The 53,144-nt window shown below is 68.6% G+C and carries 60 protein-coding genes; 37 read left to right on the top strand and 23 right to left on the bottom strand.

The annotated features are described in order from the left end of the window. The 3 genes from ACPYOG_RS04960 to ACPYOG_RS04950 form a co-directional block, all read left to right on the top strand. Nucleotides 1–368 (top strand): carbohydrate ABC transporter permease (locus ACPYOG_RS04960; protein WP_481293142.1); only part of this gene is annotated, 368 nt, incomplete at its 5' end. After that, on the top strand, nt 365–1,273 hold the full coding sequence (locus ACPYOG_RS04955) for a carbohydrate ABC transporter permease (RefSeq protein WP_481293141.1): 909 nt from the start codon (nt 365–367) through the stop codon (nt 1,271–1,273). The genes ACPYOG_RS04960 and ACPYOG_RS04955, both read left to right, overlap by 4 nt. A gap of 80 nt (nt 1,274–1,353) precedes the next feature. Further along, entirely contained in the window at nt 1,354–3,354 is a 2,001-nt protein-coding gene (locus ACPYOG_RS04950) for a glycogen debranching N-terminal domain-containing protein (RefSeq protein WP_481293140.1), read from the top strand. Between the two features lie 69 nt (nt 3,355–3,423). Here ACPYOG_RS04950 and ACPYOG_RS04945 read toward each other — a convergent pair whose 3' ends face one another. Then, entirely contained in the window at nt 3,424–4,497 is a 1,074-nt protein-coding gene (locus ACPYOG_RS04945) for an NAD(P)-binding domain-containing protein (protein WP_481293139.1), read from the bottom strand. 141 nt (nt 4,498–4,638) lie between these two features. Between ACPYOG_RS04945 and ACPYOG_RS04940 the strand changes: the two genes are divergently transcribed. Then, the gene (locus ACPYOG_RS04940) at nt 4,639–4,857 is read left to right on the top strand and encodes a DUF3073 domain-containing protein (protein ID WP_090040720.1); all 219 of its coding nucleotides are present in this window, start codon (nt 4,639–4,641) and stop codon (nt 4,855–4,857) included. Nucleotides 4,858–4,867: 10 nt separating this feature from the next. Here the strand turns inward: ACPYOG_RS04940 and ACPYOG_RS04935 are convergent, their stop codons facing one another. From ACPYOG_RS04935 to ACPYOG_RS04905, 7 genes are all read right to left on the bottom strand, one after another. Then, the gene (locus ACPYOG_RS04935; protein WP_481293138.1) at nt 4,868–5,482 is read right to left on the bottom strand and encodes a response regulator transcription factor; all 615 of its coding nucleotides are present in this window, start codon (nt 5,480–5,482) and stop codon (nt 4,868–4,870) included. Next, nucleotides 5,479–6,654, bottom strand: a complete 1,176-nt coding sequence (locus tag ACPYOG_RS04930) for a sensor histidine kinase (RefSeq protein WP_481293137.1) — start codon at nt 6,652–6,654, stop codon at nt 5,479–5,481. Before ACPYOG_RS04930 ends, ACPYOG_RS04935 begins: the two co-directional genes overlap by 4 nt. Before the next feature lie 42 nt (nt 6,655–6,696). After that, complete coding sequence (locus ACPYOG_RS04925) at nt 6,697–7,440, bottom strand: ABC transporter permease (protein ID WP_481293136.1); 744 nt, start codon at nt 7,438–7,440, stop codon at nt 6,697–6,699. Then, nucleotides 7,437–8,372: an ABC transporter ATP-binding protein gene (locus ACPYOG_RS04920; RefSeq protein WP_481293135.1), complete on the bottom strand. Its 936-nt coding sequence runs from the start codon at nt 8,370–8,372 to the stop codon at nt 7,437–7,439. The genes ACPYOG_RS04925 and ACPYOG_RS04920 overlap by 4 nt, the downstream gene beginning before the upstream one ends. A 178-nt stretch (nt 8,373–8,550) precedes the next feature. Beyond that, on the bottom strand, nt 8,551–9,669 hold the full coding sequence (purM, locus tag ACPYOG_RS04915; RefSeq protein WP_481293134.1) for a phosphoribosylformylglycinamidine cyclo-ligase: 1,119 nt from the start codon (nt 9,667–9,669) through the stop codon (nt 8,551–8,553). 22 nt (nt 9,670–9,691) lie between these two features. Then, complete coding sequence (purF, locus tag ACPYOG_RS04910) at nt 9,692–11,263, bottom strand: amidophosphoribosyltransferase (protein ID WP_192629693.1); 1,572 nt, start codon at nt 11,261–11,263, stop codon at nt 9,692–9,694. 29 nt (nt 11,264–11,292) lie between these two features. Continuing rightward, nucleotides 11,293–11,754: a hypothetical protein gene (locus ACPYOG_RS04905; protein WP_481293133.1), complete on the bottom strand. Its 462-nt coding sequence runs from the start codon at nt 11,752–11,754 to the stop codon at nt 11,293–11,295. Between the two features lie 75 nt (nt 11,755–11,829). Here ACPYOG_RS04905 and ACPYOG_RS04900 point away from each other — a divergent pair, with 75 nt between their 5' ends. Next, nucleotides 11,830–11,961, top strand: coding sequence for a hypothetical protein (locus ACPYOG_RS04900; RefSeq protein ID WP_481293132.1), 132 nt, complete (start codon nt 11,830–11,832; stop codon nt 11,959–11,961). Between the two features lie 38 nt (nt 11,962–11,999). Here ACPYOG_RS04900 and ACPYOG_RS04895 read toward each other — a convergent pair whose 3' ends face one another. Beyond that, the gene (locus ACPYOG_RS04895) at nt 12,000–12,356 is read right to left on the bottom strand and encodes a sterol carrier family protein (protein ID WP_481293131.1); all 357 of its coding nucleotides are present in this window, start codon (nt 12,354–12,356) and stop codon (nt 12,000–12,002) included. Nucleotides 12,357–12,434: 78 nt separating this feature from the next. Here ACPYOG_RS04895 and purD point away from each other — a divergent pair, with 78 nt between their 5' ends. Next, nucleotides 12,435–13,691: a phosphoribosylamine--glycine ligase gene (gene purD / locus ACPYOG_RS04890; RefSeq protein WP_481293130.1), complete on the top strand. Its 1,257-nt coding sequence runs from the start codon at nt 12,435–12,437 to the stop codon at nt 13,689–13,691. Between the two features lie 52 nt (nt 13,692–13,743). On the opposite strand, the gene ACPYOG_RS04885 is transcribed toward purD, so the two are convergent. Beyond that, complete coding sequence (locus ACPYOG_RS04885; RefSeq protein ID WP_481293129.1) at nt 13,744–14,988, bottom strand: FAD-binding protein; 1,245 nt, start codon at nt 14,986–14,988, stop codon at nt 13,744–13,746. A gap of 182 nt (nt 14,989–15,170) precedes the next feature. On the opposite strand from ACPYOG_RS04885, the gene ACPYOG_RS04880 reads away from it, so the two are divergent. From ACPYOG_RS04880 to ACPYOG_RS04860, 5 genes are all read left to right on the top strand, one after another. Beyond that, the gene (locus tag ACPYOG_RS04880; protein ID WP_481293128.1) at nt 15,171–15,617 is read left to right on the top strand and encodes a DUF6325 family protein; all 447 of its coding nucleotides are present in this window, start codon (nt 15,171–15,173) and stop codon (nt 15,615–15,617) included. A gap of 11 nt (nt 15,618–15,628) precedes the next feature. Then, complete coding sequence (locus ACPYOG_RS04875; RefSeq protein ID WP_481293127.1) at nt 15,629–15,994, top strand: SHOCT domain-containing protein; 366 nt, start codon at nt 15,629–15,631, stop codon at nt 15,992–15,994. A gap of 31 nt (nt 15,995–16,025) precedes the next feature. Next, nucleotides 16,026–16,928: a phosphoribosylaminoimidazolesuccinocarboxamide synthase gene (locus ACPYOG_RS04870; RefSeq protein ID WP_481293126.1), complete on the top strand. Its 903-nt coding sequence runs from the start codon at nt 16,026–16,028 to the stop codon at nt 16,926–16,928. A gap of 82 nt (nt 16,929–17,010) precedes the next feature. Further along, nucleotides 17,011–17,889, top strand: coding sequence for a VOC family protein (locus tag ACPYOG_RS04865; RefSeq protein ID WP_481293125.1), 879 nt, complete (start codon nt 17,011–17,013; stop codon nt 17,887–17,889). A gap of 83 nt (nt 17,890–17,972) precedes the next feature. Then, nucleotides 17,973–18,341 carry a VOC family protein gene (locus tag ACPYOG_RS04860; protein ID WP_481293124.1) on the top strand — a complete coding sequence of 123 codons (369 nt, stop codon included), beginning with the start codon at nt 17,973–17,975 and terminating at the stop codon, nt 18,339–18,341. Nucleotides 18,342–18,443: 102 nt separating this feature from the next. Here ACPYOG_RS04860 and ACPYOG_RS04855 read toward each other — a convergent pair whose 3' ends face one another. Both ACPYOG_RS04855 and ACPYOG_RS04850 read right to left on the bottom strand, forming a co-directional pair. Continuing rightward, complete coding sequence (locus ACPYOG_RS04855) at nt 18,444–20,183, bottom strand: DHA2 family efflux MFS transporter permease subunit (RefSeq protein WP_481293123.1); 1,740 nt, start codon at nt 20,181–20,183, stop codon at nt 18,444–18,446. After that, nucleotides 20,168–20,773 (bottom strand): PadR family transcriptional regulator, encoded by a 606-nt coding sequence (locus ACPYOG_RS04850; RefSeq protein WP_481293122.1) that lies wholly within the window; start codon nt 20,771–20,773, stop codon nt 20,168–20,170. Before ACPYOG_RS04850 ends, ACPYOG_RS04855 begins: the two co-directional genes overlap by 16 nt. 118 nt (nt 20,774–20,891) lie before the next feature. Between ACPYOG_RS04850 and ACPYOG_RS04845 the strand changes: the two genes are divergently transcribed. Next, nucleotides 20,892–21,413: a gamma carbonic anhydrase family protein gene (locus ACPYOG_RS04845; protein WP_481293121.1), complete on the top strand. Its 522-nt coding sequence runs from the start codon at nt 20,892–20,894 to the stop codon at nt 21,411–21,413. Between the two features lie 59 nt (nt 21,414–21,472). Here ACPYOG_RS04845 and ACPYOG_RS04840 read toward each other — a convergent pair whose 3' ends face one another. Then, nucleotides 21,473–22,078: a uracil-DNA glycosylase gene (locus ACPYOG_RS04840; protein ID WP_481293120.1), complete on the bottom strand. Its 606-nt coding sequence runs from the start codon at nt 22,076–22,078 to the stop codon at nt 21,473–21,475. Nucleotides 22,079–22,087: 9 nt separating this feature from the next. After that, complete coding sequence (locus tag ACPYOG_RS04835; protein WP_481293119.1) at nt 22,088–23,236, bottom strand: alcohol dehydrogenase catalytic domain-containing protein; 1,149 nt, start codon at nt 23,234–23,236, stop codon at nt 22,088–22,090. Nucleotides 23,237–23,462: 226 nt separating this feature from the next. Here ACPYOG_RS04835 and kynA point away from each other — a divergent pair, with 226 nt between their 5' ends. From kynA to purQ, 6 genes are read left to right on the top strand one after another with little or no spacing between them, the layout of a single operon-like run. Then, entirely contained in the window at nt 23,463–24,323 is an 861-nt protein-coding gene (gene kynA, locus ACPYOG_RS04830) for a tryptophan 2,3-dioxygenase (protein ID WP_481293118.1), read from the top strand. Next, entirely contained in the window at nt 24,320–25,513 is a 1,194-nt protein-coding gene (locus ACPYOG_RS04825) for an amidohydrolase family protein (RefSeq protein WP_481293117.1), read from the top strand. Before kynA ends, ACPYOG_RS04825 begins: the two co-directional genes overlap by 4 nt. Further along, nucleotides 25,510–26,784 (top strand): kynureninase, encoded by a 1,275-nt coding sequence (locus tag ACPYOG_RS04820; RefSeq protein WP_481293116.1) that lies wholly within the window; start codon nt 25,510–25,512, stop codon nt 26,782–26,784. The genes ACPYOG_RS04825 and ACPYOG_RS04820 overlap by 4 nt, the downstream gene beginning before the upstream one ends. After that, a complete protein-coding gene (locus tag ACPYOG_RS04815) occupies nt 26,777–27,739 on the top strand; it encodes a PaaX family transcriptional regulator (protein ID WP_481293115.1) in 963 nt (320 codons plus the stop codon). The genes ACPYOG_RS04820 and ACPYOG_RS04815 overlap by 8 nt, the downstream gene beginning before the upstream one ends. Before the next feature lie 49 nt (nt 27,740–27,788). Continuing rightward, nucleotides 27,789–28,049: a phosphoribosylformylglycinamidine synthase subunit PurS gene (purS, locus tag ACPYOG_RS04810; RefSeq protein ID WP_481293114.1), complete on the top strand. Its 261-nt coding sequence runs from the start codon at nt 27,789–27,791 to the stop codon at nt 28,047–28,049. Then, nucleotides 28,049–28,747, top strand: a complete 699-nt coding sequence (gene purQ, locus ACPYOG_RS04805; protein WP_481293113.1) for a phosphoribosylformylglycinamidine synthase subunit PurQ — start codon at nt 28,049–28,051, stop codon at nt 28,745–28,747. The genes purS and purQ overlap by 1 nt, the downstream gene beginning before the upstream one ends. On the opposite strand, the gene ACPYOG_RS04800 is transcribed toward purQ, so the two are convergent. Next, nucleotides 28,748–29,119, bottom strand: coding sequence for a TfoX/Sxy family protein (locus tag ACPYOG_RS04800; protein ID WP_481293112.1), 372 nt, complete (start codon nt 29,117–29,119; stop codon nt 28,748–28,750). It lies immediately after the preceding gene. A gap of 148 nt (nt 29,120–29,267) precedes the next feature. Here ACPYOG_RS04800 and purL point away from each other — a divergent pair, with 148 nt between their 5' ends. The 5 genes from purL to ACPYOG_RS04775 all read left to right on the top strand — a co-directional run bounded on the left by purL (nt 29,268) and on the right by ACPYOG_RS04775 (nt 34,149). Beyond that, a complete protein-coding gene (gene purL / locus ACPYOG_RS04795) occupies nt 29,268–31,586 on the top strand; it encodes a phosphoribosylformylglycinamidine synthase subunit PurL (RefSeq protein WP_481293111.1) in 2,319 nt (772 codons plus the stop codon). Nucleotides 31,587–31,635: 49 nt separating this feature from the next. After that, complete coding sequence (locus ACPYOG_RS04790; RefSeq protein WP_481293110.1) at nt 31,636–32,688, top strand: alpha/beta hydrolase; 1,053 nt, start codon at nt 31,636–31,638, stop codon at nt 32,686–32,688. A gap of 133 nt (nt 32,689–32,821) precedes the next feature. Continuing rightward, on the top strand, nt 32,822–33,085 hold the full coding sequence (locus ACPYOG_RS04785; protein ID WP_481293109.1) for a type II toxin-antitoxin system Phd/YefM family antitoxin: 264 nt from the start codon (nt 32,822–32,824) through the stop codon (nt 33,083–33,085). Then, entirely contained in the window at nt 33,082–33,339 is a 258-nt protein-coding gene (locus ACPYOG_RS04780; RefSeq protein ID WP_481293108.1) for a type II toxin-antitoxin system RelE family toxin, read from the top strand. The genes ACPYOG_RS04785 and ACPYOG_RS04780 overlap by 4 nt, the downstream gene beginning before the upstream one ends. Before the next feature lie 594 nt (nt 33,340–33,933). Continuing rightward, a complete protein-coding gene (locus ACPYOG_RS04775) occupies nt 33,934–34,149 on the top strand; it encodes a hypothetical protein (RefSeq protein ID WP_481293107.1) in 216 nt (71 codons plus the stop codon). 615 nt (nt 34,150–34,764) lie between these two features. Here the strand turns inward: ACPYOG_RS04775 and ACPYOG_RS04770 are convergent. From ACPYOG_RS04770 to ACPYOG_RS04760, 3 genes are all read right to left on the bottom strand, one after another. Beyond that, nucleotides 34,765–35,460 carry an alpha/beta fold hydrolase gene (locus ACPYOG_RS04770; protein WP_481293106.1) on the bottom strand — a complete coding sequence of 232 codons (696 nt, stop codon included), beginning with the start codon at nt 35,458–35,460 and terminating at the stop codon, nt 34,765–34,767. A 103-nt stretch (nt 35,461–35,563) separates the two neighbouring features. Continuing rightward, on the bottom strand, nt 35,564–35,941 hold the full coding sequence (locus ACPYOG_RS04765; protein WP_481293105.1) for a hypothetical protein: 378 nt from the start codon (nt 35,939–35,941) through the stop codon (nt 35,564–35,566). Nucleotides 35,942–36,017: 76 nt separating this feature from the next. Beyond that, complete coding sequence (locus ACPYOG_RS04760; RefSeq protein ID WP_481293104.1) at nt 36,018–36,227, bottom strand: hypothetical protein; 210 nt, start codon at nt 36,225–36,227, stop codon at nt 36,018–36,020. 633 nt (nt 36,228–36,860) lie between these two features. Here ACPYOG_RS04760 and ACPYOG_RS04755 point away from each other — a divergent pair. Together ACPYOG_RS04755 and ACPYOG_RS04750 are read left to right on the top strand one after the other, a co-directional pair. Continuing rightward, nucleotides 36,861–37,454, top strand: coding sequence for an RNA polymerase sigma factor (locus ACPYOG_RS04755; RefSeq protein ID WP_481293103.1), 594 nt, complete (start codon nt 36,861–36,863; stop codon nt 37,452–37,454). A gap of 577 nt (nt 37,455–38,031) precedes the next feature. Then, on the top strand, nt 38,032–38,370 hold the full coding sequence (locus ACPYOG_RS04750; RefSeq protein WP_481293102.1) for a hypothetical protein: 339 nt from the start codon (nt 38,032–38,034) through the stop codon (nt 38,368–38,370). A 175-nt stretch (nt 38,371–38,545) separates the two neighbouring features. On the opposite strand, the gene ACPYOG_RS04745 is transcribed toward ACPYOG_RS04750, so the two are convergent. Next, entirely contained in the window at nt 38,546–39,199 is a 654-nt protein-coding gene (locus tag ACPYOG_RS04745; RefSeq protein WP_481293101.1) for an MAE_28990/MAE_18760 family HEPN-like nuclease, read from the bottom strand. Next, entirely contained in the window at nt 39,196–40,233 is a 1,038-nt protein-coding gene (locus tag ACPYOG_RS04740) for a DUF262 domain-containing protein (protein WP_481293100.1), read from the bottom strand. The genes ACPYOG_RS04745 and ACPYOG_RS04740 overlap by 4 nt, the downstream gene beginning before the upstream one ends. 310 nt (nt 40,234–40,543) lie before the next feature. On the opposite strand from ACPYOG_RS04740, the gene ACPYOG_RS04735 reads away from it, so the two are divergent. Next, complete coding sequence (locus tag ACPYOG_RS04735; RefSeq protein WP_481293099.1) at nt 40,544–41,086, top strand: DUF805 domain-containing protein; 543 nt, start codon at nt 40,544–40,546, stop codon at nt 41,084–41,086. Nucleotides 41,087–41,336: 250 nt separating this feature from the next. After that, nucleotides 41,337–41,822, top strand: coding sequence for a recombinase family protein (locus ACPYOG_RS04730; protein ID WP_481293098.1), 486 nt, complete (start codon nt 41,337–41,339; stop codon nt 41,820–41,822). A gap of 181 nt (nt 41,823–42,003) precedes the next feature. Here the strand turns inward: ACPYOG_RS04730 and ACPYOG_RS04725 are convergent, their stop codons facing one another. Continuing rightward, complete coding sequence (locus ACPYOG_RS04725; protein ID WP_481293097.1) at nt 42,004–42,240, bottom strand: PLDc N-terminal domain-containing protein; 237 nt, start codon at nt 42,238–42,240, stop codon at nt 42,004–42,006. Between the two features lie 533 nt (nt 42,241–42,773). On the opposite strand from ACPYOG_RS04725, the gene ACPYOG_RS04720 reads away from it, so the two are divergent. Next, the gene (locus tag ACPYOG_RS04720) at nt 42,774–43,067 is read left to right on the top strand and encodes a hypothetical protein (RefSeq protein ID WP_481293096.1); all 294 of its coding nucleotides are present in this window, start codon (nt 42,774–42,776) and stop codon (nt 43,065–43,067) included. Next, nucleotides 43,067–43,429 (top strand): hypothetical protein, encoded by a 363-nt coding sequence (locus tag ACPYOG_RS04715; RefSeq protein WP_481293095.1) that lies wholly within the window; start codon nt 43,067–43,069, stop codon nt 43,427–43,429. The genes ACPYOG_RS04720 and ACPYOG_RS04715 overlap by 1 nt, the downstream gene beginning before the upstream one ends. Nucleotides 43,430–43,755: 326 nt before the next feature. On the opposite strand, the gene ACPYOG_RS04710 is transcribed toward ACPYOG_RS04715, so the two are convergent. Then, nucleotides 43,756–43,893, bottom strand: coding sequence for a hypothetical protein (locus ACPYOG_RS04710; protein WP_481293094.1), 138 nt, complete (start codon nt 43,891–43,893; stop codon nt 43,756–43,758). 88 nt (nt 43,894–43,981) lie between these two features. Beyond that, complete coding sequence (locus tag ACPYOG_RS04705) at nt 43,982–44,902, bottom strand: DMT family transporter (RefSeq protein ID WP_481293093.1); 921 nt, start codon at nt 44,900–44,902, stop codon at nt 43,982–43,984. A 123-nt stretch (nt 44,903–45,025) separates the two neighbouring features. Here ACPYOG_RS04705 and ACPYOG_RS04700 point away from each other — a divergent pair, with 123 nt between their 5' ends. From ACPYOG_RS04700 to ACPYOG_RS04665, 8 genes are all read left to right on the top strand, one after another. Continuing rightward, entirely contained in the window at nt 45,026–45,928 is a 903-nt protein-coding gene (locus ACPYOG_RS04700; RefSeq protein WP_481293092.1) for a LysM peptidoglycan-binding domain-containing protein, read from the top strand. Between the two features lie 125 nt (nt 45,929–46,053). After that, on the top strand, nt 46,054–47,259 hold the full coding sequence (locus ACPYOG_RS04695) for an LLM class flavin-dependent oxidoreductase (RefSeq protein ID WP_481293091.1): 1,206 nt from the start codon (nt 46,054–46,056) through the stop codon (nt 47,257–47,259). 29 nt (nt 47,260–47,288) lie between these two features. After that, nucleotides 47,289–47,981, top strand: coding sequence for a CE1759 family FMN reductase (locus ACPYOG_RS04690; RefSeq protein WP_192629094.1), 693 nt, complete (start codon nt 47,289–47,291; stop codon nt 47,979–47,981). Nucleotides 47,982–48,106: 125 nt separating this feature from the next. Continuing rightward, nucleotides 48,107–49,603 carry a glycosyltransferase gene (locus ACPYOG_RS04685; RefSeq protein ID WP_481293090.1) on the top strand — a complete coding sequence of 499 codons (1,497 nt, stop codon included), beginning with the start codon at nt 48,107–48,109 and terminating at the stop codon, nt 49,601–49,603. A gap of 104 nt (nt 49,604–49,707) precedes the next feature. Further along, on the top strand, nt 49,708–50,454 hold the full coding sequence (locus ACPYOG_RS04680) for an ABC transporter ATP-binding protein (RefSeq protein WP_481293089.1): 747 nt from the start codon (nt 49,708–49,710) through the stop codon (nt 50,452–50,454). Continuing rightward, nucleotides 50,454–51,785: an FtsX-like permease family protein gene (locus ACPYOG_RS04675; RefSeq protein ID WP_481293088.1), complete on the top strand. Its 1,332-nt coding sequence runs from the start codon at nt 50,454–50,456 to the stop codon at nt 51,783–51,785. The genes ACPYOG_RS04680 and ACPYOG_RS04675 overlap by 1 nt, the downstream gene beginning before the upstream one ends. Before the next feature lie 44 nt (nt 51,786–51,829). Next, nucleotides 51,830–52,144 (top strand): chorismate mutase, encoded by a 315-nt coding sequence (locus ACPYOG_RS04670; RefSeq protein ID WP_090042141.1) that lies wholly within the window; start codon nt 51,830–51,832, stop codon nt 52,142–52,144. A gap of 4 nt (nt 52,145–52,148) precedes the next feature. Further along, nucleotides 52,149–53,063, top strand: a complete 915-nt coding sequence (locus ACPYOG_RS04665) for an SDR family NAD(P)-dependent oxidoreductase (protein ID WP_481293087.1) — start codon at nt 52,149–52,151, stop codon at nt 53,061–53,063. Nucleotides 53,064–53,144 lie beyond the last annotated feature (81 nt).

Genomic DNA, 53,144 nt, shown 5'->3' with positions numbered 1-53,144 from the left:
AGCTCCGGCCCACCCTGTTCACCGTGCTCACTCTGGGACTGATCGGCTGCTGGCAGGTCTTCGACCAGATCTACACCGGCACGCGTGGCGCGCCGGGCAAGACGACACTGACGCCCGCCTACCTCTCTTATCAGACCTCCTTCGTCAACCAGCAGTGGGGTCAGGGGGCGGCGATCGCGTTCATCCTGTTCGTCATCATCGTCGTCTTCACCATCTTCCAGCGCTGGGTGCTGCGCGAGAGGAAGGTCTCCAAGCGCAGGATGCGGCTCTACCAGCCGGCGCTCACGGCCGCCACCGCGGCTGCCGGCGCGCCGGGCAGCGTCCCGGCCGCGTCCGGCGACTCCGATCGCGAAGGAACGCTCCGATGACATCCACCACCGTGACTCCCGACCGGGTCGACGCTTCCGCCGGCGGGCCCGTCGCGGCCCGGAACCGGCCCCGCGGGAAGCCGTTCAGCGTCGCGACCCTCATCACCTACGTCATCCTCGTGGTGCTGGCCGTCGTGTACATCCTGCCGTTCCTCATCCAGGTCTCCACCTCGTTCAAGACGGATGCCGAGGCGACGGCGAACCCGGTCGCGCTCATCCCGCAGACCTTCACCACCGCCGCCTACACCAAGCTGTTCCTCTCCTCCGACTTCCCGGTCTGGTTCGCGAACTCGGCCGTCGTCACGGTCGTCGTCACCCTCGGAAGGGTCTTCTTCGACTCGCTCGCCGGCTACGCCTTGGCCCGGCTGCACTTCCGAGGCAGAAGCGTCGTGTTCGCCGCACTCGTCGCAGTGATGTCGGTGCCGATGGTCGTGCTGCTGATCCCGAAGTTCCTCGTCATCAACCAGCTGGGCATGTACGACTCGTACACCGGCATGATCCTGCCCCTGCTGACGGACGCGGCAGGCGTCTTCATCATGAAGAACTTCTTCGAGTCGATACCGGCGAGCGTGGAGGAACAGGCGCGGATCGACGGAGCCGGGACCTTCCGCGTGTTCTGGTCGATCGTGCTGCCCATGGCACGACCTGCGCTCATCACGATCGTCATCCTGTCGTTCCAGGGATCGTGGAACGAGCTCGCCCACTTCATCGTCTCGACGCAGAGCCCGTCCCTGACCACGCTCACGAAGGGGGTGGCGGGCCTCGCCAGCGGCCAGCTCAGCCAGGGCAGCCAGTATCCGATCAAGCTCGCAGCGGCCGCGATCATGACGATCCCCGTCGCTGTGCTGTTCTTCGTGTTCCAGCGACGGATCATGAACTCCAGCGAAGGGGCGGTGAAGGAGTGACTCCCTCCGGCACCGCCGACGATCAGCACCCGGGGACTTCCTCTCCGGGACCAGACGAACACGAAGGCACGACCCTGACGATGACCCAGCTCCACCAGCCGCTCCTCCACGACAGCACTGTGGTGCTGACGGCTCCGTCACAGGCGTGGTCCGCCCCGGACGGACGCATCGACGGGCACGGGATCCACGGCTTCTACCATTCGGATCTCCGCGTGCTGGATCGGGTGCTGCTGACGGTCGGCGGGTCCGAACCGGAGCACATCGGCACCGCCGGTCCCGATGCTGCGACGGCCGTGTTCACGGCCGTCGTGCGCGGGCTCGACGACGAGACGGCCGATCCCCGCGTTCGCCTCGATCGCTCGCGCACCGTTCGAGCGGGTTCGCTCGGCGAGCGGATCGTGCTCAGGAATGCGCTCGGCCACCGGCTCCGCACCACCGTTCAGCTGGAGGTGGGAGCCGACTTCTCGCCGATGCAGCAGATCAAGGCGGGACAGAGCGGGAGCGAGCATCCCGTCACGGTGGCCCTCGGAGCGGACCCGGGATCGGCGGACCTGCGCAGCGGACCGGTCTCCGCCCGCATCGTCGCCGAAGGCAGCGACATCACCGTATGCGGCGACCGCGTCACCCTGCGCTGGGAGGCCGACCTCGCGGCCCGGAGCGAGGTCGTGCTGGAGTGGCGCATCGACGTCGAGGATCCGACCGCGGTCGTGGCGGGCGCAGCGCCGTCGGACTGCTGGGCGGCCTTCCGCGCCACGACCGGCGACTCCCGTCTCGCCGCCTGGCTCGGCCGCGCGATCGCCGACCTGCAGGCGCTGCGCATGACGACCGTCGAGCATCCCGACGATGTCTTCCTCGCCGCAGGCGCCCCGTGGTTCTTCACCCTCTTCGGCCGCGACTCGCTGTGGGCCGCGCGGATGCTGCTGCCGCTCGGTCACGAGCTCGCCGCATCCACTCTCCGGGTGCTCGCCGGCTACCAGGGCGTGCGCGAGGTGCCGGAGACGGCCGAGCAGCCGGGCAAGATCATGCACGAGCTGCGGCCGGGCACGCTGAGCATCCCCGGCGAGGACGTGATCCTTCCTCCCCTCTATTACGGCACCGTGGACGCGACCGCTCTCTGGGTGTGCCTGCTCCACGACGCCTGGCGCTGGGGCATGCCCGCCGAGGAGGTCGAGGTGCTGCTCCCCCACCTGGAGGCGGCCCTCGCGTGGATGCGCGACTACGGCGACAGCGATGGCGACGGCTTCCTCGAGTACATCGACACGACGGGTCACGGCCTGGCGAACCAGGGCTGGAAGGATTCCGGCGACTCGATCCAGTGGCGCGACGGCACTCTCGCCGTCGGCCCGATCGCGCTCTGCGAGGTCCAGGGATACGCCTACGAGGCGGCCGTCGGCGGAGCCGCGCTGCTCGAGGCGTTCGGCCGCCCGGGCGCGGAGGACTGGCGCGCCTGGGCCGCCGACCTCAAGGAGCGCTTCGCCGCATCATTCTGGATGGACGACCCCGACGGCGCGTACCCGGCTGTCGCGCTCGACGCCGCGAAGCGGAAGGTGGACACGGTGACGAGCAATATCGGGCATCTGCTCGGGACGGGCATCCTCGACCCCGAGCAGTCCGCCCTCGTCGCCCGGCGGCTGGTCTCACCGGAGCTGGCTTCCGGCTACGGGCTGCGGACCATGTCCCAGGACTCCGCCGGCTACTGGCCGCTCAGCTACCACGGCGGAAGTGTCTGGGCGCACGACACCGCGATCGTGATCGGTGGGCTGGCGCGGGAGGGGTTCCGGGACGAAGCCGAGCGACTGACGGAGGGATTGCTCGCCGCCGCAGAGTGCTTCGGCTACCGGATGCCGGAACTGCACGCCGGCGACAGCGCCGACGAGACCAGCACGCCCGTTCCGTACCCGGCGGCCTGCCGACCGCAGGCGTGGTCTGCAGCCGCCGCCGTGGCCGTGCTCAGCGCCCGGCTCGGACTGCAGGCCGACGCGCCCGCCGGCCGCTTCGTCGTCGACCCGGAGCCGTCGGCCGGCACGATGCGCATCCGGGGACTCCGCTTCGCGGGCGAGGCGCGCGACGTGACCGCCTGATCCGACGGTGGGACTGACCCGACGGTCCCCGCGGCCCACCGAAGCGCGAATGCGCTCCGTGCCCGCTCGCTAGAGCTGCGCCATGATCTGGCGGGCGATGATGCGCCCGGCCCGGTTGGCTCCGATGGTCGACGCCTGCGGCCCATACCCGGCGAGGAATATGCGCGAGTCCTGCCAGGATGCGCCGGACGCCACGGTGAGGCCGCCGGTCTTCTCGCGCAGCCGGAGGGGCGACAAGTGCCGCAGCTCCGGGCGGAAGCCGGTCGCCCAGACGATCGCGTCGGCACGGCTGAACGAGCCGTCCGGCCAGCGGACGCCGTGCTCCTCGATCTGCGTGAACATCGGCCGCTCCGTCAGCACACCGCGCTCGATGCCGGCAGCGATACGGCGAGTGCGCGGGACGCCCGTTCCGCTGACGATGGACGGGAGCGCCTCGCCCGCACGGGCTGCGGCATCCTGCATCGTCACGGCCGCCACGCCGCCTTCGATGGTCAGCTCCGATTCGTCGCGGAAGTCGACCGGGCGCCGGGTCGCCCAGGTGAGCGACTCCGCGACGCCCTCCAGCTCGAGCAGGAAGCCGATCGCGCTGGTGCCCCCGCCCACGACGACGACCGACTGCCCCGCGAAGTCCTGCGCGGCGACGTATCCGGAGGTGTGGACGTGACGGCCGGCGAAGTCGTTCATGCCGGGGTAATACGGAATGAACGGGGCGCCCCACGTGCCCGAGGCGTTCACGACGAGGCGGGTGGCCGTCTCGCCGGCGCTGTGCTCCACGATGAGGTCGGCGCCGCGGTCGTAGACGCTCCGCACGGCGACCGGACGCTGCACCTCGAGACCGAAGTGCTCCTCGTACCGGCGGTAGTAGCCCGCGACGATATCACGCGCCGGAAGCGACCGATCGGCGGTCTCGAAGCTCAGCCCGAGCTCGCCCATACCGGGCAGGTCATTCACGTGATGGGCACTGCCGAGCTTCAGCGCATCCCAGCGGTGCTGCCAGGCGCCACCGGTGCGCGGACCGCGGTCGTACACGACGAAATCGACGCCGGGCGTGAGCTGGAAACGACGCAGATAGTAGGCCACCGCGAGACCTGCCTGACCCGCGCCGATGACCACCACCTGGGTCTCGGTCCTGGTCGTGCTCACGCGCTCATCCCATCACTTCTCGCTGTGCGCGAACTCGGGGTCCCACGAGGCTCGCATGCTAAACTCCATCGTAGTTTTCACTGTTTCTATTCGATCCCCGGGGAGCCTCTCGCCCGGGCTGGGACCAAAAGGGGGTCACGCATGGGGCGCGGCCGTCAAAAGGCGAAGCACACCAAGATCGCTCGCGAGTTGAAGTCGTTCAGCCCAGAGGTGAACTACGACGCGCTGGAGCGGGAGCTGACCGGACATTCCCACAGCGACGACGAGTACGCCAAGTGGGCCGACTACGAGCCCAAGGGTGCCAGCACGTACGAATACGAGGACGAGGACGAGGAGACCGGGACGCCGAAGCGCGCCTGATTTCGCACCGTCACAGCCAGCCCTGCTTCGTCGCGATGGACACGGCCTCCGACCGGTTGCGTGCGCCGGTCTTCCCGATCGCGCTAGAGAGGTGATTGCGGACGGTCCCCTCGCTGAGGTGCAGCCGACGCGCGATGTCCGCAATCGTCCCACCGTCGCCCGCGACCTCGAGCACCTCCGCTTCGCGCACCGTGAGCGGTGACGCTCCGGAGGCGAGCGACTCCGCGGCCAGAGCCGGGTCCACCACCCGCAGGCCGGACGCGACCCGGCGCACCGCATCGGCCAGCTGGCCCGACGGGGTGTCCTTGACGACGAAGCCGGACGCACCCGCCTCCATCGCCCGCCGTAGGTAACCGGGCCGTCCGAAGGTGGTCACGATCAGCGACCGGCACGACGGCAGCGCCAGACGCAGGGCCGCCGCCGCCTGGATGCCGTCGAGACCCGGCATCTCCACATCCAGCAGCGCCACATCCACCGCCTCGGCCCGCGCAGCCGCGACCACCTCGTCGCCGCGCCCCACCTGGGCCACGACCTCGAGGTCCGGCTCGAGGTCGAGCAGAGCGGCCACGGCACCGCGGACCAGCGCCTGATCGTCGGCGAGCAGCAGCCGGATCGCCGCGCTCACGCCATCCTCCGCACGCTGAGCAGCGTCCCACCACGCGGGCCAGGGACGACGGCGAGCTGTGCGCCCGCCTGCGCCGCCCGGGCCGTGAGGCCGGCCAGCCCCGAGCCGGCGGTCCGCATCGCGCGCGACGACGCCGTGGCACCCACGGGAGCCGGCACCGCCTCGGTACCCGCGAGCGGTCCGCGGCCGTCGTCCTCGATCTCGAGGCGGTCCGGCCCGACCGTCACCCAGCAGTTGCGGGAGCGGGAGTGCCGGATCACATTCGTGACGCCCTCGCGCAGCACCCAGCCGAACAGCTCCCGCAGGTCCGGCTCCACGTCCTCCCCGTTGCGGGGCAGATGCGCCTGGATGTCCGCCGCCGCCAGGCTCGCCTGTGCAGCCGCGAGCTCGGTCGAGAGACTCATCTCGCGGTATCCGGCCACCGCCGCACGCAGGTCGGCGAGGGCGGACCGGCTCAGTCGCTCGATGTCCGCGATCTCGTCCGCTGCTCGGGTGGGATCCGTGGGGACCAGTCGCTGCGCGAGCTCGGACTTCACGGTGACCACGGTGAGCGAGTGCCCCAGCACGTCGTGCATGTCCCGCGAGAAGCGGGCGCGCTCCTCCACGACAGCCAGCCGCGCGATCTCGCCCTGCGCGTTCCTCAGCCGCCTCAGGGCGTCGATCTGCCGGGCGAAGGCGGCCATCATGACGCCCATGGAGAGGGTCACGAGGGCGATGTACCAGTTGTCCGCGAGGGTGCCGGCCGCCGCGAAGACGACGAGCTGGATCAGGGCGAGGAGCCCGATGATCGCGAACGTCAGCGACGTGCGCGACACCACCATCCCGGCGACGCAGGCGACATACACCCAGGTCCAGGAGGCGACCGGCCCGAGGAGGGGGAAGAGCGGCAGTGTCAGGAGGAAGTAGCCCCCCAGCCCGAGCAGGCGGGTCCGCTCCTCCGCCCACCAGAGCACCGGCGCCAGAACGAGGAAGCCGACATAGATCACGGCGAGCAGCGCGGTGGCCAGCAGCCGGTGGAGGAGCGACCAGGGCGACGACCACACCGCCACCAGCACAGAGATCTGATAGAGCAGTCCGACGGTCGCACCCGGGTACCAGCGGAAGGCCGACGGGTGCGTGAGCCGTTCGCGCCATCCGATCGGGCGGACGCCCGCCAGCTCGTTCGAGAACACGTTGCTACCTTAGGTCAGCGCGTCCCAGTGCGGCGCCGAGCATCAGCCCCGGGCCGCGTCGCGACGGTAGCGCCAGACGACGAGCGCAGCCAGCGCGACCGTCCACAGGGCGAGCACGATCGCCGGCGTGAGCGCGTCACCGCTCTGCAGGGCGCCGAGCTGGCCCACCCGGTTGAGCCAGTAGGACGGCACGGCCTTGGCGACGTCGGCGACCCAGGCGGGGAAGATCTGCAGCGGGATCCACAGACCGCCGAGGATGGCCATCCCCATGAACACGACCATGAACAGCGGCTGTGCGAACTCCGGCTTCGCGAACTGGCCGATCACGATGCCGAGCAGCGCGAACGGGATGACGCCGCACCAGACGGCGAGACCCGCGAGCACCCAGCTGCCCGCCGCGAGATCGGGATGGAACAGCACGAGCGAGACGACGATGATGATGAGGATGCTGAACAGGGCCAGGGCGAGGGCGGCCACGACCTTCGAGACGAGGTAGCCCGTGCCGCTGAGCGGCGTGATGCGCAGCTGACGATTCCAGCCGATCGAGCGCTCGGTCACGATCTGGAACGCCTGCGACAGCGCGGCCATCATCCCGCCGTATGCGGCCACCTGGATGGTGGTGACCACGACCCACGGAAGGTGTGTGGACGCATCCACTTGTCCGGAGCCTCCGTAACTGCCGCCGAAGGCGATCAGCATGATCAGGGGCACCGCGACGGTGAACACGATGGCGCGGGCGTTCTTCAGCTGACGGAGCGAGTCCCGTCCCAGGTACGCGATGGTCATGAGAGGGCTCCTTCGGTGGCGCGTGTCTCGGTGAGGGCGAGGAACGCCTCATCCATGGTGTGCGCTGTCACTTCGATGTCGTGGATGTCGTGGATGTCGTGGATGTCGTGCTCGGCGAGGAGGGCGCGCAGCGTGGCGTCGGAGTCGTCGCTCACGAGCGTCACCCGGTCTCCGCGCCGGTCGGCCGCACGGACGCCCGGGAGGGCGGCGAGAGCGGCCTGGCTCTCGGGTGTCGCCGCGAACCGGGCGGTGGCGCGGATGCGGCGGCCAGAGACGACGGCCTTCACCTCGGCGGGCGTCCCGTCGGCGACGATTCGTCCCCGCGCCATCATGACGATGCGGTCCGCGTGCTCGTCCGCCTCGTCCAGGTAGTGGGTGGCGAAGACGACGGTGCGGCCCGCCTCCGTGAACTCGCGCATGGAGCGCCAGAAGGTGCGCCGCGCCTCCACATCCATCGCGGCAGTGGGCTCGTCGAGGAAGAGGAGGTCGGGGTCGGAGACGACGGCGACCGCGAACCGGGCGCGCTGCAGCTGGCCGCCGGAGAGCTTGGAGACCCGCTGACGTGCGATCTCCGTGCAGCGGGCGCGCTCGAGCGCCTCCGTCACGGTCAGCGGGTTCCGGTGGGCCGCGGCGACGAGGGCGACGGACTCCGCGACGGTGAGCGTCGGGAGCAGCGCGCCGCCCTGCAGCATCGCCCCCACCCGGCCCTCACGGATAGCGACACGTGGCGTTGCGCCGAAAAGCTCTGCGCTTCCTGCCGACGGCCGGGCCAGGCCCAGCGCGAGGTCGATGGTGGTCGATTTGCCGGCTCCGTTCGGACCGAGAAGGGCGACGACTTCGCCCGGGCTGATGCTGAGGTCGACGCCGTCGACGGCCGTGAGCGCGCCGAAGCTCTTGCGCAGGCCGGTGAGGCGGATGGCGGGTTCATTCACGCCTCTCAGCGTGCCCGACACCCGCACCGAACCCCCAGTGCGCCTGTCAGCATCCGCCCATGACATTTGTCACGCCCCACCGCCGAGTCCGCACAGATTGCACGTCGCAGCGGCGCGGCGCGTGCAGTCTTCGCGGACTCGACGGTGGGGCGCGAGCGGAGAGGAGGGGAGGTGCGGGTCAGGCGTAGGCGCCGGTGAGGCGGACGGCGCCGCCCTCGACGCCCTTGGCGCCCTGCTCGAAGCCGGTCAGGTCGCGGGGCGCTGTGGAGACGGTCCCGGCGCGCCACGTGGGGATGCCGTCGGCCGTGATCGCGGCGGCCACCGCATCCGCCGCCTCGGGCGACACGACAGCGAACATCCCGATGCCGAGGTTCCAGGTGCCCTCTGTGGACTCCAGCGAGCTTCCCGCGAGGTCGCTCAGGATGCGGAACACCGGCGTCGGCGACCAGGTCGAGCGCTCGACCTCGACCCAGGAGCCGACGGGGAGGACGCGGGCCAGGTTCGCGGCGATCCCGCCACCCGTGACATGGCTGAGCGAGTGGATGGCGCCGCCGAGCGACGCATCCTGGAGCACACGCAGCAGCGGGGCCGTGTAGAGCCGGGTCGGCTCGAGCAGGGCCTCCCCGACCACGCCGCCGAACTCGGCCGAGTGGTCGGTGAAGCCGACCCCGCGCGCCGCGAGGATGTGGCGCACCAGCGAGAAGCCGTTGGAGTGCAGGCCCGACGACGCGAGGGCGAGCACCACATCCCCGTCTCGGACGCGGTCCGCACCGAGCACGGCATCCGCTTCGACCACTCCGACCGCAGCGCCGGCGACGTCGTAGTCGTCGGGTCCGAGGAGGCCGGGGTGCTCTGCCGTCTCGCCACCGACGAGCGCCGTGCCGGTCTGGGCGCAGGCGCGGGCGATTCCCTCGACGATCGCGGCGATGCGCTCGGGGACGACCCGGCCGCACGCGATGTAGTCGGTCATGAACAGCGGCCGGGCGCCCACCACGACGATGTCGTCGACGACCATCCCGACCAGGTCCTGACCGATCGTGTCGTGCTTGTCGAGCGCCTGGGCGATCGCGACCTTGGTGCCGACTCCGTCGGTGGAGGTCGCGAGCAGCGGATGCCGGAAGTCTTTCAGGACCGACACGTCGAAGAGGCCGGCGAAGCCGCCGACGCCGCCCAGCACCTCGGGACCGTGGGTGCGTCCGACGGCCGCCTTCATGAGTTCGACGGCCCGGTCGCCGGCCGCGGTGTCGACGCCGGCTGCGGCGTAGGAGGCGGACGAGGAGGCGCTGAAGTCGGTCACCGGTCCATCGTATCGGGGCCGGTCACTCCTGTCGGGCGGGGTCCCCGTAGGAGAGGAGCGGCTCGAACTCGGAGTCCGGGCCGGGCTCGCACCCGTCGGAGGTGGGGCCGGAGCCGTCATCCGTGGCGGCGAGATCGGGCCGCTCCAGCAGGTTCTTGCCCAGGTGGTGCGCGTCCGGCAGCTCGATCGGGTAGACGCCCGTGAAGCACGCCGTGCACAGGCGCTCGCGTGGCTGCTCCGTGGCGGCGATCATGCCGTCCTCGGAGAGGTAGCCGAGGCTGTCGGCACCGATGGACTGACGTACCTCTTCGACCCCCAGCCCGGTCGCGATGAGCTCGGCGCGGGAGGCGAAGTCGATGCCGTAGAAGCACGGCCAGGTGATCGGCGGGCTGGAGATGCGCACGTGCACCTCGGCGGCACCGGCCTCGCGCAGCATGGACACCAGGGCGCGCTGCGTGTTCCCGCGGACGATCGAGTCGTCCACGACGATCAGGCGCTTGCCCTTGATGACCTCCTTCAGCGGGTTGAGCTTCAGCTTGATGCCCCGCTGGCGGATGGTCTGCGACGGCTGGATGAACGTCCGGCCCACGTAGGAGTTCTTCACCAGGCCCTGCCCGAACGGGATGCCGGACGCCTGGGCGTAGCCGATGGCCGCCGGTGTGCCGGACTCCGGCGTCGGGATGACGAGGTCGGCATCGACCTCGTGCTCGCGTGCCAGCCGGCGTCCCATCTCGACCCGTGCCTCGTAGACGCCGCGACCCGCGATCGTCGTGTCCGGACGGGCCAGGTACACGTACTCAAAGACGCAACCGGCGCGCTTCTCCTCCGCGAAGCGCTGGCTGCGCAGGCCGTTCTCGTCGATGGCGATGAGCTCGCCCGGCTCGACCTCGCGCACGAAGCTCGCGCCCACGATGTCGAGGGCCGCCGTCTCGGAGGCGACCACCCAGCCGCGCTCCAGGCGGCCGAGCACGAGCGGACGGACGCCCTGCGGGTCGCGCGCGGCGTACAGGGTGTGCTCGTCCATGAAGACCAGGCAGTAGGCTCCACGCAGTCGCGGGAGCACCTCCAGAGCCGTGGCCTCGAGGGTGTGATCGAGATCGCCGCGGAGCAGCGCGGTCACGACCGCGGTGTCGGTCGTGTTCCCCCGCGAGAGCTCGCCGTCGTGCTCGGGGTACCGCTCGTGGACGAGCTGCATCAGCTCGGCCGTGTTCGTCAGGTTGCCGTTGTGGCCGAGGGCGACGGTGCCGCTCGCCGTGGAGCCGAGGGTGGGCTGCGCGTTCTGCCAGCTGGATGCGCCGGTCGTCGAGTAGCGCGTGTGCCCGACCGCGATGTGGCCGGGCAGCGAGTTCAGGGCGTTCTCGTTGAAGACCTGGGAGACGAGCCCCATGTCTTTGTAGATGAGGATCTTGTCGCCGTCGCTGGTCGCGATGCCGGCCGACTCCTGCCCGCGGTGCTGCAGCGCGTACAGACCGAAGTAGCTGAGCTTGGCGACCTCCTCGCCGGGGGCCCAGACGCCGAAGACTCCGCAGGCGTCCTGCGGCCCCTTCTCTCCGGGAAGCAGATCGTGACTGAGAAGACCGTCGCCTGCGGCCACAGCGGACCCCTTTCAGGATGTCGGGATGTTCAGCTCTCGGTGCTGCCCGGGTTGTTCGAAGTGCTCTGACTGCTCTGGTCGCCGGGCTCCGGCTGCGAACCCTCTCGCCGCGCAGGCGGCGAACCGGGCTCGGGGACGCGCACGTCGATTCTATCCGCCTGAACGGTGCGCGCTCGACGGGCGGTCGCGCGGTCGAGCACCAGGGCCACCACGGCGCCGAGGGCGACGCCGATGGTCGCGCAGATGGCGAGCAGGAAGCCGAAGACGCTTCCCCGGTCGTAGGTCGGGTTCTCCGGGAAGGAGTACGTGAGGATGAGCGCGACGATGGCGAACAGCACGGCGCCGGCGATCATGAACCGGAAGTACCGCGGCGAGCGCCGCACCCGCACCTGCGCGGAGGTGACGGTCTCCTCGGGTGCCTGTTCCGCGGCGGCCGGCTCCTCGGCTGCCGGTTCCTCGTCGGAGGGCGGCTGCTCGGGGGTGTCGGTCATGCGTCCCATTCTCCCAGATCGAAACTGAGCGGGCGTCGGGCGTCATGCAGCCCGATCGACGTCGTCTGAAGAGGTATGAGCCCTCCTCTCGGCGCGAGCCGCGCATCCCGAACATCCGTCGTCCTCGTCCCGGTCGGGGCGGCAGCGTTCGGGTTGCTGATGGTGACGGCCGCTGTGGTGGCCGTGCTCTTCGGCGTGCAGCCGTGAGCGCCGCGACCCGGTAGCGCAAACCCCATAGCGCAGGCTCAGTAGCGCAGCGGGACGAGTCCCTCCAGAGAGGCCCGCTGGCCGGAGGCGTGGATGCTGCCCGAGGCGACGCCCTCCTCCCAGGTCATCCCGCCGGAGGCCAGCGACAGCCAGGTGGCGGCGTCGGTCTCGATGACGTTCGGCGGCGTCCCCCGGGTGTGCCGCGGTCCGGGGATGCACTGCACGGCGCCGAACGGCGGCACGCGCACCTCGACGGTGTTGCCGGGCGCCCGCTCCGCGAGCAGTTGCAGCAGGTACCGAACGGCCGTCGCGGTCGTCTCCCGGTCGGCTTCCCCTGCCACCGCCGCGCGCGTCGCCGGACCGCCGACCTCGTCCGGGATCTTCGCTCTCGCCATGCGTCCCATCCTGCCACCGGGTCATCCAGAGGCGCCCTGCGGCCGAAGCCGCGCATCCCCTCCCTCTAGCATGGTGGCGTGAAGATTCTCGTCCTCGGTTCCGGTGCCCGTGAGCACGCCATCATCACCGCGCTGCTCGCCGAGGGGGCCGGCCACGACATCGTCGTGGCGCCCGGCAACGCCGGCATCGCTCAGGAAGTGCGGGTGGATGCGACCCTCGATCCGCTCGACGGCGTCGCCGTGACCGAGTACGCGATCGAGAACGGCATCGAGCTGGTCGTCATCGGGCCGGAAGCGCCGCTCGTCGCCGGTGTCGCCGATCCCCTGCGCACGCGCGGCATCCCCGTGTTCGGGCCGGGCAAGGCCGCCGCCCAGCTGGAGGGATCGAAAGCCTTCGCGAAGCGCATCATGGATGCGGCCGGTGTCCCGACCGGGCGGGCCGTTCGCGCCGAGACGCTCTCCGAGGCGGAGGAGGCGCTGGACGACTTCGGAGCGCCGTACGTCGTGAAGGCGGATGGTCTCGCCGCAGGCAAAGGCGTGCTGGTCACCGAGGACCGCGAGGCGGCGGTCGAGCACGCCACGCACTGGCTGCGGCACGGCGGAGTGCTGGTCGAGGAATTCCTCGACGGGCAGGAGGTGTCGCTGTTCCTCTTCAGCGACGGCCACGACGTGCTCCCGTTGTCCCCGGCCCAGGACTACAAGCGCCTCCTCGACGGGGATGCCGGACCGAACACCGGCGGGATGGGCGCCTACTCGCCGCTGCCGTGGCTGCCGGACGGCTTCGTCGACGAGGTCATCGAGACGATCGCCCTCCCGACGGTGCGCACGATGGCCCGCGAGCAGACGCCGTTCATCGGGCTGCTCTACTGCGGACTGATCCTGACCGAGCGCGGCATCCGCGTGATCGAGTTCAACGCCCGCTTCGGCGACCCGGAGACGCAGGTCGTGCTCCCCCGGCTCGTCACGCCTCTGTCCGCGCTGCTGTTCGCAGCGTCGACGGGCGGCCTCGGGCGGCTGCCGCGTCCCGAGTTCGCGCTGGACACCGCGGTGACCGTTGTCCTGGCGAGCGAGGGCTATCCCGAGGCTCCTCAGACCGGCCGGCCGATCACGGGCCTCGAGGAGGCCGCCGCCGTACCGGAGGTGACCATCGCGCACGCCGCGACCGCGCGCGACGAGGCGACCGGCGCCCTCCTGGCGACCGGAGGACGCGTCCTCTCCGTGGTCGCTCGCGGCACCGGCTTCGCCGAGGCGCGCTCACGCGCCTACGAAGCCCTCGCACACATCCACCTCGAGGGCGCCCACTACCGCACCGATATCGCCGCCCGGGTGTCCTAGCCCGGTTCCGAGGCGCTTTCCGGGGCCTCTTTCGAGGACGGCGGTTCCGCGATCAGCGGAGGAGCCGGGCGAGGAAGGGGTTGCGGAAGCGCGCGTCGGGATCGAAGCGGGCGGCGAGAGCGGCGAAGTCGGCGAGGCGTGGGTAGAGCGAGGGGACGACGCCCTCGCGATCGAGGTACAGCTTGCCCCAGTGCGGACGTGCGCCGAGCGGCAGGAGCGCGGCCTCGACCTGCGGGAGCACCGCCTCCACGCCGGCCTGGTCGCGCACCCAGGTGAAGTGGAGGCCGACGACGTCGGTCCCGTACGAGCTCGACAGCCAGAGGTCGTCGGCTGCGACCGTGCGGATCTCGGTGATCTGCAGCAGGGGCGCGACCAGCGGCGCCAGCTCGCGAACCGCCTCGATCGCCTCCACGGCCCGGGACCTCGGCACCAGGTACTCGGACTGGATCTCCTCGCCGTTGGAGGGCGTGAACTCGAACCGGAAGTGCGCCAGCCGCTCACTCCACGGACCGGCCACCCCCAGCTGCTCCGTGGTGTTCCGCACATCCATCGTCGGGATCATGTGCCGCGGCTCGGTCAGAGCCGGCGCACCGAAGAAGTCGTCCTCGATCGCGGATTCCGCTCCGTCGAGCTCCTTGAGCCAGGCGAGGGACACGGACGGCTCGTCCCAGGTCGTGAAGAGACTCACGCTGTACGCGGCCGACGTGAGCTCGTCGAACCGGCCGAGCACCGCATCCCACGGCACTCCGCCGAACAAGCGCTGACGCGCGTCGAACGTCGGCCGGATGTCGAGGGTCACCTCGGTCACCACGCCGAGCGCGCCGAGTCCCACAACGGCACCGTCGAATCCCTCGTCGCCGCGGCGCAGGTCCACGAGCTCGCCGGAACCGTTCAGGATGCGCAGCCCGGCGACCGCCGTGGCCAGGTTGCCGTTGCGGTCACCCGAGCCGTGGGTGGCCGTGGCGATCGCACCGGCGACCGAGATGTGCGGGAGGGACGCGAGGTTGTGCAGCGCCCATCCGGCTTCCTGAAGCTCGCGGGCGAGATCTCCGTAGCGGACGCCTCCTCCGACCGTGACCGTGCGCGACGCCTCGTCGATCCGCACTGCATCGGGCAGTCCGGCGGTACTCACGAGCAGCCCCGGCGTGTCCGCCAGATCGTTGAACGAGTGCCTGCTGCCGAGCGCCCGGACAGCCGGCGCGCCGACGATCAGCTCGCGCAGCTCCTCGACCGTTTCCGGGCGCGCGATGCGCTCCGCTCGGTACTCGTAGTTGCCTGCCCAGTTCATCTCGGCCATCGCGGTCCTCCTCGATCCGTCTCGCCCGGCGGTGCTCCGCTCCGGTCGACTCTCCATTCTAGGAATGTGACCGTGAACATTCGTTTGAGTCCGTTTGTGCGGAAATACTGCGTAGCCTCGACGGCGACCCGCGCAGTATGGTGCCCGTGACGATTGGATGCGACCGCCGGGAAGGGGCAGTGATGGCCGAATTCGAATACGGTCCGGCAGAGTTCCTGGTCGCCCGGTTCGACGGCGACCGACCGTCGGAGGGCGTGGTCCGGGCGATCGCCGAGCTGCTGGATACGGGGACGATCCGGCTGCTCGACTTAGTGATCGTCCGGCGCCACGACGATGGGCGCGTCGAGATCATCGAGCCGGAAGAGCTGGGCGACGACCTCGGTCTCGCCGATCTTCCGGTCGAGGCCTCGGGTCTCGCCGCCGAGGAGGATGCGGAGCAGATCGCCGAGCTCCTGGATCCCGGCTCGACCGGGGCCATCCTCGTCCTCGAACATCTCTGGGCGAGACAGTTGTCGAGCCGCTTCTTCGAGTCGGGCGGCGTGGTGCTGCTGAGCGAGCGCATCCCGGCTCCGGTCGTGAACGCGGTGGCGGCGGACGCGTACGACGAGCTCGACACCGCCGAGAGCTGAGGAGCACGATAATGTCACCCATCCGGCGAGGCGGACGACCCGGGCTGATCGGGATGGCCGCGCGCACAGCGGTCGTCGCCGGCACGGCCACCGCGGTGTCCGGGAATGTGCAGCGCCGCCAGAACGAGCAGGCTCAGGCGGCGGCGCAGCAACAAGCCGCCGCGCAGCAACAGGCGGCGGCGCAGCAGGCCGCAGCGGAACAAGCGGCGGCGCAGCAACAGCAAGCAGCAGCACAGCAGGCGGCGGCTCCTCCGCCACCCGCAGCATCCGCCGGGAACGACCTCACCGCCCAGCTCCAGCAGCTCGCCACCCTGCACGCCCAGGGCGTGCTCACCGAGGCCGAGTTCACGGCGGCCAAGACACGACTGCTCGGGTAGCCGCCGGCGCGCCTCCCCCTACGATGGACGGGTGAGCGAACTTCCGGGATGGGTCCACGTGTATTCGGGGAAGGTGCGGGACCTCTTCGTCCCGGCCGGCGCGAGCGGTCTCGCCGACACGGACAGCGTGCTGGTCGTCGCCAGCGACCGCGTGAGCGCCTTCGATCACGTGCTCGAGCCGGGCATCCCGGGGAAGGGCGAGCTGCTCACGACCCTGAGCCTGTGGTGGTTCGACCGGCTGGACGATGTACCGAACCACCTCGTCCCGGACCACGCCCTCGTCGGCGATCGTGTCGTGGAGCGGATCCCGGAGGAGGTCTCCGGACGGTCGATGCTGGTGAAACCGCTCGACATGTTCCCCATCGAATGCGTCGTGCGCGGCTACCTGACCGGCAGCGGATGGGCGGAGTACCGGGAGTCGCAGAGCGTCTGCGGCATCCCGCTGCCGTCCGGCCTGCGGAACGGCGACCGGCTGCCGGAGCCGATCTACACCCCCGCCTGGAAGGCTCCGCTCGGCCAGCACGACGAGAACATCAGCTTCGAGCGCACCGTCGAGCTGGTCGGACCCGACGTGGCGGAAGAGCTTCGGCGTCTGTCGCTGCACGTCTATCGGCGTGGCGCATCCATCGCGGAGGCTCGCGGGGTCATCATCGCCGACACGAAGTTCGAGTTCGGCGCCGACCGGGTCACGGGCGAGATCACGCTCGCCGACGAGGTGCTGACCAGCGACTCGAGCCGGTACTGGGACGCCGCAGCGTACGCGGCGGGCGAGACCCCTGAGGAGCGGATGGCCAGCTTCGACAAGCAGATCGTGCGCGACTGGCTGGCCGCGAACTGGGACAGGACGGGCACGCCGCCCGAGCTGCCGGCGGACATCGTGGCGCGGACGGCTGCCCGGTACCGCGAGCTGCTGGAGCGCCTCACCGGGAAGTGAGTCCGGGGAGTGAGGCCGGCCGGCGGGGCGATCGAGACCTGACCGGTGAAATAACGCCGACGCCGCGGCGGTTGATGGTGGTATGCCCGAACTCCTCCCCGCCGACTCCACGATGGGCGCGGTCACTCTGCGCGTCGCCGATCCCGACCGGATGACGGCCTACTACCGCGACGCCGTCACCTTGCGGGTGCTCGCGGCCGAGGGCGGCCGGGTGATCCTCGGGCGCGGCACCACGCCGGCAGTCGTGCTGGAGTACGCGCCGGAGCTGAAGCACGCGGGTCCGGGCGAGGCGGGCCTGTTCCACACGGCGATCCTCTTCGACACCCAGGAGGCGCTGGCCGCCGCCGTGCACTCCGTCGCTCGCCGTGCGCCCGGCACGTTCACCGGGAGTGCGGACCACCTCGTCAGCACGGCCTTCTACTTCACCGATCCCGAGGGCAACGGAGTGGAGCTGTATTGGGACCGCGACCGCAGCCTCTGGAGCTGGACCCACGGGCAGGTCGAGATGGCGACGCTGTTCCTCGACCCCAACGCCTTCCTCTCCGAGCACCTGACCGAGCGCGGTGCCGCCCTCGCGGAGCCCGGGACCGACGAAATCCCGGTATTCGGCGACGCAGCCGTCGGCCATGTGCACCTGTCGGTGGGCGACGTGGAGACGGCGCGCGCCTTCTACGTGGATCGTCTCGGCTTCGAAGCGACGGCCGCCCTCGGCGGCTCGGCACTGTTCGTCAGCGCCGGGGGATACCACCACCACATGGCGATGAACACATGGAACAGCCGTGGGGCCGGCCGCCGCCGGCTCGCGCTCGGGCTGGGTCAGGTCGAGATCCGGGTCCCCTCAGCTGACGACGTGGGTGCGTTGGGCGAGAGGATGCGGCATTTCGGCGTGCCGACGCAGGACGACGGGCGCGCGCTGGCCTTCGAGGACCCCTGGGCGAACGCGGTGCGGGTCGTCGCCTGACCTCGTCCGTGCGGATCGCGGCAGTGTCGGAGGTCGCTGGCAGGCTGATCGCACATCCTTCCACTGCCGCTCCAGGAGGCACCATGCAGTTCGCATCCATCCGCATCGTCACCGCAGACGTCGATCGTCTCGCTCGCTTCTACGAGGAGCTGACCGGCGTCCCCGCTGTGCGACCCGCTCCGGTGTTCGCCCAGTTCGAGGTGGGCGGGGGGACCCTGGCGATCGGTGGCGTGGAGACCGTGGCCATGCTGGGCGAGGCTGCTCCACGCCCCGCGTCGAACGACTCGATCATCGTCGAATTCCAGGTGGATGACGTGGATGCGGAATTCGCGCGTCTCCAGCCGGACGACGTGGTGCTCCCGCCGACGACGATGCCGTGGGGCAACCGGTCGACGCTCTTCCGCGATCCCGACGGCAACCTCGTCAACCTCTTCACTCGCCCCACCCCCTGACGCTCGCCCCCCACCGTCGAGTCCGCAGAGACTGACGGCGCGCGCGGCGTGTCGCGTGCAATCTCTGCGGACTCGGTGATGGGTGGGAGTCGAAGGAGGGCGTCAGTCGGTGATGGGAGCGGCGTGCGCGCCGTGTCGCGGCTCGTCTCCGGGGCCGACATCCGTCGAGGGCGGTGCGTCCGCCGCGTGCGAGCGGTGCGGGGCGGCATCCACGGGGACGGGCGCGGCGTGCGAGCCGTGCGTAGTCACCGCTGGGTCGGGGACGGCCGCGGGAGAGCCGGCGGCTGCATCGGCTACCGCAGGCGCACCGGCTGCGACGGGCACACCGTCTGCTTCAGGCGCACCGGCCGCCGCAGGCGCACCGACCCCGGCCGGGGCAGCCCAGGCGCGCGGCTTGGGCCGCTCCCACCACACCACCACCAGTGCGCCGAGGAGCGCGACCGCGGCGGGCAGCAGCAGCGCCTCCGACATCGCCTGCGTGAAGCCGGCGTGCAGGAACTGCGGCAGCTCGGTCCCTGTGCCCGCTCCCGAGGGAGTCGCGCCACCGGGCAGTTTCGGGAGGTCGACGGCGAGGCGTCCCGAGATGAGGGCGGCGATGGATGCGCTGCCCAGCACCGCGCCGACCTGGCGCGTCGTGTTGAACACCCCGGAGCCCGCGCCCGCCTGGTTCATCGGCAGATTCCGGGTCGTCGTCGTGGAGATCGGCCCCCAGACGCCCGACATGGCGATGCCGAGGATGCCGCTCGGGATGAGCAGCAGGAAGATGTTCACGTCCGGAGTCAGCATCCGCGAGTACAGGAACAGAGAGAACGCGAACAGCAGCAGCGCGGGAGTGGCGATGTTCCGCGGGTTGATCCTGTCGATCAGCTTGCCGACGAACGGCGCCAGCACTCCCGAGAAGACCGCCATCGGCGCGAGCATCAGGGCCGACTCCGTGGGGGTCAGGCCACGCACCGTCTGGAAGTAGAACACGAGCGGCAATGCCATGCAGGTGACCGCGAATCCCACCGTGGTGATCGCGCCGTTGGACAGCGAGAAGTTGCGATCCCGGAACAGCGGGAGCGGCAGCAGCGGCTCCTTCTTGTTCCGCGCCTGCCAGACGACGAAGGCGGCGAGCACGACGAGGCCGGCGATGATGAGGCCCCACACCGAGATCGGGCCCCAGATGACGCCCCAATCGTAGGTGCCGCCCTCCTGCAGGCCGAACACCAGCAGGAACATGCCGACCGCCGACAGGACCACACCGAGGATGTCGAAGCTGTGGGTGTGCGTGGGCAGCTTGGGCACCAGGCGCATGGCGAGGATGAACGCCACGATGCCGACGGGGACGTTGATGAAGAAGATCCACTCCCAGCCCAGGCTGTCGACGAGCACGCCGCCGAGCAGCGGGCCGATCAGGGTGGCGACGCCTGCGACGGCGCCCCACAGGCCCATCGCCGCGCCGCGCCGGTCCGGCGGGAAGATGCGGGTGATGACGGCCATCGTCTGCGGCGTCATGAGCGAGGCGCCGAGGCCCTGCACGACGCGCGCGGCGACCAGGAAGCCGATCTGCCCCGCGAAACCGCACCAGGCGGAGGCGAGCGTGAAGATCACGAGGCCGACGAGGTACAGGTTCTTCGGGCCGAACCGGTCTCCCAGGCGTCCGGTGATGAGCAGCGGGACGGCATAGGCGAGCAGGTAGGCGCTCGTCACCCAGATGACGGCGTTGTAGTCGGTGCCGAGGTTCAGCCCCTTCATGATCGATGGGTTGGCGACGGACACGATGGTCGTGTCGATCAGGATCATGAAGAACCCGATGACGAGCGCCCAGAGGGCGGGCCACGGCTTCAGTTGGCGTTCCATGAGGTCTTCTCTCCGTGCGTGTCCTCGGACCAGGACACTACGCCTGCCTCGAGGTCTGCGATCAGGGTTTCCAGGATTTCCACGTCGGCCGCGGCGAGTGCTCGCTGGTAGCGCACATCCAGCCAGAACTTCGCGGGGAGTCCGCGCTCACTCAGGTGCGTGACGGCGTCATCCAAGATCGAGGTGTCGGCCCGGATGAGCGAGACGCGCTTGCGAAGCAGCGCGATCACGGTCTGGACCGGCAGGTTGTGCGCCTCACCGAGTCCGAGGGGGAACTCGGGGTACTCGTTGATGGGCGTGCCGATGATGTCGGTGATGCGCTCGCCGAGAGCGCTGGTACCGCTGTCGGTGATCTCGTAGGTGGTCCGCTCGGGCCGGTTGCCCTCCCGCTCGGTGCCGGTGGCACGGACGAAGCCATGCGCCTCGAGTCGATCCACCGTGTGGTAGAGCGACCCCGGACGCACCTTGACCAGCCGGTCCTCGGAGCGCTGCATGAGCGTCTGATACATCTCGTACGGATGCGACGGACGCTCGGCGAGCAGCGCGAGCGCGGCGACGGCGAGCGGGGTGAGCGTGCGGGGTTCGGACATCTCTCTCGATCTCTTGTGGTTATTCCAGAAGGAATATACGGCACGGGCTATTCCGTCGTCAAGCCAGGTTGGGAGTGGAGAGCTGCGCCGGTAGCGTGGGAGCACAGGAAGGAGCCCCATGCTCTTCGCACTCTCCGGCGGCCGGACGCCGCAGATCTCCGACGAGGCCTGGGTCGCGCCGGGCGCCACGGTCGTGGGCGAGGTCACTCTCGAGCCGGGCGCGAGCGTCTGGTACGGCGCCGTGGTCCGCGCGGACAACGCTCCCATCGTCATCGGCCGCGACTCCAACCTCCAGGACAACGTCTCGGCGCACGTGGATCCGGCATTCCCGCTCACGGTCGGCGCCCGCGTCTCGGTCGGCCACAACGCGGTCCTGCACGGCTGCACGATCGAAGACGACGTCCTGATCGGGATGAGCGCCACAGTCATGAACGGCGCACGCGTGGGTGCGGGGTCGCTGGTCGCGGCCGGAGCGGTCGTCACGCAGGGCGCCGTCATCCCTCCCCGGTCCCTGGTCGCCGGTGTCCCGGCGAAGGTCCGCCGCGAACTGACGGACGACGAGCTGCAGAGCATCGCCGAGAATGCCGCGGGATATCTGGACAAGATGGCACAGCACCGGGAGGCGACCGCGCTGGACTGACTCGCGGCAGCGGCAGTCAGCCGTCGCCGCCCTCGGGCTCGGCCTCCTCGCAGCGGCCGTCAGCCGGCGTCGAGCATGGCCCGGTTGAGCGAGAGCAGCTGGTCGGCGAACATCCGGGCTCCGCCCTGGGCGGGGTGCCGCACCGCCGGCGCCTCGATGCCCGCCTCGGCGAGCGCACCCTGCGCCTTGCGCCCGACGGCGACGACGGTCTCCACCCCGAGCGCACGGATGAGCTCGAGGGCGACAGGTCCGCCCGCGCGCACCTCCGAAGACCGCGGCGTGCGGTTGCTCTGCGGCATGCCGGCCACGAAGGGATGGTGCGGATACACCGGCCACGACAGCGGCAGTGGCCCCTGCCAGGCGCTCATCGTCTCCCAGAACACCCGGCTCGAGGCCTCCCAGGGGGCCCGCGGCGTCGGCGGCAGTTCGAGGCCGGGAAGCACCCCGGCCTCCGCCTCCCTCACGGAGGTGAACGGGACACCGGTGACCGTCATGCCGCGCCAGCCCGGCGCCTCCCCCAGGAGCAGGATCGGCGAGTGCGGAACCGCCAGATAGCGGCGGAAGTTGCGCTCCCGGAGCCGGCCCAGCTCGTCGTCGCCGTAGAGCAGTTCGGCGTCGTCCGGGACCGGGACATCACGGATCATCTCGAAGAAGCGGTCGAACACCACCCCAGGCTACGGCCGCACGCCGACACGCTGATGCGCCGTCACGGCGAGCGCCCGATCCACCGCCTCCAGGGGGAACGTCTCACCCACCTGCTCCGCGAAGGGGTAGCTCCGCCAGTTCTGGACCAGGAACGCGACCGCCTGCTCCAGGTGCCGAGGGGCGTAGTTGTGGACGCCGCGGATCGTGAGCAGCCGCCGCACCAGCTGCTCGGGCACGATGCCGAGTTCCGGTCCGGGCGACACCGAGCCCACGAGCACGAGCACGCCGCCGACGTCGATGGCGCCGAGCAGCGACTGGACGGCGGCCGGGTTGCCGGAGAGCTCCAGCGCGATGGTCGGCGCAGGTGCGCGGCCGCCCACCTTGGCGAGCACGGCGGCGAGACCGGTCGACGAGCCGGCGGCGGCATAGGGGTCGGCGACACCCGATGCGCCGAACGCGAGCACGGCATCCCTACGCTCGGGAAGGGGGTCGCTGACCACGACCCGGGCGCCCGCCTCGACGGCCATCGCAGCGGCGGTGAGGCCGAGCATGCCGGCGCCGGCGATCAGCAGGAGGGCCCCGTCGAGCGGGACGATCTCGCCCGCCGCTTCGAGCGCTGCAGCCACCGTCGCGGTGCCGCACGACGCCGGCGCGAGCACCTCCGCCGGAATGTCCTCGGGCACGCGGACCAGCGGTGTCCCGCCGAGGATGTGCGTGTGCGTCGCGAAGCCGCCCGACAGCTCCCAGCCGCGCCGCATCCGCTCGTGCCCGTACTTCTGGAGGCCGAGGCACTTCTGCGGGAGTCCGCGACGGCAGCGGACGCAGCGCCCGCAGGGCACGGCGACCGACCACACCACCCGCTCCCCGAGCGACACCCGATGCCCGTCCGTCGTCTTGGCGCCGCCGCGGCCGAGCGCGATCACGCGGCCGACCTGCTCGTGGCCGAGAACCAGCGGTGCCGGCGCCTGCCGATGGCCGAGCACCGTGTGGATGTCGGAGCCGCACACGGTCGCCAGCTCCACCTCCACCAGCACATCCCCCGGCGCCAGCCGCACCCCCGGAACCGCGACGGCCTCGTGGGCATGTCCTTCGCCCGGCCACACCATCGCGGTGGCCGACGGGTACACACTCACGCCCATCCCCAGTCGCGCCGGCGGCTCGACGACGCGCGGGGTCACCGCTCTGATCGTCACCGGGCGCCGGCCACGGCGAGATCGTCCTGCTTGCCCATGCGGAGCCTCCCCTGCGTGCGCTGCGACAGCGGCGTTCCGTCAGGCTAGGAGCCGGGTGCGACGGCGCGCGCAACTGCCGGTAACGCGCGGGTGAACGGAGGGCGGACCGCAGGTGCCGCGCGCGAGTCGACGGACTGTTGCACTTTCCCCACGACCGGCGCACAATTGCATCATGGCCTCTGGCGACAACACCCGCGAGTTCGATCCCGACATCGTCACGGACTTCCGGGAGCGGATGTCATACGGCGCATACCTGGATCTGGACACGCTCCTGAGCGCTCAGCGCCCGGTGAGCCGCCCCGAGCATCACGACGAGCTGCTGTTCATCATCCAGCACCAGACCACCGAACTCTGGCTCAAGCTCGTGCTGCACGAGCTCGAGTCCGCGCGGGACCTGCTGCGTTCCGACGACCTCTCCCCGGCCCTGAAGCGGATCGCCCGGGTCAAGCACATTCAGCGCACCCTGACCGAGCAGTGGTCCGTCCTGGCGACGCTCACGCCGACGGAGTACGCCGAGTTCCGCGGCTTCCTCGGCAACTCCTCCGGGTTCCAGTCGTACCAGTACCGGGCCGTGGAGTTCGTGCTCGGCAACAAGAACCGCCGCATGCTCAGCGTGTTCGAGAGCGACCCGGCCGCGCATGCGCTGCTCGCGGAGCTGCTGGAGGCGCCGAGCGTCTACGACGAGTTCCTGCGCTACCTGGCCCGCGCCGGCTTCGCCGTGCCCCCCTCTCTGCTGGAACGCGACGTCACGCAGGCGCACGTGTTCACACCGGAACTGGTGCCCGTCTTCCGCGAGATCTACGAGAACGCGAACGAGCACTGGCGCGAGTACGAGGCCTGCGAGGAGTTCGTCGACCTGGAGGACAACTTCCAGCTCTGGCGTTTCCGTCACCTGAAGACCGTGCAGCGCACCATCGGGATGAAGTCGGGCACGGGCGGATCCAGCGGAGCCGCCTTCCTGCAGAAGGCGCTCGACCTCACCTTCTTCCCCGAGCTGTACGCCGTCCGGACGGAGATCGGATCGCCCGCGTGAGCGATCCGGCCGACACCACCTTCACCGTCGACGCCGTTTGGAACGGCCACCGCTTCCTCGGCCCCACCACCTTCCGCAGCGACGGCGAGCTCCTCCATCCCATCGATGGCCTGCCCTCGACCAGCGGACACACCGGACGCGGCGGGCACTCGGGCGAGGCTCGCCACCACCCCATCGGCGGCACCCTCTTTCCCCGCCTCACCGACCACCACACGCACCTCGGGCTCACCGACCAGCACGCGCTGTTCACCGGCGGCATCACGCACGCAATCGACCTCGGCTGGGTGCCCGCTGTCGCCGCCGGCTGGCTGGCCGACGACCGGACGCGACCCTCGGTCGCCATTGCGGGCTCGCTCATCACGTGCCGGGGCGGCTACCCGGTCGCTGCCGGATGGGGGCCGCCGGGCTCCTCGGCGGAGGTGGGCGGCGAGCGTGAAGCGCGCCTGGCTGTGCGGGAGAACATCATGCTGGGAGCCTCTCGCATCAAGGTCACCCTCAACACCGAGGCCGGCGAAACGGTGGATGATCGGGTTCTCCACAGCGTTGTGAGCGAATCGCACGCGCGTGGCGTCCCGGTGACCGTTCACGTCCAGGGCGACGGTCAGACGGCCCGTGCCGTGCGCGCCGGGGCGGATCAGCTCGCCCACACGCCGTTCACCGAGCGGCTCGACGACGACCTGATCGCCGAGAGCGTCCGTCGTGGGATGAGCTGGGTCAGCACCCTCGACATCCACGGCTGGGGCGAACCGACGGAGCAGCATCGCATCGCGTCCGGCAACCTCGGGCGCTTCGCGCGGGCAGGCGGCCGCATCCTCTACGGCACGGACCTCGGCAACGGCCCGCTCCCCATCGGCGTCAACGCCCGGGAGCTGCGCGGGATGCTCGACGCGGGCGTCCACCTGGAGGCCGTCCTGCGCTCGATCGCCGGCCTCCGCCGCGCTGACGACGAGTACGCACCCACCGTCGGCCCGCGACTGGCGTGGGTCAGCACACCCCCACCTGCTGACCCGGACGCCATCCCGGACTGGCTCGCGACCGCTCGAGGCCTCACCGTCCGGCAGCTGACCGCCCTGGTCGGCGGCGGCGACGACGACCACGACGACCTCAGCCCGCACCCCGGCCGCGGCCCCGACTCAGCGCCCGGCCCGCTCCCACCATCCCGCCTCTCCCCCTCCGAGGATCACGCATGACCGACTTCGACACCGCCCCTCCCGCCGCCCTCGCGCCCGACCCGCTCAGCGCCGCGCGCTCCCTCGACGCTTCCGACCCGCTCGCCGCCTTCCGCACGCGTTTCGCCGGCATCGACGACGACAGCTCGGCCGTCACCGCGTACTTCGACGGGAACTCGCTCGGCCGGCCGACGCGCGCGAGCGTGGACCGCATCCACCGTTTCCTCCTCGAGGGATGGGGTGGCCGCCTGATCCGCGGGTGGGACGAGGAGTGGATGGACCTGCCGTTCACGATCGGCGACGAGCTGGGCCGCGCCGCACTCGGCGCCGCTCCCGGGCAGACCTTCATCGGCGACTCCACGACCGTCCTCCTGTACAAGCTCGCGCGCGCTGCGGTGGACGGGCTCCCCGAGCGCAGCGAGATCGTGCTCGACACCGACAACTTCCCGACCGACCGCTACGTCCTCGACGGCATCGCCCGCGAGCGCGGCCTGCGGCTGGTCTGGATCGAGGCGGACACCGAGGCCGGCGTGACGCCCGAGCAGGTCGCCGCGGCCGTCGGCCCGCAGACGGCACTGGTCGTGCTGAGCCACGTCGCGTACCGGTCCGGCTTCCTGGCGGACCTGCCCGCGATCACACGGATCGTCCACGACGCGGGTGCGCTCGTGCTGTGGGACCTGTGCCACTCCGCCGGCTCCGTGCCGGTCGACCTGGATGCCGCGGATGTCGACCTGGCCGTCGGCTGCACCTACAAGTACCTGAACGGCGGACCCGGTTCGCCGGCGTTCGGCTACGTGAACGCGCGCCTGATCCCGCAGCTGCGCCAGCCCATCCAAGGGTGGATGGGCGCCCGGGACGTCTTCCTGATGGGACCCGAATACGTGCCGGCCGACAACCTCCGCCGGTTCCTCAGCGGCACCCCGCCGATCGTCGGGATGCTGGCGATGCGCGACACGATCGCGATGATCGAGGAGGCCGGGATCGAGGCGGTCCGCGCCAAGTCGGTGGCGCTGACCGAGTTCGCCGTCGCCCTCGCCGACGCGTGGCTCACTCCGCTCGGCGTGACGCTCGCCAGTCCGCGCGAGCCCGAGCGGCGCGGCGGCCACATCACCCTCGGCCACCCGGCCATGCGGGACGTCACCTCCGTCCTGTGGCAGCGCGACGTCATCCCCGACTACCGCGATCCCGACGGCCTGCGGATCGGCCTCTCGCCGCTCAGCACCAGCTTCGAGGAGCTCTGCACCGGGATGGGCGCCGTCCGCGACGTGCTCGGCGAGCTCGCGCATGACTGACGCCGTGACGACTCGGAGGGCCACGGGGACGCACGCGGAACCGGCCGCCCGCGACGACCTCGAGGCGGGCAGCGGCAGCGCGACCGCGCTCCTGCGCACCGTGGTGGGCAGCGTCCTCCGCCCGATCGGCGGCTGGATGAGCGCGGCCGGCGCGGTCCGCCTGATGGATGGACTGGGCGTCCCGGCGGCGACGGCCCGGTCGAGCCTTGCCCGCCTGTGCTCGCGCGGGGTCCTCCGCCGCGAGCCGCACGACGGGACCGCTGGCTACGCGCTCGATCCCGCCGCCGTTCCCATGCTGGAGCGCGGAGACCGGCGGATCTTCGGCGACCGCGTGGAGGCATCCCGCTGGGTGCTCGTGTCGCTGTCGTTCCCGGAGCGCAGCCGCAGCGACCGGGACCGTCTGCGCCGGCGGCTGGCCGCGCTGGGCTGCGGAACCGTGGCGGACGGCCTCTGGATCGCGCCCTCGGCTCTCGAGGACGAGCTGGCCGAGGCGGTGGCGGCCATCGCAGACACGAGCGCCTCGGCCGCAGCGCGCGGTCGGGGACCCACCTCCCGCACGAGCGACGTGGCTGTCGCCCTCTTCGCCGACGCCTCCCCGCGCGGCGACCTGGCCAGCGGCCTCGCCCGCTGGTACGACCTGCCGGCCATCCGAGCCGCGCACGAGTCCTTCCTCTCCCACTTCGCCGACGCACCCGGACCCGGCGCACCCCGACCCGACGCACCCCGACCCGACGACGACGCGCAGGCGTTCGCCGTATGGATGCGCGCCCTCGACGAGTGGCGCGTCATCCCCTACCGGGACCCCGGCCTCCCCTCCGCCGCGCTCGCCCCCGACTGGCCGGGCGCCGCGTCCGCCGCGCTCTTCCAGCGGCTGCGCAGAGACCTCGAGGCGCGCGCCGTCGCCCACACGGCCTCCGTCGCCACCTCGGACCGCATCCCCGCCACCACACGGTAGAATCGACTCCGAACCCCCACCCTGACGCCCGAGCGAGCGGAGTATCCCCGTGCCGACGATCATTGTTGAAGTGATGCCTAAGGCTGAGCTGCTCGACCCTCAGGGGAAGGCCGTCGCCGGAGCGCTCGCACGCACCGGCCGAGGCCGGGTGACCGGGGTCCGCGTCGGCAAGCGCTTCGAGCTGACCGTCGACGGCCCCATCGACGACGCGGTGCGCGCGACGGTCGAGGAGATCGCCACCGAGATCCTCTCCAACTCCGTCATCGAAGACGTGGTCGGCATCCACTATCCGGCGGAGGTCGACGCCTGATGCGCATCGGCGTCATCACCTTCCCGGGCTCGCTCGACGACCGCGACGCGCTGCGCGCTGTCCGCATCGCCGGAGCCGAGCCGGTCGCGCTGTGGCACGGCGAGCACGACCTGCACGGTGTGGACGCTCTCGTGCTGCCCGGCGGCTTCAGCTACGGCGACTACCTCCGCTGCGGCGCCATCGCCTCCCTCTCCCCGATCATGACCGAGGTGGTGGATGCCGCCGCTGCCGGGATGCCTGTGCTCGGCATCTGCAACGGCTTCCAGATGCTCGCCGAGGCGCACCTGCTCGCGGGTGGCCTGATCCGCAACGACCACGGCAACTTCGTCCGCCGTGACCAGCACCTCACGGTCGAGAACACCCGGACCCCATGGACCAGCGGCTTCGAGCAGGGCCAGGAGATCGTCATCCCGCTGAAGAACGGCGAGGGCGGCTTCATCGCGTCCCCCGCAGAACTCGAGCGGCTCGAGGGCGAGGGACTGGTCGCGTTCCGCTACAAGGACGTGAACCCGAACGGCTCGCTCAACGACATCGCGGGCGTGCGGAACGAGCGCGGCAACGTCGTCGGCCTCATGCCGCATCCCGAGCACGCCGTCGAGCCCGGCTTCGGCCCCGACACGCATCACGCCATGCGCTCGGGCACCGACGGCCTGACGTTCTTCAGCTCGGTGATCCGCTCGGCCCTCGTCGAGGCGTAACTACTTCGGGGCCGCCGTGGGCGGCTTCTTCTGCTTGGGAGGCATCCGGCCGACCTGCTCGAGCGCGACGCCGATCCACTCCCGGAGCCGGTCGGGGTCGTCCTTCCATTCCTCGGGCAGCGAGACGTAACCGCCCATGGGACGCTCGGCCGGCCCGTACGGTCCGGCACCCTCCACCGCGAGCAGTTCGGCTCGCACGGATTCGTCGGGGAGGCGGACCCCGATGCTGTCCCCGAACAGGCCGGCGAACATGTTGCCGTTCACGAACGCGCCGAGGTTCGCGAACATCGGCTTGACCTGGACGCCGGGCGCATCGGGCACGAGCGTCCGGAACAGCTCCTGGGTCTCCTGCGACGGTCGGGGGATGTGCATGGCGTGGCCTCCTGGCGCTCAGGCTAGCCCTGCGTCGGCACCCGGGGCGACCGCATCCTGCCCTCGAGCGCTCCCCGGCCTGACCCTCCGCGCAGCCCGGTAGACTGGACTCCTCCCCCGCCAGCCCCGCAAAGCCTGGAGTGCCCGCGTGACCGACACCACCACCGCGCATGTCGTCGACACTGTCGCGAACGCCATCGAGACGCCGGAGCGGGAGCAGCCGTATGGCGCGCTCGGGCTCAAGGACGACGAGTACGCGCGCATCCGCGAGATCCTCGGCCGCCGCCCCACCAGCGGCGAGCTGGCCATGTATTCGGTGATGTGGTCGGAGCACTGCTCCTACAAGTCGTCGAAGGTCTACCTGCGCCAGTTCGGCCAGAAGGTCACCCCGGCGATGACCAAGAACCTCATGGTCGGCATGGGCGAGAACGCCGGCGTGGTGGATGTCGGCGAGGGCTGGGCGGTCACCTTCAAGGTGGAGTCGCACAACCACCCTTCCTACATCGAGCCGTTCCAGGGCGCGGCCACCGGTGTCGGCGGCATCGTCCGCGACATCATCTCGATGGGCGCCCGTCCCGTCGCCGTGATGGACCAGCTGCGTTTCGGCGCCATCGACCATCCCGACACCGCCCGCGTCGTGCACGGCGTGGTCTCCGGCATCTCCTTCTACGGCAACTGCCTGGGCCTGCCGAACATCGGCGGCGAGACGTACTTCGACTCGGTATACCAGGGCAACCCGCTCGTCAACGCGCTGTCGGTCGGCGTGCTCCGCCATGAGGATCTGCACCTCGCGAACGCCTCGGGCGCGGGCAACAAGGTCGTGCTGTTCGGCGCCCGCACCGGCGGAGACGGGATCGGCGGGGCCAGCATCCTCGCCTCGGACACGTTCTCCGCCGGCGGCCCGACCAAGCGTCCGGCCGTGCAGGTGGGCGACCCGTTCGCCGAGAAGGTGCTCATCGAGTGCTGCCTGGAGCTGTTCCGCGACAAGCTGGTCGAGGGCATCCAGGATCTGGGTGCCGCCGGCATCTCGTGCGCCACCAGCGAGCTGGCCTCCAACGGCGATGGCGGGATGTTCGTCGAGCTCGACAAGGTGCTGCTGCGCGACCCCTCGCTCACGGCCGAGGAGATCCTCATGTCGGAGAGCCAGGAGCGCATGATGGCGGTCGTCAAGCCCGAGCTGCTCGACGCGTTCCTCGCCGTGACCGCCAAATGGGATGTGGAGTCCAGCGTCCTGGGCGAGGTCACCGAGACCGGCCGCCTCGTCATCAACTGGAAGGGCGAGGAGATCGTCAACGTCGACCCGCGCACGGTCGCGGTCGACGGTCCCGTCTACGAGCGGCCCGTGGCCTACCCGACGTGGATCGACGCCCTCCAGGACGACACCGCCTCGGTCCTTCCCCGTCCGGTCTCCGGCGACGAGCTGCGGGAGCAGACGCTCGCGCTGCTCGGCAGCGCCAACCTCGCGGACAAGGGCTGGATCACCGACCAGTACGACTACTTCGTCGGCGGCAACACCGCGCTCTCCTTCCCCGACGACGCCGGAATGATCCGCGTCGACGAGGAGTCGGGCCTCGGTTTCGCCATCGCGACCGACGCGAATGGCCGCTACTGCCAGCTCGACCCCAAGCAGGGCGCGAAGCTGGCGCTCGCCGAGGCGTATCGCAACGTCGCCGCCTCCGGCGCCGTGCCCGTCGCCGTCACCGACTGCCTGAACTTCGGCAGCCCGGAGAACCCCGAGGTCATGTGGCAGTTCTCGCAGGCCGTCGAGGGTCTCTCCGACGCCTGCCTGGAGCTGGAGATCCCGGTCACCGGCGGCAACGTGTCCTTCTACAACCAGACCGGCGACACCCCGATCTTCCCGACCCCGGTGGTCGGTGTGCTCGGCGTGATCGACGACGTCGCCCGGCGCATCCCGAGCGGCTGGCAGGACGAGGGCGAGAACATCTACCTGCTCGGCACCACCCGCGAGGAGCTCGACGGCTCGGCGTGGGCGGGCACCATCCACGGTCACCTCGGCGGGCGGCCTCCGGCGGTCGACCTGGCCGGGGAGCGGTCCCTGGCCGAGACGCTGCACGCGGGTGCGGTCGAAGGGCTGATCTCGTCCGCGCACGACCTCGCCGACGGTGGGCTGGCACAGGCCCTCGCCGAGAGCGTCATGCGCTTCGGCGTCGGAGCGCGGGTCTGGCTGACCGAGATCGAGGAGCGCGACGGAGTGGATGCGGCGACCGCCCTGTTCTCGGAGTCGACCGCGCGTGTCATCGTCTCCGTCCCGCGGGAGGACGACGTGAAGTTCCGGGGCCTGTGCGCCGGGCGCGGCATCCCGGCCCTCCGCATCGGCGTGACGGACGCCGAGGTCGGGTCCCAGCCCGTCCTCGAGGTGCAGGACCTCTTCACCATCGGCGTCGAGGAGCTCCGCGGCGTCCACCGCTCCACCCTCCCCGAGCACTTCGGCCCCACGGTCGCCTGACCCCCTCGCCTTCCCCCCGCGGAGGGTTCGGGAACGATACGGTGTGGGCATGACCCGTGCCCGCACCGACGCGCTGCCGGTGCGTCCGCTGCTGTCCTGGCGGGCTCGTCGCGCGGTCTCCGTCACCGCCGTCGTGCTGCTCGTCCTGCTCATCCTCGCCAGCTTCGCCGCATCCACGCCGTGGCCGTCCGCCCTGGTGATCCGCAGCGTCTTCGCGAAGGGCGCCGCCGAGACCGTGGCCGAGATGCAGCCGTTCGTCCCCACGAGCGGGGTCAGTGCGCAGACCGGGCTCCGGTATGCGGCCGGCTCGCCGGACACCACCTTCGACGTGTTCCGTCCGACGACAGCCGGCGAGCCGCTCCCCACCGTCGTCTGGATCCACGGCGGGGCCTGGATCTCCGGAGCCAGCCAGGATGTGGACCCGTACCTCCGCATCCTCGCCGCCCAGGGCTTCACCACGGTCGCCCTCAACTACACGGTCGGACCGGAGGCGACCTACCCGACCGCCGTCCGCCAGCTCAACGAGGCGCTCGCGTTCCTCGACGCGCACGCCGACACCCTGGGCATCGACCGTTCTCGCATCGTCCTGGCCGGCGACTCCGCCGGCTCGCAGCTGGCCAGCCAGCTCGCCGTGATGACGACGAGCCCCGAGTACGCCCACCTGCTCGGGATGACGCCCGCCCTGCAGCCGGATCAGCTGTCCGCCGTCGTACTGAACTGCGGCGTCTACGATCTGAACGCCCTCTCCGACCTCACGGGGATCTTCTCGTGGGGCTTCAAGACCGCGCTCTGGGCGTACAGCGGCACCAAGGACTGGTCGCAGACCTATGTCGGTTCGACCATGTCGACCATCCAGCACGTCACCCCTGCCTTCCCGCCGACCTACATCTCGGGAGGGAACGGCGACGGACTCACCTGGACGCAGTCCGTGCCGATGGCCGCGACCTTGCGAGCGAAGGGGGTGGACGTGACCGAGCTGTTCTGGCCGGCCGACCACCAGCCCGAGCTGCCGCACGAGTACCAGTTCCACCTGCGCTTCACGGAGGCGCACCAGGCGCTGCAGGCGACGCTCGCCTTCCTGCGCGAGCACACGTCGCGCTAGCGCGAGGCGGCCTTGGGGGCACTTTCCCCCGCGGGGACAAGCCACCTTCAAACTGACATAATCGCGCTTATCGGCTATTAATTACTTAATGCGCGAATTGCTCGACTGTGTACGTTTTGTTACACTTGGGTCTATGAGTCAGGTTGCGATTACAGATGCGCGCGGTCGGCTGGCATCGATCATCGATGAAGCACGTGTTGAGCCGGTGTACCTCACCCGGCGGAACAGGCCTGTGGCAGCAGTGATCGACTCGGGGCAGCTGGAGCGCCTGCTGGAGGACGCTGAAGAGCTTGCGGACATTCGCGCCGTCGACGCGGCGTGGGAGGAAACCGAGCGGCTCAACGAGGTGGCCGTGCCCTGGGACGAGGTCAAGCGGGACCTCGGCCTGACGCTGTGACCTACCTGGTCGAGGTGCTGCCAGCTGCGGCACGTGCGATCAGAAAGCTTCCGCCCGAAGCCCGTGCCCGGGTAGCGGCGGCAATTGAGTTGCTGGCCGATCAACCGAGACCGCCAGCGGCGAAGAAGCTCACCGGTCGCCCGGAGTGGCGTGTGCGAACCGGCGACTACCGCGTGCTCTATCGGATACAGGACGAACAGCTGACAATCGTCATCGTCCACGCGGGGCACCGCCGCGAGGTCTATGACCGGTGAGCGCGTCTCGCTGTGTAGATACACCTTCGCTTTAGGGTGTCGCCGTGACTGTACCTACCGTGACCGTAGCCAAGAACAACTACGTCCTTCCTCTGGGTGACTTCATCGATAGATTTGGGGGCTACTAAGTTGGGCGTGGAACTCCCCAGCGCGACGCCAGGGCTGCCCAACGCGACACCAGTTGGTCTCTTAGTTCTGGTTTGCGTGAGGTCCGTCCTACTATGGTTCGTCGTTCCTCTAGCCTTCCTTTCCTGGCTTGCCGGATTGTTGTGGCTCTGGAGTGACCAATCCCTAAGGGTGTTTGTTCGTTGGGCCGATTGGAACGTGAGCGTGGCCCTCTGCCGAAGCATTATTCGCCCGCTGATGCGAGAGCCTTTGCCCAGCTGGATTCCCCTCCGTTCCGCGTCGCGCCTAGAAACTCGGGTGAAATTCATGGAGTTCTTTTGACTCCAATGCTCACATTAGGTGCCCGACGGGTGGCAGAGGCGTTGCTCGCAGGCATGATCGTCGGCGGCTTAGTCTGGCTGATCCTCACCTAGCGGTCGGGCCGCCGGATCGTATCGCTTTTGATGGCGGTCGCCATCCGGCTGCGCGGTGCTCGAAACGATCGCCTGGATCTACATCGTTCACGGCGCCATAATCGGCATCATCGGCGGGTTCATTGATCTTTCGGGGGTTGGTATTCCCATTGGTGCAATACTCAATGCCATCGGCCTCGGCGTCGGCGTTGGCGGAAGCTTCTTGCTCTGGTGGACGGATACCTATTGGGGAAAAATGCAGATGGGTAACAATCAGGTGGTAAGTATCTAATGAATGCACCAGGCTGGGCCATTGCAATTGCCCTAACCCTTTTTGTGGGCTTGCTTTCATACTGGGTACGAGCTCGTCGCTCTCGCAGACACACCAATGAGGAGATGTACGTCCAGGTAGACGTGCGTCATGCAGTGATCGTTATTACCGTGGGCGCGGCCCTGCTCGTGTTGCCCATATTGATAATCGGCCTGGTGTTGTTCATTTGGATAACTTCGCAATGATTCCGACGCGAGACCCTCAAATCTGAGCGACCAGCCTTTGGCCTCTGATCGACCAGCCTTTGGCCGCGAGCGAAGGGCACGCGGTGGGTACAGGTGGCCTAGCTCATGATCCCCCAACCTCGACTCCGAGGCCCCCGTTGGCTGAAGACACTTTGGCGAGCAGCATGGAAATTCTCAACCTTCGTCGGCAAAGAGGTAGTTATGCTGTTTCGTGGTCGTGGTCAGAAAGTTGTCGGGGAGCTGAGCCGACGCCTTTTCCCCGCCCGCGACGCACACTGACCGATCGGCTTTCGGACGGTGTCGTGTCTGATCGGTGGGAACGCTGCGCACGGAGCCCGGCTCGACATCCGACCGTTGGCGAAGCTAGAGACCGGCCCCGTCTGAGTTGGGCTCACTGGAGAGCACAGAGGAATTCGTCGACAACGGCGGCCGCCTCGTCCGGCCGCTCGAAGAAGAGGAAGTGACCAGCCTTCGCGACGAGGCAGAACGTGGCGCTGGGAATAGCTGCGGCGATCCGCTGACCCGCCTCTCCTGGAATGAGGCGATCTTCCGCACCGTGGATGACAAACGTCGGGCAGGCGATCCGGGCGAGAAGATCGCGTGAGTCGGCTCGAGCCATCACGGCGGACTGCTGTCGCAGAAATCGCCGGGGGCCTACCGTCGTTGCCATACTCCGCCAGGCTCTCAGCAGATCCGGGTCGGACTCATTTTCTTCGGCTACGACTCCCGAAAACGCAGCATTTACCAGTTCGTCGAAGTGGCCCTGCTCGACGAATTGGGATTGCCGTGTCCGGGCAGCGAGCTGCTCATCTGAGTCCGCTTCGGCTGAGGTACTCACCAATGCCAGCCCGTTGACCCGTTGCGGCGCCTGGCGCATCACTTCAAGGGCAACGTAACCGCCCATGCTCGTTCCGAGGAGAGCAAACCGATCCGGCGCGTTCCGAAGAAGACGAGCCGCCATACCCGTAATGGTGTTGTCGTGAAGGGTGTCGGCAATCGTGACCGAGCCGTGTGACCACACTGTGTCCAAGACCGGCTCGTATACCCGTGACGAGCACAACAACGGCGGAACAAGGATCGTATCCATGGGAGACAGTCTCCGGCATGGCACCGACAGGGCTCTGGCGACACCGCCGACGTCCCTATGGCCACCGCCCGCTACAGGATCGTCTTACGGGCCGCCTACAGACTTATGCGGGTCCGGTGAGATCAACATTTACCGCCGCCGCCTGTAGCTGAACGACGCCGAAATCTCCTTCGAGCGTGAACGCCGTTCCCGCCCATTCGAACGAATCGATGTGTCCCCAGTCGCTCTCGCCCGAGGCATCTGTTGCGGCTCGCTGGCCCATTTCTTGCCAAGATACCGATGTGACATCAGTAAATCGGATCAAACCTCGGCGGAAATACGCCCATTCGCCATCGCGCGGAGCACGCAACTCCGGATGATCTGTTGCGTAGCAGAGGTCCAAATCAAGTGTCACTACAGCCGGCTGCACCGTGATGGCAAGAACCCAGCTTTCCTCAAGAACATAGTAACTTAGAGCGGGGAGCGTCAAATAGGTTTGCACGGTGCGAGCGTACAAGCACGAATTGCTGGTAGGACGATTAAGTTCCCGCCCGCAAGCCGATCGGTTACCGGGCACACTATCGCAGTCTTCGCCGCCTGCGGATCAAGGTGTACCCCGCCGTAAGCAGCACAATGCCGAGGACCAGGAACACGTAGCCGATCGGCTTGCCGTGCACGATTCCCACGACGCCGAGCACGGGAACGAAGAGTCCCACGATGGGCACACCGATAGCCACGAGCCTTGCGAGATGCACCCCGCGGCGCGCGTCCCGTCTGTTATCGGTCATGTGTGGAGTATCGGGCCCCCGCGACTAAAGCGCACAACACGAGATGGGTCCCGGTGCTACCTATCTCGGCGGCCGGTCCACGAGCGAACGTAAGCGGATCCTCCACTGGTGACCCGGGCGAGGCCCTGAGTAACGTATCGAAGGGGTCGTGGCAGTGGGAGCCGTTATAGGTCCAGCTGAGCCATCACCGAGTGGGACCGCAGCGGGCGCCCTGGTCGGCATATCGATAGGGGAGTATGTGCCTGGTCTTCAGCAGACCGTTCTGGTCTTCGCCGTTCTTACGGTCATCGCGGCCGCTTGCTTCTTCTTTGGCGGCCACGCGCTCAAGAATCGTTCACATGGTTATTGGCAAGCCCTCAGGATTACCCTGGTAGTTCTTGGCGTCGTAACCGCCGTTCTAGCGATTATCGCGATCATTTACTAGGACTGCCAACTGAAGTTGGTGGGGGTATTGAGACGGCCGCGTAATAGTCCAACGCGCTCTCCGCCGGGTGTCGGGTGTCTGTTTGGGGATCGGCTTACGGGCATCGTGTTGGTGTCAGGCGGGAAGGCTTCGACGACGGGTTCTCGAACCAGTGGCGCGATCTCCAAAAATTGGCGCGAACCGGATTCGGGGATACGGACAATACAGATGTGAGCACCGATAGCGAGGTGATTGAACGGTCCGCGGTTGAGCCGGCCGTGTTTACGGCGTTGTACGACCGGCATGCGCGTGCCGTGTTTCGGTACGCGGCGCAGCGTCTTGGCGACCATGCGGCGGAAGACGTGATGTCTGAGACGTTTTTGGTGGCGTTCGAACGGCGCAGCGCCTACGACCTCGGTGTAGTCGATGCGCGCCCGTGGCTCCTGGGCATCGCTACTCGACTGATTCGCAAACATGGCCGCTTGGAAGCGACCGCGTGGAAAGGAATCGCGGCAGACATGGCAGCCCGGGTGGTCCCGGATCTCATAGACCAATCCAGCGCCCGCATCGATGCGCAACGTCTGACTCATCGCCTCGCCAAAGCGCTTCGCCGGCTATCGGACGCTGATCGAGAGACGCTCCTCTTGTACGCCTGGGGTGAGCTCGACTACGCCTCGATCGCGGCCGCTATGCAAGTACCGATCGGGACGGTGCGCTCACGACTCAACCGCACGCGACGCCAACTGCGTCGGGCAGCAGGCATCGACGCCCTCGAACAGGAGACGGATCATGGACGAACTGACACTGCTCCGCAAAACGCGTGACGACACACTCAGCCCGAGCCCGAGCGCTCTAGCAGCGGGCCGCAGCGTCCTGCTAGAACGGATCGCCTCTGGTCAGACGACGAAGACGAGCCAACGGCGGCGCGCCCGGGACCTGTTGCCCCGCCTGAGCTGGGCAGGAGCTGGTGTCGCCGCCGCATTGGTTGCCGTGCTCGCTGCCGGGAACATAACCCTTAATGCGGAGTCCGCTCGTGCGAGTGAACTCTTGCGCACCGCTGCATCGGAAACGACCGGCTATGCCAACCTGCTCCCAGGATCCGGTCAATATCTTCGGGCTCGCACCCACGCGCGCTGGCAAGACTGCGACGCGACCGGATGCAAGCCGAATGATCAAATCCTGGATGTTTACATGCCGGCGGATCCCAACTCGGAGTGGGTGCTCTACCGCGACTGGGGAAGGCAAAAGGGTGCCCTCACCGGAAAAACATCAGAGACCGCTCGCGCTACCGGGGGACGCTTCTACGGGGGGCACCCTTGGGTGAATGTTGATTACCGAGACATTCCCTTGGACGGTGCAGCCGCATACGCGTGGATCGATCGCCAATACACAGGAGCGTCCATGTCCCGCGAGGAGGACGACTTCTCACGGATAATCGACATCCTGCGATCCGGCCTAGTTCCCGCACCCCAACGTGCGGCGCTCCTTGAAGCTCTTTCCCGCATCCCCGGAGTGACAGCCACCGACAACGTCAAGAACCTGGACGGCTTGGCCGGCGTGGCGATTGGTAGGACAGAGCCCCTCAGATCCGGTGAACGACAGGAGATCATCATCGACCCGAGCACCGGCCTTGTCATCGGCGAACGAACCATGAGCGGCACGACCCTCTTCGGGTGGGGACCCGACCACCAAATCGAAGCGACCGCGACCCAGACCACCGTCACGAACGAGGTGCCATGAACGCGCCGTATCAGCAGTTGGACCCGTCAGCAATCGATCTCCCGCCGACCGTCTCCATCTCGGTTCCCTTCTCACTAGAACCGCCCGCATGACCATCCCTCAGCGGGCGGCTAGCTGAAGTCGAAGTGAGCACGTGGTTCGACGCCACGCAGTTCGATGTCATCAGGTCGCCGCCCTAGGAGGTTTTGAGATACGCCTTGTTCAACAACAGCGCCAGTTGGAGGTCCTTGACGATCTCGATCAGTTCAACGACCTCGTCCGCACTCTTGATCACCGACTCGGGGTCAGGGAAGCTGTCGCGCCCGTGCGCGACGCTGTTCCTGCGGTCGCACAGCGATGAGTCGATGAAGTTCTTCCGCAGCTCGAACGGCAGTTCGGAGATGCCGAACGCGCGAAGGATCTCGACAAAGTACTGGAACCTCAGGTTGTCATGCGTACGCACCAACTCATCTCTCTTCAGCCTCAGGCGAGGGCTGTCACCGTTCCGGGCAAGTTCTAACAGGCTCGCTTGAGCTTCCGGATCTCCTGATGACAACCGCAGTAGCAGGTGTTTCAAATGAGCAACCGCAAACGGATCCGCGGCCTTGTCGAGAGGCGGCTTCCGGCGGCTGATCGTTTCCGCGAGCTTGTCGAATGAGGACTTCAAAAAGCCTTCCCAGTGCGCATAGGTCATCACCGCAAGCGCACGCGAGGTCGCTCGCGCCCCGGGGGAGCCTGAGAACTTGGAGGACTCTCTGACGGCGGCTTTCAGCACTTGAATCTCTGCGCGTCTCCAGCTCAAGTCCTCGTCGAGATAGTCCTGAAAGGCCGCGTCGGTCAGACCTTTCATGGCTGGCTGAAGAAGTCACGCCCACTAGTCACGATTTTTGGGAATCGCTTTCGCGTGCTGATTCCGCTGCCCGAATTCTCGCGGAACGAGGGCTCTGTCCATACCGCGCGAACTCGATTAGCAAGCGCCTCTGATGTCTGGCTTTCCCAGAGATCGATGTTGTGGGCAATTCCCGACGTGATGAACTCGAAGCTAGCAATCGAGAACGCGCCAAGGTGACGTATACCGTCGAATCGGCGGAAAGAGTCGCTCGCTGTGGAGCGCGCCAGTAGGGCGAACGTGCGGTTGAATTTATCAGCTGGGAGGAAGTCGTCTCCTTGCTCAGCGTGGGCTTTCATCCAGTCGGTGAGAAAGGAACCGAACTCGCTGGGGAGCTGTTGCACGCCGCCCTCGTACTGGATCTGAGCGAAGAACCGCAGTACCAGCTCCGACCGGTAGGCGGTGCTGTCCTTCGTGTCGGACACCGCGATGCATTCGTTGAAGGTCGAGTCGTCGGTAAGCGCGGCGAGCTGGAGGTAAGCCGGCCGGTTAATCATTATCAGCAAGCAGTTGCGGGCCTCTTGCAATGACAGAGTTGATCCAGCATTCAGACGTTGGAACAAGTCGAACTTCGCGTTTGGGTCTGATTCTCGCTTGATTATCGAGAAGCTCAACTTGGCTCGTTTGAAGTCACGCCGCAGCCGGTCATCGAAGACAGAGGTTGCGTCGGCAGTCTCCGCCGACCAGGCGACCCCTTCCATATGCTGGAGATACTCACCCGCTAATAGGACGGAACCCTGTTGGCGGGTGCCTTCCTCGTCCTTGTACTCGCCGACAAATTCGAGGATCGTCGAGAGGCGCTGGACACCGTCGATCACATCCCAGACGCCATCATCGCGTTGAGCGACAAAGATCGTCGGGATGGGGATACCCAGAAGGACCGACTCAATGAGCCGAGAGCGTTGTTCACCCGTCCAACGGAATATGCGCTGGAACTCTGGATGTATTTCCAGATCATTGTCCCGGTAGAGCGAGATCACCTCGCCGATGGACATACTGTAGGCATCGGTGCGAATCTCTCGTGCTCGCTCGAAGACTTGGTCATATAGCTCATTCACTGCGCACCCACCCCTATCGGCACTGCGTCACACTCATCGTGACTTCGACTCGTCGAGCATCCCATCTTTGCGGAGAACCCATCCGCCTTTTTTCGCCCGCAAGCCGGTCCCTCAACGGGCTGCTTGGCTGTCGGATCTTCGTGCCGGCGAGGGCGTGGTCCGCGGCATTCACTGACCTGGCTGCGCCGAGCCTTGCGCTAGTGTGAGCCCACCTGCCCCGACGCGCGGGGACTTCTTGGAGACAAGTGTGTCTGACATTCCCCCACCCCCTGCACCGCTACCCGTCGATGTTGCGCCTGACTCGGCGCAGCCGCTGGACAAGCCCTACTACGGAGCCTCCCTTCGGGTGGCCTTCATGAGGTTCTGGAGAAAGTACGCCACCTTTTCCGGGCGGGCAAGTCGCTCCGAATTCTGGTGGTGGGCTCTCGCCTGGATCGTGGTGGGTGCGCTCCTGGGCGCCGGCGCACTCAACGGCGGCCCACAGGCGGTCGTTGCAAGCGTCGCTCGCTTCGCCTGGGTGGCCGCCACCATCGTCCCGTTCGCCGCCCTCAGCTGGCGGCGCTTGCACGACTCCAACCTCAGCGGCTGGTGGTCGTTGCCGTATCTGATCGGCACTGTGTACGTGAATATTGCTGCCGCCGCTGGCTTGGTCCCGACAACTCCTCATGCCTCGAGCGCAATGACTATCGGGCTAGCCGCCGTGAATCTCCTCAATAGCGCGGTCAGCATCTTTTTCCTCGTGCTTGTCACACGCAACACGAGGCCGAACGGGGCGCGATTCGACGCCTGACTGCTCACGGGGCCCGCGGCGGCGGGACCTTCGACAGACTGGGGTGGTGCCTGTCTTCAGAGAGCCTCTATCTTGCCGAAATTGCCGGTCGCTCAATCGCCGACGCGATTGCGAGATGCCCGCAACCCGGTCCCTCATCGTGCGCAGTTCAGCTTCAATCGCGGTCGAGGCGAGAGCTGCCTGCCACAACGCACGTAAGACCCGCACGATGAAATGCACGATAATGGGGGCGTAACTGCAACCTGACTGCATGAAGATCTGTTACGCGCGCGTCTCAACGAACGAACAAGACCTGACCGCCCAGCGGGACGGGCTGGCCGCACTTGGTGTGGATGCCGAGAACGTCTACGTCGACCATGGTCTCACTGGCGCCAACCGAGCCCGGCCCGGGCTGCGCGAAGCCATGGCGGCTGTCCGAAAAGGCGGCAGTGTCTATGACCCCACCAACCCGGTCGGTCGACTGTTGTTCAACGTCCTTGGGATGGTTGCCGAGTTCGAAGCGGACCTCATTCGAATGCGAACCAGGGAGGGAATGGCGGTGGCGAGGGCAAAAGGCCGGCTGCGCGGAAAGCAACCGAAGCTCTCCGCCTCGCAGCGTCGGCACCTTCTAGAACTCCACGACGCTGGTAACCACACACAGGAGGAGTTGGCCGAGCTGTTCAGCGTTTCTCGCACGACGATCTACCGGGAGGTTCAGCGGAGAGCGGCCGCGACCAGTGCCCAGGCTTCTCGTTAGCGTTGGAGACGGTCGGTGGTGCATTCACCGGTTCAGACCACAATCGTTTGCGAGCAGCGCAGATGGCGCCAAGTGGCCGGCCCGGGAATAGGCGGATCCGTAGAGGCTCGAGTCGGGATACGGGTAGGGACGCAACAAGGAGGGCCCCGGCCAGCGGGTGGCGGGGCCCTCATGTTGTGGACTAGCTGCGCGCTCTGCGGAGCCGGCTTCCCTCGATAGCCAAGGTGGCGAGCCAGACTAGCGAACCAATGACCGGAAGTATCAATATCGCTAGCATCCAACCTAGGCGCTGATTTGCGGAGACACTTCGTGACCTTGACACCGTGATCAGCGCGGTTAGAACAAGTACCGCCCAGAGAACGATGATCGTCACCCCGAAAACGTCAAATGCGACGGGAATTACTGGCTCGTTCAGCATCAGTTTTCCTTTCAGGAGTTCGTCTCCCAGGCGCTGTCACCGCCGACGTTCAACTGTACCCACACGTTCCAAGTTCCCCAGGCCGCTGACACGTCAGCCTGCCATCTGGCATACGCGGCGGTCGAGGTCTCAACCGTCTGAGAAGCCACTAACGTCGGAGAGGAGCAGCCCGTCGGTGCATAGCACTTTTGGTAGCCGTAACCAGTCGACGTGAAACGGTCCGCACCTCCCTGAACGAGGGTATAGCTGACGCCAACGGCTCCGATTAACACCGTGCCCCAGATCCCGTCGACTTGGCATCCGGTCGCGTTGGAGTACCCGGAACCCGTCGTGTAATGGCATTGAGAGATACTCATCGGACTGACCGTGTTCGAGGTGCTGCCAGCCGATAGCTGGGACACATCGCACGGCCACACGTGAACTTTGGATTACCGCGTCCACATCTTCAAAATGACATAATCGCAATTACCAGGGCATCAATCCGACCTAGAACATGTACACGTTCAGGGTGCGATTCGTGGTACGATTCATGCATGGCTATTTACTCCGCGTCGCCGGTTCTGCCAACGAACGAGGCTCGTGTCGCGTTGCCGAAAGCGCTGGCGCGTTTCCGTGAGCGTGGGGCGTTGGCGGAGCCCGTGGTGTTCGGTGCGCAGCGTCGACCGGAGGGTGTGATGATCCCGTTCGAGCTCTACGAGGAGCTACTTCCGGTGATCGAGGACGTGGAGATCGCCCACCTCGTGCGCGAACGCACCGCAGCCGGTAATGCAGTGCCGCTCGCCGACGTCGCCGCCGCCATCGGTCTGAACGCGGACGACTACCTGTAGTGGGTCGCGCGCTGCAGCTGAAAGCCCTTCCGGGCTTCCAGCAAGACATCGACGCCCTTCCGGACCTGCGCACGAAGAAGATGGCGCTGGACATGCTCGTCCTCGTCCGAGACGGTAAAGTCGCCGGAGTCCGGCTGGACGCCCGAGTCGCGACCGGCGACCTCTCGGACTGCTTCAAGCTCTACTTCGACCCCGATGGCGTGGGACGACCCCGCTACCGTCTGGTCTACCGGTACAGCCCGGATGAGATCTCTGCGGTCGCGATCGAGGCTGTCGCAGTCGGCCGGCGGGCGAATCTCGACGCTTATGCCCGCGCGATGATCAACCTTGGCCGCGTCGGTCAAGAAGACGGCGTGCAATGAAGCAGGCGGTGGTCGGGGCTTCTGAGGCAGGGGCGGCGCCCAACGGCAGCTCACTGGACTTGCTGCGACTGCCGTTCGCTCAGCCAGGCTCGGTTGCTCACGAGCGAGGCGTTTGTCGAGGAGGCCCGGTCCTACGAGATCGAGCTAACCCACGATTTGCTCTAGTCCCTCCGTCAGACCGGACCCAGGGCCCTTCTGTCCAGCGCAGCGGGAAGAAGCAGTCCGCGATCGTGCGGGAAGCGATCCATGAGTTCCTGTTCGAGCGCAAGCTCGTCAGCTGAGCCGGCGGCGTAGGTGTTTCGGACCAGCGTTCTCAGCCAGGACTTTCAGCTATGGGCCGGGTGTCTGGCCCACCAGGGGATCAATTGGTAGGCGAACCAGACTTCGATCCAGAGCACGCCAGCCAGGACCACGATCGCCACCGCGATCAGGATCGCGATCAGGACGAGTCGTCGGAATGACATCAGGCCTCCGTAGGCGGGGCCGCAGTTTTGATCCTGACCCCTTGAGACGAAGTTGACATTGAATGCGCGAACGGTCTTGGGCGTCCCACTAGCGCGAGGCGGCCTCCAGTGCGGCGGGCTCCGGCTGACGGCGGGTGAGCAGCCGCACGCGCTGCTGGGTGAGCAGGATGCCGGCGATCACGACGAGCGCACCGACGGGCTCGTTCCAGGTGAGGTGCTCGCCCAGGATGAGGATGCCGAGCGCCACCCCGATCACCGGGGTGACGTAGGTGACGCCGGAGGTGACGGTCGGACCCCAGGCGCGGAGCACGTTCATGTTCCAGATGTAGACCACGCCCGTTCCGAGCGCGCCGAGGCCCAGGAGCGAGAGCAGCACCGGCCAGCTGAAGGTGATCGGGTGCCACGCGACGACGGGCGTGAGCACGATCATGATGACCGCGGCGATCCCGATGTTCAGGAACGCGCTGGCGGTCGCCGACACGTCGCGCGGGCTGATGAATCGACGGATGTAGCCGAAGCTGAACCCGTAGCAGGTCACGGCTCCGAGACAGGCGAGCTGGCCCCAGAGGCTGCCGCCCAGCGCATCCACCGCCCACGGGCCGACCACGACGACAACGCCCAGGACGCCGACGATCACGCCGAGCACCTGATCGCGGTTCAGCTTCTCGACGCGGAACGCCGCCGTCGCGAGGATCGCGGTCGTGATCGGCGTCACGGCGTTGTAGATGCTCGCCAGGCTCGACGCCACGTACTGCTCGGCCCACGCGAACAGGAGGAACGGAATGACGCAGTACGTGATCGCCACCACCGCGAAGTGCAGCCAGACGATCGGCTCACGCGGGAGCCTCACGCGCATGACCAGGGCGATGATGCCCAGTGTCATGGCGCCGAACACCAGCCTCGCCCAGGCGACCTGACCGAAGCTCACCCCGACGAGAGCCACCTTCATGAACAGGAAGCTGGCGCCCCAGATGAGACCCATGGCGGCGAACTGGATGGCGACCTTCACCCTCCGACGCTATCGGCTGCCTCCGACACCCGCGAGGGGAAATCGGACGGCGATGCACAAGAAACGGCCAGGGCCGGGGATGGCGCGAATACGTGCATTTGATAGCGTCACTCTGGGGGAATCATGAATCGTCATACCGTTCCGGGCCGCGTCGCGGCCTCGGTGGGTGCCGTCGTCGCACTGGCCGGGCTGCTCTCGGGGTGCGCTCCTTCCGCCGACGAGACGGCGCGGCGGCCCGCCTCCTCGCAGACCCGCCACACCACTCCATCCGCGAAGCCGACGCAGGACGCTCCCCCCACCGGCCTTCCGACGGACTCCGCAACGCCGTCGCCCGCGGCAACGCCGCCCGGCCCGCCACCGCCGGCGCCGATCCTGACGCCGGTCCCGCTCGGCACCGTCGTCGCGGAGGGGAACGTCGCCTCACCCAAGGGCAGCATCCACTTCCACTATCGGATGGTGTCGAACGGCGACAACACCTACTCGGCCGAATACTCCGGCTTCACGTCGACGGTCCCGGTACCGGTTTCGGTGACGCTGATCGACGTCCCGCCGAGAGTCGGAGACGGCCTGACCTACCACGGCATCGGCGACCACGCGCTGGGCGCCCCGACCACCTCCCCGGCTGCGCCGTCGTCCGCATCGCTCGGCCTCAAGCCGTCCTTCCTGACCACGCTCGTGACGTACTCGGCAGCCGCTTCCGCCGACGGCGTCCCGGTCGAGCTCGGCCCGGACAAGGTCCTGGCCGTGACGAGCATCCACTGGTCGATCCCGGACCGGCAGACCAACGTCCACCCCGTTGACGGCGGCACCCGGCCGAACGCCGCGGGGGCCGTCAGCGCGACCACGCCGTCCGGGGCGCCGGCTGGCTATGTGGTCGCCCCGGGCGACACGACGGGACGGGTGGCGGAGCGCTTCGGCATCTCGGTGCCGGACCTGCTCTGGCTCAATCAAGGCGCATCCGTCTTCGACAAGAACCAGGACCTCTACCAGGGCACCACGTTGAATCTCGACCCCGAAAGCCTCTGACGCGCCCGACGCATCCACTCGCTCGCAGCGGCGGGAACGGCCCCCACGCACGCGGGAATACCCGAGCCCGCCGCTTGTTGTATGCATTTGCATAGAAACGGCGAGAACAACCAGAGGAGCCAGTCATGCAGTTCGGAATCTTCTCCGTCAGCGACATCACGCGCGACCCCGTGTCCGGTGAGACGCCCAGCGAGGCGGAGCGCATCGACGCGATCGTGAAGATCGCGACCCACGCGGAGGAGGTCGGGCTGGATGTCTTCGCGATCGGAGAGCACCACAACCCGCCGTTCTTCTCCTCCTCTCCCACGACTCTGCTGGCCCACATCGCCGCCCTCACCGAGAAGCTCGTCGTCACCACCTCGACCACCTTGATCACGACCAACGACCCCGTCCGCATCGCGGAGGAGTACGCGATGCTGCAGCACCTGTCGAAGGGCCGCATGGACCTGATGGTCGGCCGCGGCAACACAGGTCCGGTGTACCCGTGGTTCGGCCAGGACATCCGCCAGAGCCTGCCGCTCGCGCTCGAGAACTACAACCTCCTGCACCGCCTGTGGCGCGAGGACGTCGTCGACTGGGAGGGACGCTTCCGCACTCCGCTGCAGGGCTTCACCTCGACGCCCCGCCCGCTGGATGATGTGCCTCCGTTCGTCTGGCACGCCAGCATCCGCACGCCCGAGGTCGCCGAGCAAGCCGCGTTCTACGGCAACGGCTTCTTCGCGAACAACATCTTCTGGCCCAAGGAGCACTTCCAGCGCCTCATCGCGTTCTACCGCGAGCGCTTCGAGCACTACGGACACGGCACCGCGAAGCAGGCGATCGTCGGTCTCGGCGGCCAGGCCTTCATCGCGAAGAACTCGCAGGACGCCAAGAACCGGTTCCGCCCCTACTTCGACGAGGCGCCCGTCTACGGCAACGGCCCGACGATGGAGGAGTTCACGGGCGCCACCCCGCTGACCGTCGGAAGCCCGCAGGAGGTCATCGACAAGACGTTGACCTTCCGCGAGTGGGCCGGCGACTACCAGCGCCAGCTCTTCCTCATGGACCACGCCGGCCTCCCGCTGAAGACCGTGCTCGAGCAGCTCGACCTGCTGGGCGAGCACGTCATCCCGGTGCTGCGCAAGGAGGCCGAGGCGCGCAAGGACCCCGAGACGCCGGACGCCCCGACCCACGAGTCGCTCGTCGCCGCGAAGTACGGGGATGCCGATCCGCGCCAGCCGCGCCCCAACGCCAACCGCGGCGACAACGTGACCGGCGGATCCCCCTACCAGGACACCGCGCGCGTCCAGAAGACCGCCGAGCAGGCCCCCGCGAGCACCCCCTCTCTGTGATCGTTTCGCTTCTAGAAGAAGGACAGAACATGAGCACCGCAGACCAGCGGCCGTTCCGGGTCGTCGTGGTGAACGCCGGAGTCAGCGACCCGTCGTCCACGAAGATGCTCGCCGATCGTCTGGCGCTGCGCGTCGAGGCCCTCGCTCAGCGTGACGGCCGGACCGTGCAGACGCTGGCCCTCGACCTGCGCGAGCTGCTCCCCGAGCTGGGCGCCGCCCTGGCATCCGGCCACCTGGGTCCGAAGTTCACGAAGGCGGTCGAGGCCCTGAGGTCGGCCGACGGCATCATCGCGACAGCGCCGGTCTACAACGCCGGCCCGAGCGGGCTGTTCACCTCGTTCTTCCAGGTGCTCGACAACGACCTGCTCATCGCCAAGCCCGTCATCCTCGGCGCGACCGCAGGCACCGCACGGCACGCTCTGGTGGTCGACGGCGAGATGCGCGGGCTGTTCGCCTTCCTGCGGACAATGACCACCCCGACCTCCGTCTTCGCCGCCACCGAGGACTGGCAGGACAAGGCCCTCACCAAGCGCATCGACCGGGCCGCCCGCGAACTGGTGGTGCTGATGGAGTCCGAGATCGAGGCGAAGATCGCCGACACCTCGTGGAACAGCTACCAGCACGAGTTCGGCTCGGCCGGCGGCAGCGAGCTGGGCATCGATCTGGAGTCCGACCTCATGCGGCTGGCCGCCGGAGGGACGCTCCCCGGCGCTCGTCCGTAGGCACTGCGCACCTGCACCGTGTGCCGGACGCGGCAACGTGCCCTCGGCGAACCTTCCGCCGCTCCCTTCCGCGGGTGAACGCCCTCACCCGCGGTAGGGTCGGGGTAGAACAGGGAGGTTTCGGGATGGACGTTCTGACCGTGCTGCACTGGATCGGAGTCATCGTGTGCCTGATCCTCGCCCTCACCGGGCTCATCCCCGTGATCGCCGCAGCTGCGACCTTCGTGGTGATCCCGTTCCACGCGTGGATCAACCACTACGGCAAGGCGGCGCCCTACCTTCCGCGCGTGGCGATCATCGTGCCGGCCTGGAACGAGGGCGCGGTGATCGGCGCATCCATCGACCGGCTGATGAAGCTGGACTATCCGCGCGAGGCGCTGCGGATCTACGTGGTCGACGACGCGAGCACCGACGAGACGCCCGACGTGGTGCGCGGACGCGCCGCGCAGTATCCCGGCAACGTGCACCTGCTGCGGCGTGAGCAGGGCGGCCAGGGCAAGGCGCACACCCTCAACCACGGCATCGCGAAGGTCCTGGAGGACGACTGGATGGAGGCGCTCCTCATCATGGACGCCGACGTCATCTACACGCCCGAGTCGCTGCGGCGGATGACGCGCCACCTGGCCGACCCCGACGTCGGCGCCGTCTCGGCGTACATCCGCGAAGGAAGCAGCACCGGCCGCAACTACCTCACGAAGTTCGTCAGCGTCGAGTACGTGCTCTCGCAGCCGGCTGCGCGGCGCGCCCAGAACGTGCTCGGAGCGCAGGCCTGCCTCGCCGGCGGCGCCCAGCTGCACACGCGCGAGAACCTGCTTGCGATCGGAGGACGCATCGACACCTCCTCCCTCGCCGAGGACACGATCACGACCTTCGAGACGCAGCTGCTCGGCAAGAAGGTCGTGTTCGAGCCGCACGCGCAGGTGCTCGCCGAGGAGCCGAGCTCCGTGGACGGGCTGTGGAAGCAGCGCCTGCGCTGGGCCCGCGGCAATGTGACGGTCACGGCGCGCTACTCGAAGGTGTGGTTCCGGCGGTCGCGCGTGCACAACCTCGGCGGCATCAGCTTCGGGATCGTGTGGTTCAGCCTGTGGCTGCTCCCGCTCATCATGATCCTGTCCGCGATCGGACTCGCGGGCCTGCTGTTCCTCGAAGACGGGCTCGCGACCGGGATCTTCCGGGTGCTCTGGATCTCGGCGGCGCTCGCCTATCTGTTCGTGCTGATCCTCGGCGCTCAGACCGACGGGTCGACGACGAAACGCGAGCTGGGCCATGTCCTGCTCTTTCCGGGGATCATCAACATGATCGTGATGATCACAGCGCTCTTCCCGCCCGTGGTGCTCGTCTGGCTGCCCGGGCTGTTCGGGGTGACCCTGACGACGCCGGTGCTCTTCATCCTGACGCTGGCGATCTACGTCTGGATCCCCTTCTCGATGGTGGTCGCGTGGCTGGCGCGCCGGGCCGACAAGACGCGAGCGCGCCGGTGGCTGTCGCCTGCGCTGATCTACCTCGCCGGCTACGGCTCCCTGCTGTGCGCGATCACGTTCGACTCGTACCTGAAGGAGCTGGCCGGAGCCGAGGCGCGCTGGGACAAGACCGAGAAGATCGGTCGCGTCGCCGCCGGCTGACGACCCGTCGTACCGCGGGACCACCTCCCGCGGATGACGGCCGCCTCCGGCTATGCGCCTCCCGGCCGATGCCGCTGGGCGGCCCCCGCGCGCAGGGTGGAGGCATGACATCCACACCCCTCACCGCACCGCCAGGGAACGCCGCGCTCACCGCATCCCGGCTCACCAAGTCCTACGACGCGTCCGTGGCACTCGCCGGCGTCGACTTCCGGGTGGACCCGGGCGAGTCGGTCGCGATCATGGGAGCCTCCGGCTCGGGCAAGACCACCCTCCTGCACTGCCTGGCGGGCATCGTCGCGCCGGACAGCGGGTCGGTCGTCCTGCGATCGGGACGGGACGCGCTCGAGGTGACCTCCCTCGATGAGGGCGGCCGATCGCGGCTGCGGCGTGAGGCGTTCGGATTCGTGTTCCAACAGGGCCTGCTGCTGCCCGAACTGACCGCCATCGAGAACGTCGCCCTCCCGCTGATGCTCACCGGGACGGAGCGCCGAGCCGCCGAGCAGACCGCGGCGACGTGGCTCGCCGCTCTGGGCCTCGCGGGGTTCGAGGAGCGCCGGATCGGCCAGCTCTCGGGCGGCCAGGCGCAGCGCGTGGCCATCGCCCGCGCGCAGGTCACCGGGGCCGCAGTGGTCTTCGCCGACGAGCCGACCGGCGCGCTCGACTCGCAGACTTCGACGGAGGTGATGGATGCGCTCATCCGCTCGACCACGGACCGCGGCCGCTCCCTCGTGGTCGTCACCCACGACGAGTCCGTCGCGTCGCGCTGCTCCCGCGTGCTCCGCCTGGCCGACGGCCGGATCGTGGGCGACCGCGTCAGCGACGACCGCATTCTGGATGGAACGAGCCGCTGATGACGACCCTTCGTCTCGCCTGGCTCTTCGCCCGGCGCAGCTCCTCCGCCCGCTCCACGATCGCGCTGCCGCTGGTCGCGTTCAGCGTGGTGACCGCTCTGCTGCTCATCGTCGCGGGCGGCGCGCAGGCGTTCTTCTCGTGGACCGACGACCTCGCCGGCATCTACCAGGTTCTTGCGGTGATCGCCCTGTCGCTCCTGGTGGTGCCGCTCGTCGGACTGGGCGGCTCCGCGGCACGGCTTTCGGCCCGGCGCCGTGACGATCGCCTGGCGAGCCTGCGCCTCCTCGGAGCGACGCCCGGCCTCGTCGCCCGGCTGACCGTCATCGAGTCGACCGGGCTGGCGCTCGCGGGCGCCATCAGCGGTGTCGTCGTTTCTCTCCTCGTCTCGCCGCTGGTCGGCCTCATCCCGTTCCGGGGGCACCCGCTCGGGACGTCGATCCTGCTGAACCCGGGATGGGTCGCGCTCACCGTCGCCGGCGTCGGGGTCCTGGCCGCGATCAGTGCCGCCGTCGGGCTGCGCGGCGTCATCCTGTCGCCGCTCGGCGTCCGCACCCGGCAACAGGCGCCACGCATGCATTGGCTGCGGCTCGTGATCACCGTCGGGGTTTTCGTCGCTGCCGTCGTCGCGATGTCCGTCGTGCGGGCTGCGCCCGGCATCGGCATCCTGGCGACCGTCCTCGCGGTGGGCTTCGGTGGAAGCATCGCCGTGCTGAACCTGATCGGCCCCTGGCTGCTGCGGGCGATCGCGTCGCGTCAGGCCCGCCGGGCGCGGACCGTTCGGCGGCTGCTGGCGGCGCGCAGCATCCTCGAGTCGCCGACAGCCGCGTGGCGCCAGGTGTCGGGAGTCGCGATGACGAGCTTCGTGGCGGTCTTCGCGGGAGTCGGCGTGGCCCTGCTGGGTGCTCTCGGCCACTCCTCCGACCCGGACAGCCGGCTCGTGCTCGCCGACATCCGCACCGGGGTACTCATCACGGTGATCGCATCCTTCGTCATGGTGGCGTGCTCTGCCGGAGTCAACCAGGCCGCCGGCATCCTCGACCGTCGCGACGTCTATGTGAGCCTCGACCGGATCGGGATGCCCGTCTCCGAGATGAACGCGGCCCGGAGTCGTGCGGTCCTGTCGCCGCTGCGGATCACGTCGATCGGGTCGGCGCTGACCGCGGGGATCGTGCTGCTCCCCCTGACCGGGATGAGCCTCCTGATCTCGCCGTTCACGCTCGTCGTCGTGGCCGGATGCCTGACCGCAGGCATGCTGCTGGTGTGGGCGGCGCTGCGCGCCACGCGGCCGGTGCTCGACCACGTGCTCGCCGAGCCGTCGCCGAGCCTGTGAGGCCGCCGGGCCGATCGGGTCGCCCGACCCGGTAGGGTCGGAGCATGCCCGAGAACAGCGACGCGGCGGCCGCGATCCAGCAGCTGCACAGCATCCGTCAGAGCATCGACAACATCGACGCGGCGGTCATCCACATGCTCGCCGAACGGTTCAAGTTCACGCAGCAGGTGGGCGCGCTGAAGGCGGAGCACGGCTTCCCCGCAGCGGACCCCGAGCGCGAGAAGGAGCAGATCAGGCGCCTCCGCGCTCTGGCCGAGGAGAGCCACCTCGACCCGGCCTTCGCCGAGAAGTTCCTGACCTTCATCGTGGCCGAGGTCATCCACCACCACGAGCGCATCGCCGGCGAGAACGGCAAGTAGCGCGGTGGGCTGGGATGCGGCCGCGCTGCCGGACGCGCACGGCCGCACGGTGGTCGTCACGGGTGCGAACGCCGGGGTCGGTTACTTCACGTCGGAGCAGCTGGCACGCGCCGGCGCGCACGTCGTGCTCGCGTGCCGAGACCCGGAGCGGGCCGAGGCGGCGATCTCCGCGATCCGGCGGCGGGTTCCGCACGCGAGCGTCGAGGCGCTGCCTCTGGACGTGACCGACCGGCGCTCCATCGACGCGGCGGCCGACGCGCTGCTCGGACGAAGCGTGGACGCGCTGGTGCTGAACGCCGGGATGGTGCACCCACCACGCACCCGGCAGACCGACGAGTACGGCAACGAGCACGTCCTCGCGACCAACGTGCTCGGCCACTTCCGCCTGGTGGCCCGGTGCATCCCGGCCCTGGTGCACACGGATGCACGGATCGTGACGCTGGGCTCGATGGCCGCGCGTCTCGGCCGTCTGCGGATCGACGACCTCCAGCTCGAGCGCTCCTACACGCCGTGGCGCGCCTACGCGGGGTCGAAGATCGCGGCGCAGTCCTTCGGCTTCGAGCTCGACCGGCGGCTGCGCGCCGCCGGGTCGGCCGCGCAGAGCATCGTGGTGCATCCCGGTTACTCCATCTCGGGACGCACCCCCGGCATCCGGGGTGTCAACCACCCGTCGCGCGCCACCCGTTTCGCCGACAACCTGCAGGCCGCCTGGACCCAGGGCAAGGACGGCGGGGCTCACGCGCCCGTGCGCGCCGTGCTCGACCCCGAGGTCACTGGCGGCGACTATCTCGGCCCGGCCGCGTTCACGAAGGGTCCGCCCGTCCACGTCCCGGCGACCCGCGCATCGCGCTCGCCGCGTCTCGCCGCCGCGCTCTGGCCCCTCCTCGAGCGCGCCGCCGCCCAGCCCTTCCCCCTCTGACCCGCGCGCCCCACCGTCGGCTCGCGCCCCACCGTCGGCTCGCGCCCCACCGTCGGCTCGCGCCCCACCGTCGAGTACGCA

It is taken from the genome of Leifsonia sp. HAY1-4F (assembly GCF_056755275.1).
Note: the sequence above shows the minus strand (reverse complement) of the source record. Positions and strands in the feature narration are given on the sequence as shown.

Coding starts and splice junctions, on each gene's coding strand:
- ACPYOG_RS04955 (WP_481293141.1), top strand. CDS start 365: ATGACATCCACCACCGTGACTCCCGACCGGGTCGACGCTTCCGCCGGC.
- ACPYOG_RS04950 (WP_481293140.1), top strand. CDS start 1,354: ATGACCCAGCTCCACCAGCCGCTCCTCCACGACAGCACTGTGGTGCTG.
- ACPYOG_RS04940 (WP_090040720.1), top strand. CDS start 4,639: ATGGGGCGCGGCCGTCAAAAGGCGAAGCACACCAAGATCGCTCGCGAG.
- ACPYOG_RS04925 (WP_481293136.1), bottom strand. CDS start 7,440: ATGACCATCGCGTACCTGGGACGGGACTCGCTCCGTCAGCTGAAGAAC.
- ACPYOG_RS04905 (WP_481293133.1), bottom strand. CDS start 11,754: ATGACCGACACCCCCGAGCAGCCGCCCTCCGACGAGGAACCGGCAGCC.
- ACPYOG_RS04900 (WP_481293132.1), top strand. CDS start 11,830: ATGAGCCCTCCTCTCGGCGCGAGCCGCGCATCCCGAACATCCGTCGTC.
- ACPYOG_RS04895 (WP_481293131.1), bottom strand. CDS start 12,356: ATGGCGAGAGCGAAGATCCCGGACGAGGTCGGCGGTCCGGCGACGCGC.
- ACPYOG_RS04885 (WP_481293129.1), bottom strand. CDS start 14,988: ATGGCCGAGATGAACTGGGCAGGCAACTACGAGTACCGAGCGGAGCGC.
- ACPYOG_RS04880 (WP_481293128.1), top strand. CDS start 15,171: ATGGCCGAATTCGAATACGGTCCGGCAGAGTTCCTGGTCGCCCGGTTC.
- ACPYOG_RS04875 (WP_481293127.1), top strand. CDS start 15,629: ATGTCACCCATCCGGCGAGGCGGACGACCCGGGCTGATCGGGATGGCC.
- ACPYOG_RS04865 (WP_481293125.1), top strand. CDS start 17,011: ATGCCCGAACTCCTCCCCGCCGACTCCACGATGGGCGCGGTCACTCTG.
- ACPYOG_RS04860 (WP_481293124.1), top strand. CDS start 17,973: ATGCAGTTCGCATCCATCCGCATCGTCACCGCAGACGTCGATCGTCTC.
- ACPYOG_RS04855 (WP_481293123.1), bottom strand. CDS start 20,183: ATGGAACGCCAACTGAAGCCGTGGCCCGCCCTCTGGGCGCTCGTCATC.
- ACPYOG_RS04850 (WP_481293122.1), bottom strand. CDS start 20,773: ATGTCCGAACCCCGCACGCTCACCCCGCTCGCCGTCGCCGCGCTCGCG.
- ACPYOG_RS04845 (WP_481293121.1), top strand. CDS start 20,892: ATGCTCTTCGCACTCTCCGGCGGCCGGACGCCGCAGATCTCCGACGAG.
- kynA (WP_481293118.1), top strand. CDS start 23,463: ATGGCCTCTGGCGACAACACCCGCGAGTTCGATCCCGACATCGTCACG.
- ACPYOG_RS04820 (WP_481293116.1), top strand. CDS start 25,510: ATGACCGACTTCGACACCGCCCCTCCCGCCGCCCTCGCGCCCGACCCG.
- ACPYOG_RS04815 (WP_481293115.1), top strand. CDS start 26,777: ATGACTGACGCCGTGACGACTCGGAGGGCCACGGGGACGCACGCGGAA.
- purQ (WP_481293113.1), top strand. CDS start 28,049: ATGCGCATCGGCGTCATCACCTTCCCGGGCTCGCTCGACGACCGCGAC.
- ACPYOG_RS04800 (WP_481293112.1), bottom strand. CDS start 29,119: ATGCACATCCCCCGACCGTCGCAGGAGACCCAGGAGCTGTTCCGGACG.
- ACPYOG_RS04790 (WP_481293110.1), top strand. CDS start 31,636: ATGACCCGTGCCCGCACCGACGCGCTGCCGGTGCGTCCGCTGCTGTCC.
- ACPYOG_RS04785 (WP_481293109.1), top strand. CDS start 32,822: ATGAGTCAGGTTGCGATTACAGATGCGCGCGGTCGGCTGGCATCGATC.
- ACPYOG_RS04770 (WP_481293106.1), bottom strand. CDS start 35,460: ATGGATACGATCCTTGTTCCGCCGTTGTTGTGCTCGTCACGGGTATAC.
- ACPYOG_RS04760 (WP_481293104.1), bottom strand. CDS start 36,227: ATGACCGATAACAGACGGGACGCGCGCCGCGGGGTGCATCTCGCAAGG.
- ACPYOG_RS04750 (WP_481293102.1), top strand. CDS start 38,032: ATGTCCCGCGAGGAGGACGACTTCTCACGGATAATCGACATCCTGCGA.
- ACPYOG_RS04745 (WP_481293101.1), bottom strand. CDS start 39,199: ATGAAAGGTCTGACCGACGCGGCCTTTCAGGACTATCTCGACGAGGAC.
- ACPYOG_RS04740 (WP_481293100.1), bottom strand. CDS start 40,233: ATGTCCATCGGCGAGGTGATCTCGCTCTACCGGGACAATGATCTGGAA.
- ACPYOG_RS04730 (WP_481293098.1), top strand. CDS start 41,337: ATGAAGATCTGTTACGCGCGCGTCTCAACGAACGAACAAGACCTGACC.
- ACPYOG_RS04725 (WP_481293097.1), bottom strand. CDS start 42,240: ATGCTGAACGAGCCAGTAATTCCCGTCGCATTTGACGTTTTCGGGGTG.
- ACPYOG_RS04720 (WP_481293096.1), top strand. CDS start 42,774: ATGGCTATTTACTCCGCGTCGCCGGTTCTGCCAACGAACGAGGCTCGT.
- ACPYOG_RS04710 (WP_481293094.1), bottom strand. CDS start 43,893: ATGTCATTCCGACGACTCGTCCTGATCGCGATCCTGATCGCGGTGGCG.
- ACPYOG_RS04700 (WP_481293092.1), top strand. CDS start 45,026: ATGAATCGTCATACCGTTCCGGGCCGCGTCGCGGCCTCGGTGGGTGCC.
- ACPYOG_RS04695 (WP_481293091.1), top strand. CDS start 46,054: ATGCAGTTCGGAATCTTCTCCGTCAGCGACATCACGCGCGACCCCGTG.
- ACPYOG_RS04690 (WP_192629094.1), top strand. CDS start 47,289: ATGAGCACCGCAGACCAGCGGCCGTTCCGGGTCGTCGTGGTGAACGCC.
- ACPYOG_RS04685 (WP_481293090.1), top strand. CDS start 48,107: ATGGACGTTCTGACCGTGCTGCACTGGATCGGAGTCATCGTGTGCCTG.
- ACPYOG_RS04680 (WP_481293089.1), top strand. CDS start 49,708: ATGACATCCACACCCCTCACCGCACCGCCAGGGAACGCCGCGCTCACC.
- ACPYOG_RS04675 (WP_481293088.1), top strand. CDS start 50,454: ATGACGACCCTTCGTCTCGCCTGGCTCTTCGCCCGGCGCAGCTCCTCC.
- ACPYOG_RS04670 (WP_090042141.1), top strand. CDS start 51,830: ATGCCCGAGAACAGCGACGCGGCGGCCGCGATCCAGCAGCTGCACAGC.